Source organism: Bacillus salipaludis, from assembly GCF_030938565.1.
GTDB lineage: Bacteria > Bacillota > Bacilli > Bacillales > Cytobacillaceae > Neobacillus > Neobacillus salipaludis_A.
Genome location: NZ_JAVGVR010000001.1, coordinates 230,687 through 288,357, shown reverse-complemented (window position 1 = coordinate 288,357; position 57,671 = coordinate 230,687). Strand labels below are relative to the sequence as shown.

Here is a 57,671-nt window from a genome sequence, read left to right as displayed (position 1 = left end):
TGGCGAGGACGAGAAGGCGCTCACATTGCTGGATAAAGCGATCACAGGCGTCGATAAAAAGCGGCCGGAGGCTTATACCAGTTTGTTGGATTTATTTATTAGCCGCGATAAAACCGATGACGGCCTAGCAAAAATTGAAACTTATATCAACGGTGAATATGGGAATATCCAAAAAAATAGTGTGCTCCGCTTCAAGATGGGGATGACGTATTTTGATTTGATGCATAATTATCCGGAGGCGCTGAAGCATTTTAATCATGTTGATCCCGAGGAAATCCCTGATGTGCAATACTATGAGACGATTGCCACGCAGGCGAGCTCGATGAATATAGATTATAAAAAATTTGCCAACAACTTGAAGAAGTTTGAAAAATTTAATGATGGGCTCGCGAATGACCGGAAAAAGGTCGATAACTATAAATCCTTGGCCGGAATTTATATTTCCTATAAAGGGGAGTTGGCCGAGGCAAATACAAAAACGATTGAAATTATCAATAAAGCATATAAAGTCCTTAAGTCAATCGATGATGAAAAATTGGAATCCCAGTATGAAGAAGATTTTAAAAGCAAACTGGGGCAGGCCTATTACAGCAGGGGAGTGAAATTGCAGTCAAGAGCAGATCTTGAACAGGCAATCCAATTTTATCAAGAACTGCTGCAGGATTTGGACGTACAAGACAAACCGGAAGTGTTAACGAAAATCGGTGCGATTTATCACGATATGGATGATGAGGAGAAGGCCGTCACGATGCTGCAGGATACGATCAAGGGATATCCGAAGTACATCGATGCCTATATGAAACTAGCAGATGTATTGCTGGATATTGAACAAGCCAAGCCGGAGGGCAAGCGTAATTTTAAGCAGGCCAAACAAGTGTATGAAAAAGTGAGTAAGCTTGCCGGAGCGAAAAGCGATGCTGATTTTAAAAAGCTTACAGGGAGGCTTGTGACACTCGGTCTTAAGTAGAAAGGGGGAGAAAAGATGGGGTACCAGATCATGTTTTACGGGGGCCTAGCCGGTGCCCTGATTACTCTCGCCATTTCGATTGTCCTTTTTGTAAAAATGGAAATCGCCCAGGTTTTCACGGATTTAACCGGGATTCAGTTTCGGAAAAAGCGCCGTCGAATAGATGAGGAATCTAGGGAAAAGCATACAAAGGAAATCATGCTGAAAAAGCAGTATGCGGAATCAGCGGCAGCGGAGGAAACAGAGCTTTTGGAAGTGGCGGAAACGGTACTGGCTGGGGAAATCGAGGAGACAACTTTGTTGATGGAAGAGACTACGCTTTTAGTAGAAGAAACGACACTTTTGGTAGAAAATGAGTTTATCAAAGAAGTAGATGTAGTGATTGTGCATTCCAACACGGTCATCTAGAGGGGATAGGAAAATGTCGGAAATAGCAAACAGAAAATCGCTGATTTGGGTATTAGCGTGCGGATTGTTGCTCTTGTCTGTGCTGTTTTTTAGCACAAACGCGTTTTCATTGGATGGAGCCAAACGTTTAGTTGTCTTTAACGGCGATCAATGGGATATGGAATCGGACAAGCAGCCCAACTGGTACACAAATGGAAATTCTGTATCCTTCCAGATTGATTTAACGGAGGATTTTAAAAACAGTCAGCCGGAACGGGCGGAAAGGCCGTTTGAGGTTAGCGCATCTTACCCGGGTGCCGCGGTGAAGCCGGAAATTACCGAGGTGAAAGACGCAGAAAAAGGGTTTCAAGGTGAATACACGGTAACCATTCCCTTGCCTGCGGACAGCAAGGACGGGGATTTGGACGTGACGGTTGAGATGGTAAAGAAAAACACGTGGAAAATTCCTGAACATACGAGCACGTTTACGATTAAACGGGATACAACCAAGCCGGTTGTCGACGTTCAAACGGAGTTTCAGGACGGTGATTTTTCAGACGGCGGGTTTACGGAAAAGCCGGTCACGATGACGGTCAAAGTCGACGACGCTCACTTTGATCCTTCGAAGGATACGATTTCGGTTGTCAAAGATGATATAGCCTTAAGTTCGTCACCTGAATGGAAGGATGGTCAAACGACTTTGACATTCGAGCAAATCGGTGATTATGAAGTGACTGTTGTTGCTGCGGATGAGGCAGGAAACAAGAGTGAAGCGAAAAAGGTGACCTTTGGGATTTGGGATAAGGGTCCGCGCTTAACGATTGTGAATAGCAGGGAAAATGGCTCTTATAATGAGCCGGTTCAGTTGAAGGTCAGTGATGATTTTAAGATTTGGGATGCCACTGCGGTGGTAGAGAAGGACGGGGAAACGACGACAAAATCCTTCGACGAACGCGGGAAGACTGCCACTCTTGAGCTTTCGGAACAAGGGGTTTATAAAGTAAAGGTCACGGTGAGGGATCGAAAAAATCCTGTCGGTCTCGACCTCGGTGAAACCACGTTTACCATTGATACCACGAAGCCGGAGCTAAGCTTTACCGGTGTGGAAGATCAGGGCAGCGACAAAAAGCCGCGGAAATTTGGAATCGATGTGAAGGATCCGAATTTGGATGAGGATTCTGTGCTGCTGAAGGTGACTCATGATAGCGGTAAGGATAAAACGTTTGCGGGCAAAGAAGCGTATACAGAGCACAGCCTTACTGAGGACGGGGTCTACAGCCTTGAGCTGTCGGCGGCCGATAAAGCTGGAAACAAAGCAACGAAGACGATTACGTTTACCATTGACCAAACGGCGCCGGTGTTGGACATTTCGGATGTTCCCGGGTATATCAATGGGGCGAAAGAGGTTATTTTTACTGCCCAGGATTTGACACTTGATGTGGGTAAAATCAATTTAAAAGTATTGAAAGATGGGGCTGCTTACGAAGAGCCGATTTCATTTGTTGAGTCGGGCCGCGCGGCGGTAGCCAAGCATACGTTTAAAGTCGAGGGCAAATATGAGTTGAGCCTCAATGCAACGGATCGATTAGGAAATGCCTCTTCTGAAAAAACAGCGGCGTTTACGATTGATCTTACCGCCCCAGTTGTGACAATTTCCACAGTGGAAGACGGGGCTAAATATGATAAGGATCAAAACGTGAAAATCTCCGTTCAAGATCCGTATTTGGAACAATACGATGTAGCTGTGAAGAAGGACGGAAAGGCGTATGCGATCAAACCGCTGGTCCTTGACGGCGATACTGCCACGACGGAACATCAATTTGACGAAGACGGAGTTTATGAAATCACGGTAACCTCCAAGGATAAGGCAGATAATGAAAAAACGGTCACCAAGACGTTTACGATTGATAAAAACGGTCCGTCGATTCACTTTTCCGATAATGTCGCACCGGGAGAGCACTACAATACTGATAAAACGGTCACCGTTTCGGTTGATGATTATACATTTGACCCGCAAAGGACGACGGTGAAAGTCTTGAAAAATGGGGAGGATGTCACGAAGAAAATCATCGGCGATTGGACATTGTCGGATCAATTTAAGTGGATTCTTCGCGGCGAGATGGAGCTTCCGTTTACGGAGGAAGGCGATTATGACATCACCGTCACCTCAGGAGATATTTTTGGAAAAACCAGCCGCAATCAGCTTTCGTTTGTGATCGATAAAACAGCGCCGGAAATCGCGTTGTCAGGAATCAATGAGGGGGCCTTCGTGCAAAAAGGCGAAGTGACGATTGGCGTGGATGAGACGCATTTTCAAACAGATGACGTGACGGTCACGGTTGGGGACAAAAAGCTGACGTTCAAAAATACGGGTGTTCACTCTGAAGTGAAAATTCCGTTCACGACGGATGGAGATTACGTTATTAAGGTTGAAGCGGAGGACAAAGCGGGCAATGTCGCTGAGGCGAAAACCTTATCATTTACGGTCGACACCATTGCACCAAAAATTAGTATTGTGAATAAGAATTCGGGTTCTGCGGTGAAGAATGATTCCTACTCCAGCAAGGATAAAGAGGTTTCTGTTGTCGTTGAGGAACATAATTTTAAAAATAATCATGTTGATGTGAATGTGAAGGAAAACGGTAAAAACTTATCCATCGGTGATTGGAAAAATAGTGGTGAGACCTCTACACTCGATTACGAATTTAAAGAGGACCATGAATATACGATTACAGTTGCGGCAGCCGACGCGGCCGGGAATAAGGGTGCTGAAAAATCGGTCACGTTTACGATTGACCATATCAATCCAGAGCTTGAGATTAGCGGGATTGAGGATGGGCAGAATTACAAGAGCAAGACCGCTGCGTTTACGGTGAAGGATACCAATATTGATTTAAGCCAAACCTCGCTGAAGGTTTCGCGGAACGGCAAGTCGTATCCGGTTGGCTGGCTGGAGTTAACTTCAAAGACAAAGGGCGAGTTAAGCTACAATTTTAAGGATGAAGGAAATTATGTCGTGAAGCTGTCGACCACGGATAAAGCAGGCCGTGATACGAGCTTGGCGCCAGTTTCATTTATTATTGACCACACGAAGCCAGTGGTAAAAGTAGACGGGGTGGACAATAATTCCTATAATCCCAAGAGCCGGAATGTGGAGATTTCGGTGGATGAAGAAAACTATTCTACCAATCAGGTGGAGTTAGCTTTTATGAAAGATGGTCAACCGTTTGGGATTGGAACAATGCCTATAAAACAGCATTCGAATCTAATCTACAATTTTTCAAAAGATGGTTTGTATTCGATTTTGATTCGTGCGGAGGATAAGGCAGGCAATGGTCCGGTTGAGGTCAAGCGTACGTTTACGATTGATAAAACGAAACCGGCGATTGAGATTACTGGCGTGGAACAGGGCGCCTATTATAACGAAGACAAGCCTGTTAAGGCAACAATTCAAGACCGGAACTTTGATATCAATAAAATCATTGTTAAGAGGGATGGACACAATTATCCTGTTGCCGGATTTGTGGTGAGCGGGGATGTAGCGTCGTTTAGCCATAATTTTAGCAAAGAGGGCGATTATCAGTTGACCGTCGATGCGACGGATAAAGCCGGGAATCATTTTAGCAAGGAAATGAAATTCACGATTGATAAAACCAAGCCGGTGATTACCCCGAAATTCAGAGGGCAGGACCGTGTGATTAAGAACGGCGCATTTATTAATGAGATTTTTACACCAGAATTTGCGCTCGATCGCCCAAGTGATGATTCGATTGTTTCGGTGGTTTTGAACGGTAAAAACATTGGAAAAAGTGCTCTGACCGCATCGAAGGAAATGGAGTATAAGTACAAGGTTGTTGCGCGGGATAAAGCCGGCAATGAAACGGAGCTGGCGATTCATTTTACCTTAGACACTTCTAAGCCGGAGCTGTCGATTACAGGTGTTTTGGATGGATTCTTTAAAAAGGAACTCGCACCGGTTGTGACGTATTCAGATGTGCATTTGGATAAGGGCAAAACATCTGTCACACTCGATGGCAGACCATATGTCAACGGCACGAAGCTGAATGAGGAGAAGGTTTATGTTCTGAAGGCGCAGGTGACCGATTTAGCGAAAAACGTTAGCTCGAGAACGATTGTGTTCACGATTGACAAGACGGCCCCGTCCATCAAGTTCAACGAGGCGATTTCCAATCAGTATTTTAAAGAGGACTTAATTCCGAAATTGCTGATTCAGGACCATAGTGCCTACGATATTATTGCGCAAACCTTGGACGGCGAAGATTATAAGTTAGGCGAGCCGATTACGTCGGAAGGGAAGCATGTTCTGTTCTTTGAGGTCAAGGATAAGGCTGGTAACATTAGGCAGATGAGTGTCGAGTTTATTCTTGATAAGACGGTGCCAGAGGTCAAATTTGATGGCGTTAAGAACGGTAAAACCTATTATGATCCGGTGAGTTTAGCGATTCATCTTGATAATCCGAAGGATGAGATAACGAATGTATGGGTGAACGGTAAGCTTTGGGATTTTGATCGTACAAAGGATGATAACGGGAACACGGTGTTATCGGATAGATTTAAGGGTATCGGCCAGTATAGGGTGAAGGTTGTTGCGGTCGATGATGCCGGTAACAAGAAAACCACAGAATTCTCATTTAAGATCGCCAAAAAGGCTGCGATTGTGAAGTTTTATGAGAATAAGCCTTTGTTTTCAGGCAGTATTGTGGGCGTATTGGCGTTGATTGGTCTGGGGGTTACGGCTGTGCTGAGGAGCCGGAAAGAGGAAGATGTAAGTGAGTAAGTTTGTTGGAGAGCCAGGCGGATGCCTGGCTTTTTGTGTTGTGATTTTGGAGGATTGAGTTGGTGTTAGTAACATAAAATGGGTCGGTTGGAATATATATCGATTCATCGATACGGATGGATCGTATATCGATACAGAAGGAATATATAAAGATATAGATGGATCGTATATCGATACAGAAGGAACAGATAAAGATACGGATGGATCGTATATCGATACAGAAGGAACAGATAAAGTTACGGACGGATCGTATATCGATACAGAAGGAACAGATAAAGTTACGGACGGATCGTATATCGATACAGAAGGAACAGATAAAGATATGGATGGATCGTATATCGATACAGAAGGAACAGATAAAGATATGGATGGATCGTATATCGATACAGAAGAAACAGATAAAGATATGGATGGATCGTATATCGATACAGAAGGAACAGATACAGAAATGGACGGATCGTATATCGATACAGAAGGAACAGATAAAGATATGGATGGATCGTATATCGATACAGATATGGATGGATCGTATATCGATACAGAAGGAACATAAAAAGATACGGACGGATCGTATATCGATACAGAAGGAACAGATAAAGATACGGATGAATCATATATCGATACGAATGGAACATAAAATTGAAAAAGCAAGGTCATATCTTTCCTAACTTATTTTATTGCGGTTGATACTGATATTTTTCCAAATCAATGCTGCCGTGCAGGCCAACTTCAACTCCCTCGCCCTCAAGCGCAAACAGTTGCTCATGATAAGATTCATCGTATCGGAGGGTGATACGGCCTTGGCCATTGATGACGCGGTGCCAGGGAAGGCAGTGTTTCCGGCTCATCGAATGGAGGATGCGCACAACTTGACGGGCTGCGCGTGGACTGCCGGCGAGCCCCGCAATCTGCCCGTAAGTCATTACTTTCCCTGCAGGAATATTTTTAATGATGCTAATCACATTTTCGGTAAATGGAGTCATGTTGATGTCCTTTCCTAATCAATTATTTTAATTTTATTTGAAATCGGAGAAATCGACAAATTTCTTGGGAAATAGCATTACGGGAGAGTCATTTCCCGGAAAATAATAGGGATTTGGCGGATTTCAGCATTTTCGAAGTGTTGTCGAATGGTGGAATGCAAAAGAATACTGATTTAATCGGTGTCCGATTTTTCAAAAAATTTCCGAAACACCTTGTCCTGATTGTGTTTTTTGTGCATAAACCCGTATCCAAGCTAATAAACTGTTACAAACCTTTACAAAGAGAGTGTTTGAGGTGAGGAATCGTTTGTGGAGGGCGTGGATTTAGTCGGGGACATGATTATTCCTAGTATGATCAGAAGGTAGATTACTTTCTGTCGCATGGTGACCCATCATAAGTAATGTCCATCCCAGATGGACAAAGTGGTGAAAATGTCCTTTTGTGGTGCCTGTCACCCATGCGGAAAGCAGAATTCGTCATTGTGATAAGCGAGTCTCATTTCACACTACTCACATCCAATTTAGGGAGGGCGAGAGTGTGCACGATTACATCAAAGAGAGAACTATCAAGATTGGAAAGTATATCGTGGAGACGAGGAAAACGGTTCGCGTTATCGCGAAAGAGTTTGGCGTATCCAAAAGTACAGTCCATAAAGATTTAACAGAGAGGCTTCCTGAAATTAATCCAGAACTTGCGAATGAAGTAAAAGAGATTTTAGATTATCATAAATCGATCCGGCACCTAAGGGGCGGGGAAGCAACGAAAATGAAGTACCAGAAAGAAGAAAGAGAAGGAGAAGCGGTGAAATAATTTTAGAGATATGCAGGACTTTTGGCGGAAGGGGGATTTGTGGCTATAGGAGTGTGCCCATATGTAAGCGCTATATTTGGAAGGAAGCTTAACGGGTTCCTTTTTCAAAAAATTCGAGGACAATTACTGTTTTCGGATTTTTTTGATTACCGACAAATAATTACATATTTTTGAGTTAAAAGTATGGAATTTTCTTTGGTTGTGATACAATAAACAATTAGAGTAGTAGGATCCGTTAAGGAGGAAAGACAAGAGAATGTTTGCTAGGGATATTGGTATTGATTTGGGTACTGCGAACGTGTTGATTCACGTGAAGGGCCGTGGAATTGTGTTGAATGAGCCTTCTGTGGTGGCGATTGACCGAAATACGAATCGCGTTTTGGCGGTTGGTGAAGAGGCGCGCCGCATGGTGGGACGTACACCTGGGAACATTGTCGCGATTCGTCCGCTAAAGGATGGCGTAATCGCTGACTTTGATGTAACTGAAGCAATGTTAAAACATTTTATTAATAAGTTGAATGTAAAAGGTTTTCTTTCGAAGCCGCGTATTTTGATTTGCTGCCCGACGAATATTACGAGCGTTGAGCAGAAGGCGATCAAGGAGGCGGCTGAAAAGAGCGGCGGCAAGAAGATTTATCTTGAAGAGGAGCCGAAGGTGGCGGCGATTGGCGCAGGGATGGATATTTTCCAGCCAAGCGGGAATATGGTCGTGGACATCGGTGGCGGTACGACGGATGTTGCCGTGCTTTCGATGGGCGATATCGTGACGTCTTCTTCGATTAAGATGGCGGGCGATAAGTTTGACATGGAGATTCTCAACCACATCAAGCGTGAGTACAAGCTGTTGATTGGGGAGCGTACGGCTGAAAATATTAAAATTAATATTGGGACGGTATTTCCTGGATCTCGTTCGGAGGAAATGGAGATTCGCGGCCGTGATATGGTCAGCGGTTTGCCACGCACGATTTCAGTTCGTTCGGAAGAGATTGAGGGGGCGCTTCGTGAGTCGGTTGCCGTGATTGTTCAGGCGGCGAAGAGTGTGCTTGAGCGGACTCCGCCAGAGTTGTCTGCGGATATTATTGACCGCGGCGTGATTTTGACGGGCGGCGGTGCATTGCTGCACGGGATTGATATGCTGCTTGCGGATGAGTTGAAGGTACCGGTATTGGTTGCGGAGAATCCAATGGACTGCGTGGCGATTGGTACGGGAATTATGTTGGATAATATTGACCGGATTCCTGGTAGGAAGCTGGGATAAGATTTTTGGTTAGAGCCTGATGACGCGTGGGTGCGTTGTTGGGCTTTTTTGTTGTGGTTTGGGGTGGTTGGAGTTTTGGTGGTAGTGGTCGGTATTTTGGGGAAAGCGGAGGGTAAATAGGTAACAGTGGTGGGTAAAGTTGCAAAACCGGTGGGTAAAGTTAAAATTTAGTGGTGTGAGGCCTGGTTTCAGGAGTTATTTTACTAGAAATGGTAATTTTGTGTTAAAAAGTGGGCTTGGATTAGTGGAATATTTGGGTATTTGGCTTTTTGAATAGGAAGTGGAGGGTATTTTGGTTTAAGTGGTGGGTCAAGTTCTGGAAGTGGAAGATAAAGTGGCAAAACAGGTGGGTAAAGTAGAAATTCAACTGGTGCGAATCTAAAATGAGTGAACGATTTTACTGAATAGGGTCACTTCCCCTTCAAGATACACAATTCGCGTTTTTTTTACAAAAGGCGACCTTTTCCACAAAAAGTTAATGAGTATTTTTAAAATATTTTTTATAATAGAGATAAGACTAGTTGAATAATTTTATAAAAACAATATTATCTGCATAATTTAGGTAATAATATGTTTTAACTCGCTAGTTTTGGGAGAAACACAAAGGGGAATTCCGATGTCCGAACAAGTGAAAACGAGGGAAGAATTTAAAAAGGAAAAAGTTGATTCGCAAAACGCGGCGGAGGAAGTACGCCCGGTGACAAAACGGGTGAGAGTGCGCCTGATTCCGATTTGGCTGCGGCTTATCCTTTTGGTGATGAGTATATTTATTTGCGTCATGGCGGGATCAGCGGTTGGCTATGGTATGCTTGGCGGCGGAAAAATTGCAGATGTTTTTAAGGAATCAACGTGGACGCATATCATCGACTTGGTTGATAAAAAATAAATCGATTGGAGGGAAGGGAGCAATCTCTTCCCTTTGTTTGTGTTTAATAGTAAAATGGATTTTAAGTAGCTAATCTTAGTAGGAGGTACTAAAAATGCTTGATATCGAACAAATTAAAGAAATTATTCCTCATCGTTATCCATTTTTGCTGGTAGACCGAATTTTGGAGGTTGAGGAAGGGAAACGGGCGATTGGGATTAAAAATGTTTCAGCGAACGAGGAGTTTTTCAACGGACATTTTCCCGATTATCCGGTCATGCCGGGTGTATTAATCGTGGAGGCACTGGCTCAGGTTGGTGCTGTTGCAATGTTGAAAAAAGAGGAAAACCGCGGCCGATTAGCATTCTTTGCGGGGATTGACGGCTGCCGTTTCAAAAAACAGGTCAAGCCTGGGGACCAGCTGCGTCTTGAGGTCGAAATCATTCGTTTACGCGGTCCAGTTGGAAAAGGAAAAGCTGTTGCGACGGTTGACGGTGAGATTGCCTGCGAAGCGGAAATTACATTTGCGCTAGGCGAGAAAAAAGAATAGTGTTTGGAGAAATGGCCGGGGGACTGGTCATTTTTTTTGTGGGTGAGTTTTGGCAGTTTCAAGTTCTAAACCACTAAACCAAAAAGCCAGGCACCAGGCCTGGCTTACACTCACTGCGGAGTCTTCATCTTAATCTTTGGTTTACTTTTCATCTTTTCCTTAAACTCAGTCAGGAGGGCTTGGCCACTCAAGCCTTTTTGAATCAAACTATCGAGCAGCAGCTCAGAATAATCGCGGCGCAGACGGCGCAGACGGCCTTCCAGCAGCACACTCATATGATTTTCAAACTTATTCAACGTACCAATCTTCGTTTGGAAAAATGCCGGTTCATTTTCAAGCTTTGTAATCACCGCTTCAACAATAATTTCGCGGCCTTCATCCTGAATCTTTTTAAAATAATCATAAAGAGACAGATCCGTATAAGCTTCCAGCAGCCAGGTCAGCTGCTCATCTTCTTTATTAATGATTAAACCATCATGTAACGGGATTTCCACCGAATTGTCATTCTCAACCACTTCCAATGACACCAACTTGAACGATTTCATTAGGTAAAACCTCCTTATAGCAGTTTGCCGCGGACTTATTCCCCCAAATCAACGTGACGAATTACTTTTCCTAAATTATAACATATGCAGAATGAAAGCAAATGTCGAAAAATATATGTCGAATCTTGCAAAAATATCTTTTCACGCCCAATACCCATCAAAAAGCCCAATTTCTCCCTAGAGAAAAACCCTTTTTTCAACCGTAGATATTCTCGAAAATGCCTTTTTCGTCATTTTACAGGGGGAGGCGGAGAGGAATATGATAAAGCCATGAAACAGAGAGGAGATGAACAAATGATCAATCAAGTCACACTTGTCGGAAGACTGACGAAGGATCCAGAGCTGAAAACAACGTCCGATGGAACCTCCGTCACACAGGTGACGCTCGCTGTAAGCCGAAATTTTCGCAACCAGAATGGAGAGATCGAAGCAGACTTTGTTTTGTGTACGCTGTGGCGGAAAGCAGCCGAAAACACCGCACAATACTGCCGGAAGGGGTCCGTCGTCGGGGTGACAGGGCGGCTGCATACCCGGAATTACGAAAAAGAAGGAAAGAGGGTGTATATAACCGAGGTGATCGGGGAGCAAATCCGCTTTCTAGGCGCCAAACCGCATGTGGATAATTCAAGCCCGAGTCCGTCTCCAACTCCAGCTCCAGCACCAAGCCAGACCCAGAGCCCGAATTCTGAACCGAGGGAAAAAAAGGAGGAAGTGCCAGTTGGAAGCTAATCATGATAGTTTAGAACAGCTCATGGAATCATTAATCAAAATGGTCGGAAAAGCCAATCAAAAAGTAGACGGCCTGCAGCGAAGGGTCATCCAGCTTGAAACCTTTATCATGGAGGAAAAAGAGCGAGGCACCATTCGCATCTACCCCGAGCAACCTCAAGAAACTGCCTCATCCACCCCCCACATCAGTTGATGGCCATGATTTCCTCACTATATAAAATCAAACATCTCTCCGATGTACCCCAAATTTCCGGCGAATTTGCCGGATTTTTATTTTTGAGGTATAAAAAAACGGCAACAGGGAACAATGTTAGCAAAACCCCCTGTTTTTTTATAAGAAGCCGCTGACATAGTTGTTCAGCGGCTTCTTCGTTTTTTGGGAAAGGTACATAGAAATGGTCCCATTGCCTGTGCTTGCCCAAAAAAGGGTATTACCGGTGATTAACGTTTGATAAGTATCGAAAGTAGGAGAAATTGTGAATAAAAACGCACAATTCCATATTTTGTTTCTAGGGTAATTGCTGGAGAAGAAGTTATTGTCATATAATGTAGATAATTGTAAGATTTGGAGTGATCATATGGATAAAAATCCGAGCAGTTCATTGAACTTTATTGGCGTCAGGCTAAGCAACCGCGAAATTATGATCAAGAGCAAGCCAGGCTTTTTCGATGCATTAACGCTTTCCAAACACCCATCTAAGAGCAGCTTCTATCAAACCATTCCTCTTGGCGATACACATTCAGTATCCATCTATTACTATAATAAAAGATTTCAATTTACCTATCAAAATCATTCATTTCAGCTTTTCGAAGGAAATCAGCAGCTCAGTGAGCAAGCCGTTTATAATATTTTAAATAATTTTATCGTAAAAGAAGGGAATAAGGCTTCCTATTTAACAAGCTTCCCAGAAGACAAGATCAGGACGGCGAAAAAGAAGAAAACTCGGGTGCTGGCGGAGAGCAAGCGGGTCGGGGAGTGAGTAGAATTTAAGAAATAAGCTAGGCATCCAGCCTAGCTTATTTTTTTGGCCAATCAAAACCCTAACTGTCCACCCCACACGCACAAAAATGCCAAAAAGTCCACGGACGGTGCCTGTCACCGCATTTGGTAATTGTCCCCTTTTGGTGAAATTTCGGCTTATATGACAAAAATGGAGGGAATTTTAATGTTTTTGTAACATTGCTGGTATATTGATTTGATATAAATAGGGAAAGGGGGAAAGAGTATGCAATTTTTTAAGCGTATGATTCTCGTAATTTTTACATTAACATTGTGTGGAACTGGTTCAATCATGACATATGCCGAGAGCAATACGGAAGCATTACATAGTGTCGAGCAGGACCTTCAGCAAAAAGCACAAGAAAAGCAATCTGTTTCAAACGAGATGACAAACATTAAGCAAGAAATGGACTCAATCTATAAATATATTTCAGCGAACAAAGAAGCGTTGTCCAAAACGCAAAACAAAATTGATGAGACCAATAAGCTCATTGAGCAGAAAAAAGAAGAAATTGTCACGGTTGAGGACAAAATCCTGGCCCGCCAAGATGTCATGAAAAAGCGGCTAGTCGCCCTTCAGCACGACAATAGTGTAAGCTTAGTGATCAAAGTTCTACTAAACGCAAAAAGCTTTGATGACTTACTACAACGTGCAAGTGCGGTCTCGGCTCTATTCAACGCTGATCAGAGCATTTTAGATGACCAGAAACATGACCTTAAACAAATTGAAGACGATAAAAAAGAGATTGATCAACAAGAGCAGGTTTTAAAAGTGGAACAAAAAAACCTAGCCAATCAGCAGGAGCAACTTAGTTTGAATCTGCAAAAAAGACAAGAAACCTTAAAAGAAATGCAAGATAAATACAGCAAAATCGATAAAGAAATGGCGCTTGCCAAAAAAGAAAAAGCAAGCATTCAAGCTGAGCTAAGAGCGGCTGAAGAAAGAGTTCGCAAGGAACAGGCAGCGGCAAAATCGAGGGCAGTAGCTGCATCGGCATCTGCAGGAAGTCAGCAAAACGATTCACAACCGACAGGCAACGGGGAAACCTTTTACGTTACCGCAACCGCCTACAGCTACTCAAGTTCAGGTGCGATTACAAGAATGGGCTACAATATTAAAGAAAACCCCTATATGAAGCTTATTGCCGTTGACCCATCTGTCATTCCATTAGGAAGCAAGGTTTGGGTAGAAGGCTACGGGGTCGCGGTCGCAGGCGATACAGGCGGCGCTATCCACGGCCACATAATCGATGTTTTAAAACCAACAAAAGCACAGGCACTAGCATGGGGCAGAAGAACCGTGAAAGTGAAAATATTAGATTAATAACCAAGAAAGAGATCAAACATACAAATTGTTTGGTCTCTTTTTTTCGAATATATAAAATTTTATTGACTTGTATTCGGTTCCAGCCCACAGTAATATTGGATATTAATTCCATAAAAGGGAGGGTGGATGATGAAAAGACAATATGATTTGGACTGGATTCGTGTGTTCGCGACGCTCGCGGTATTTCTTTACCACTGCTCGATGTTTTTTAACCCATTCCCTTGGCATGTAAAAAATAATCAACTAGATTCAGGGAGTATTTTAGTATTTTCCTTATTTATCGGGGCTTGGATCATGCCGATCTTTTTCGCGGTATCAGGAATCAGTGTGACGTATGCCTTGAAAAATCGGCCCGTGACTGCTTTTTTCAAAGAACGGTTGATTCGGCTAGGAGTGCCGCTTGTGTTTGGGGTATTCATCTTAACTCCTCACCAAATTTTTCTCGAACGAATTGCCAACCGTCAGTTTAATGGTTCATTCCTAGATTTTCTTCCCCACTATTTTGATGGGATTTATTTAGATTTTGGCGGAACAGGAAATTTCGCGTTCTTTGGACTACATCTTTGGTATTTACTCGTACTGCTCGTATTCTCCTTTCTTACGATACCTATATTTAAAAAAATTCCAATCAGCGGGAGATTTAGCCTGGTCCATTTGTGGCTGCTGCCGTTCATTCTTTTTGCATCAGGATTATTCAAAACCCAGGGGTTAGGCGGCTGGGACCTTGTATTTTATCTAATCGTCTTTATTTATGGTTATTACTATTTTTCCAGTGAAGCTTTTAAAAATAATCTTCAAGCCACAATCAAGATTCACATGACGCTTGCCTTGATTTCATCCGCTGTATACATCGTCTGGTTTATGAAGGCTTATCCTCAACCGGGATCGGTGGAGGAGATCATCTTTTTTGCTGTCCGAACGATTAATTGCTGGAGTTTGTTACTAGGCATCTTCTTCCTGGCAGACAAATATTTATCTTTTACCAATCGTTTTCTGAAGTATGCAAGTGAAGCGTCGATGCCATTTTATGTATTACATCAGCCTGTCATTGTGCTGCTTGGCTTTTTCATCCGCGACCTATCATGGCCAATACCCGTTAAGCTAATTTTTCTTATTTCCATTTCCTTTATCTTGATTATGATTGGCTATCACTTTGTTGTTCGGCGCTTGAGCCTGCTTAGGTTTTTGTTTGGGATGAAGGCGGCAAGGAGGAAAAACAAGGCCCAAGCAACGTATTCTCTGCATAAATAGGTGGAGTTCCATGTTGGAAATTTTGACTATTATTTGCAAAAAATTCCTTTATAATAGATTTAGATAGGAGCCCTACTGTATATCTGGGGTGCACCAATTTTATTAGAAGGGGGAGCATTCAATGTCGAATGATCATGAGGTTTTATTAGATAAAGGAAAACAAAATGATCCAAAAATAAAAGTGGAAAGGAAAGAGGGAGAACCAACTTCCGCTTTCAAAGGGGCTTCATGGGCAGCGCTGTTAGTAGGGGTTGCGGCTTATCTCATCGGTTTGTTTAACGCATCAATGCAACTGAACGAAAAAGGATATTACTTTGCCGTTTTAGTGTTCGGACTCTATTCCGCGGTATCTTTGCAAAAAGCAGTAAGGGATAAAGAAGAGGGAATCCCCGTTACGAATATTTATTATGGGATTAGCTGGTTTGCGATGATTGTGTCGATTTCATTAATGGTTATCGGGTTATATAATGCAGGAAGTATTGTGTTAAGTGAAAAGGGATTTTATGGGATGTCGTTTGTTCTTAGCTTATTTGCAGCCATAACCGTTCAAAAGAATATTCGAGATACACAGAGGGCAAGAGAAAGAGATTGACGACGACAGGGCACTGTCGTTTTTTTTGCTCGGCGAGGTGCTCTTGGAAAGGGAAATTGTCGATATCCTTTTGAAAAGTGTTGATATCTGGTCAAAAAGTGTTGATATCCGCTGGAAAAGTGTTGATATAGTATCGATTTGTGTTGATATCTGGCCAAAAAGTGTCGATATAATCGAAATTCATGGTGGAAAAAACCAGTCGGGGGACTGGTTTTTAGTAGTAACTGTTTATCTTTTTGCTAAATCTGCGGCTTCTTCGATAATAGACCAACAATGTCCACCCCACACGCACAAAAACAGCAAAAAGTCCACGAACGGTGCCTGTCACTTTAGTGTGTCACCGTGTGGACTTTTCAGAATGTTACCCCAAGTACACTAGATCCTTTAGGTCATCCGTCGACAACTCGGTGATCCAGTTTTCGCTTTGGATGATTTGGTCGTTCAAGAATTGCTTTTTCTCGAGCATGGCGTCGATTTTTTCTTCCAGCGTCCCCGTACAAATCAGCTTATGGACGTGGACAAACCGGGACTGCCCGATTCGGTAGGCTCGGTCCGTGGCTTGATTCTCAACGGCTGGATTCCACCAGCGGTCATAGTGAATCACATGATTCGCCGCCGTCAAATTCAGCCCCGTGCCGCCAGCCTTCAGCGATAACAAGAACACCGGAAACTCACCATTCTGGAACCGCTCAATCATCGTATCACGCTGCGTCTTCGCCACACTTCCGTTCAAAAACGGCGTCTCGATTCCAAACCGCTTCTTCAGTGCCGAACGAATCATCTCGCCCATCTCGATATACTGGGTAAAAATCAAACAGCTCTCGCCTGAATCCAAAACCGCATCGACTAAATCGACTAGCTTCTCCAGTTTATTCGACCTCTCCAGCAGCACACGTCCGGCCGATTGCTCCTTCAAATACAAGGCTGGATGATTACATAACTGCTTCAATCGGCTCAACATCTGCAAAATCAGACCCTTGCGCTCAAACCCAGTCAATTTTTCAATCTGCTCAAACGTATCGCGCACGAGCTGTTCATACAGCGATGCCTGCTCCGTTGTCAGTGGACAGTACTCCTTCTGCTCCTGCTTATCCGGCAAATTCAGCGCAACCTCTTCATCCTTCTTCGTCCGCCGTAACAAGAAAGGCCGAATCAACGCCTGCAGCTGATGCACCTTTTCCTTCTTCTCATCCTTCTCAATTGGAATCACGAACTTCTTCTGAAACTGCCCCAAACTTCCCAAATATCCGTGATTCGTAAAATCAAAAATCGACCACAGCTCAGACAAGCGATTTTCCATAGGCGTTCCGGTTAAAGCAACATGGTGCCGGCCTCGCAGCCTGCGCACCGCTTTCGATTGTTTCGTCTGCGCGTTCTTAATGTTTTGCGCCTCGTCAATCGCAATCGTGCTCCAAATCGCCGATTCAAACTCATCGGAATCGAGATGGCTCAACCCATAAGAAGTTAACACCACATCGACGTTTTTAACCCGCTCCAAAAAGGCTTCTTCCTTCAAGCGGTTTGAACCATAATGCAAATAAACATCCATCTCCGGTCCAAAACGTTCCAGCTCTTTTTGCCAGTTTCCGAGAACGGAGGTAGGGCAAATAATCAATGAAGCCTTAGTCGGAGCCTTCACTGCTGGAGCAGCTTCTTCCGCATCCTTTTTCCCTCGACGGCTGCGAGACTCGTTTTCAACCATAGGTGGCTCATCGCCAGAAAGTTCTTTCACCTTCAACAAATATGAAATCAATTGCACTGTTTTTCCAAGACCCATATCATCGGCAAGGACCGCGCCAAACCCGTGCTGCCTTAAAAACCACAGCCAGCTCATCCCCAGCTGCTGGTAGGGGCGGAGTTCTCCGTTCAAGCCCTCCGGCACCGGTTCCATTGGGATTTCTTTTACCTCGGAAAGCTGCTTGATCATCTGTTTCCACTGACGGTTCAACTCGATTTGAATTTTGGCAAATGCCTTTGGATTCTCCAGTTCATCCTCGGTTGCTTCCGAATTCACCAGTTCCTGCTCAAGCAAATCACGGACCTGCAGTCCTTCTTTTTCAGCCCGTTTCATCAAATCTTGAATTTGTCGAATAAACTGCGGATCGAGCTTCACCCAGCGGCCGCGAATATAGACAAGCCGGCGCTTTTCTTCGACAAGTTGGCTAAATTCATCCTCGGATAGGTCGACTCCGTTCATCGAAAAGCGCCAATTGAAATCGAGCATCGCCTGCAAGCCAACGAACGACGGACGGTGACTTGACGTTCCTTTTAGTGATGCCTTCACTTTTAAGTTTGAATTTTTCATCGCCTGCCACCAGGCAGGAAGGAGGATCTCAACATCAAGTGCCACAAGGGTTTCGCTTGCTTCCGTTAAAAACATCCAGGCTTCTTCCTCGGTGAGATGGGATTTTAAATGGGAAGGGTCGACATCATTTTCAAGCCACGGAATCAATCGCACCCAGCGCGCGATTTCCCGGTCGACTTTGTCGATATAAGGCTTCCATTTCCCGGGAATTTTCGACTCCAGCCCAACCATCTCATCGACATTTTTCTTTCCGCGCAAAAACACATCCAAAATCCACGCGCCTTCGCCATCCTCCGGTTCTTCAAGCCGCAAGCCAATGGTAAATGGCGTATCGCTTTCCTTAATTCCAACCCACTCGAGCCAGCTTTCCTCATCAAAATACCGGGCAAGTTCACCGCCGGAAATATTTTGTTTTTTCAAAAGGTCAAGCTTTGGTCCGAACAATTCTTTCATCGCTGAGTTCCTTGTTAAATAACCATCGAGTGCGTTGTTGTAGAGTTCGTCAATAAATTGGAGTGCGGTTTCCGAGGCATTTTCCATTTCCTGCTCCCAAAAGGAGGGATCAAACTCTTCCTTTACCCGTTCCGGGAGCTGCCAGCGGAAATCGCCATGCTCCCAGACCGAAAAGTCCGGGAGCCAATCTTTTTCAAGGATTCCTTCGTGAAGCGCGAAAGCTGCGGCGAGGCAAATTTCCGCCTCCTCACTCCAGTCCCACTCAATAAACCGGTTGAATGACTCCTTCGCAAAAAGTGATACCAGCTGCCAGGCACCGAGCGGCACACCCTCAATTCCCCGTACGTTTTCCGGTTCCAAAAGCGTGCCAAAAAAGCTTTCCTCATGTTGGCTGAACACGAGATTCTTCCAGTCATCCGGATGCAAAAAGTGCCCGCGCTCCTCTTGCGCTGCGAGAAAGTAGCGCCCATCCTCTAATTTCATTGTCAGCAGTTTAATAAACCTAGTTTTAAGCATCGGTTCCGTGCTCCTTTACCGTACAAAAGTCCATATTCCTTTATTATAACCCAAAAGTTGGGGTTTTGCTTCGGTGAGTAAATTTGTCCCTAAAGGGAAAAATAGGTTCGGGAAGATGCTTCCCGATTAAAAAAGTGGGAGTGAATAGAATGGCTGAAAACAGAGAACGCAATCGTGCTGATGTTGACGCTGGTGAAGCGGTTGGAACAGGTGCCGGGGCAGTTGCAGGTGCTGCTGTAGGTTCTGTTCTTGGACCAATTGGTACCGTTGCTGGAGCAGTTGTCGGCGGGGCATTGGGTAACAAAGCAGGAGATGCCGCTGATAACGCTGTCGATGAAGGGGCAGGACGAGAAGATTAGCATAAATAAAATGGGACTTCGTAATGAGGTCCCATTTTACTTTTTCGAAAAATAATTTAGCAATCCTAAGTAAATCCCCTGAGCGACGTTTTCATTGAAAGCAGAACCTTCCACAACTGCATCATCTTGTTTATTTGATAGGAAACCAAGCTCTATAAGGGTACTAGGTTGTGAGTTATTTCGCAGTACACTTAAGTTATTGAATCTTGTACCAACATTCTCTAATTTCGTTGTTTTGGCAACTTCCTTTAGAATGTGGGAGGCTAATTCGTTATCTCTTGATTTTTGATAGTAAAAATCAGTCATACCATTAACGGAAGGGTCTTTGATCCAATTGTAATGGAAGCTGATAAAGGCATCGGCACCGTTTTGGTTTGAGATGTTAGATCGTTCTGGTAAAGAAATATAGGTATCATTTGTCCGGGTCATAATGACATGTGCACCGGCATTTTTAAGCTTTTGCTCTACTGCTTTGGCTGTTTCAAGGGTTAATTTTTTTTCATGTGTACCGTCAATGCTTGTGGTCCCGATATCGACTCCGCCATGACCGGGGTCAAGAACGATAGTTTTTCCGCTAAGGGGGCCTTGGATTGTTGTTTTGGCTGTCGTGGTCTTAGGTGATACTGTTGCGGGTGCAGAACTCTTTTTGTCATGGTCCGTAGTGTTCTTTGATGTTGGAGGTTTAGAAAAAGCTTGTGTGTGAAACTTGTTCGGTTCGTGTTTTGTAATGTAATATTCGTTTACCCACCCCTTGATGCCGGAGGAAGATACGATTTTGGCCCAGCCTGCTTGTTCTGCCTGAACCGTGATCTGGGCTCCCCAATCTAATTTGCCGATGACGGGGTTCGATACGCCGGGACCCGTGCGAACATTTAGAAAATCGACTTTTACGGTTGCTCCTACATTTTTCGGCGGGGCCGTGTAAGCGTGGCTGATCCAGCCTGTTTGGTTGTTTTTCAGCTTAATTTGGTCCCAATTGTTCTTTTTCTTCATAACAACAAACGTGTCCCCTTTATGTACAAGACCCATCACCTTGCCTGAAATGCTAGGAGATTCCCGGACGTTCAGATTGGTTGCTGTTACGGTGACTTTCGCTGGGGAGGGATTTGCGTATACATCTTGATCCATTTCGACAAAGGGAATGGCGATGACACTAAGGCCGATGAGTAGTTTGGCTAGGCCGAAGTTCTTGAGTTTGGTTTTGATCATTTTGTAACCTCCTTCTTTTTCAAACTCTAAAACTAGTATGGACAGGTTTCTAGCAAAATATAATCTAGAATTTTTAATTTGCAGATTACAAGTGTAGGTTTTTTTTAAAAAGAGTTTAAGAAACAAATAGAGCCGAAATTCTAGTATAATCTTTGAAACTTTTGTCTATCCTGATTCTATACAAGATTTATTGAGAGAGTGCTAGTGAGGAGTATGAATGGGTTTGTTTAAAATGTAGGGGGAATGGACGATGTCTGCTGAGGAGTTAAATAAAATGATTGCAGTAAAAAAGATGGATTTAGAGGAATGTGAGTTCGAACTATATAATCGCTACTATCCATCGATTGTCAGAATGGCGATGATGAATTATATATCCGTCTTACAGACGCAATTAGAAAAGTATATCCATGAGCAAATCAAAAACAAACATATATGACACGTAATTTTTATGATGTAGGAAAATGACAAGAGCCAGGCATGGATGCCTGGCTCTTTAGCTGTTTTAGGGCTTAAGCTTACCACCACCTCTATTTATGTCCGTGTGGAATGGACAAAGTGATGGAAAAGTCCACGGGCGGTGCCTGTCACCGTATTGGTGGATTATTTTTCGGTGGACCTTAAAATAGTCTACAAAAGAGTAATAATTCAGACTATAATCCTTTGATCTGGGAGGAGATAATGGAATTACGAAATCAAAAGGAGGAAAGGCGATGCAGCGATCACTTGAGAATGTTCGAGTATTAGATTTTACGAGAGTGTTGGCCGGACCGTATTGTACGATGCTCTTGGCAGACATGGGTGCGGAAGTAATTAAGATTGAAAGACCCGGTGCAGGGGATGATACGAGGCACTTCGGTCCGTTTCAGAACGGTGAAAGCGGTTACTTTGTCTATTTAAATCGTGGTAAAAAAAGTATGGCACTAGATTTAAAAAATCCACATGCCATTACGGCAATAAAGGAATTAGTTAAAGAATCGGACGTAGTGGTAGAAAATTTCCGCCCAGGAGTAATGAAAAAACTAGGACTGGATTATGAAAGCCTAAAGGAATTGAATCCGTCTATCATTTATACCTCAATTTCAGGATTTGGCCAATATGGCCCGTATAGTCAGCGGCCAGCCTATGACTTGGTTGCCCAAGCGATGGGTGGGATGACAAGCATAACCGGTCATCCGGACGATCCGCCTACACGTTCTGGCGCTTCACTAGGTGACATGAGCGCCGCTCTTTACGCGGTATATGGGATCATGGTAGCACTGTTCCACAGAGAACGCACGGGTGAGGGACAATTGATCGACGTTGCCATGACGGATAGTATCTTTGCTCTCTTAGAAAATAATGTGATGCGCTACACGGTAGATAGAATAGTACCAGAACGCATTGGCAGTCGGCACCCAATTAGTTCACCGTTTGATATCTTTCAAGCCCAAGACGGCCATGTGGTGATTGCGGTTGCCAATGAATCTTTATTTGAAAAATTAGCGGAGGTTATGAATCAGCCTGAGTTGATTAAAGATAAAAGATTTTGCCTTGATTCGTTACGTACGAAAAACGAAACCGAGTTGAAAGCGATCATTGAAACTTGGTTGAGTGGATATACCGTTGCTGAAGCGGTCGAGATGATTTCTAAAGGCGGGATTCCATGCTCCCCCATCCTAACCATTAGGGATGTATGTGAAGATGAACATACAAAAGCGAGGGAAATGCTCATTCAAGTCGACCATCCAATGGCAGGGAAAATGAAGATACCAGGAAATCCGGTTAAACTTTCCCAAACTCCTGCAATTATAAAAGAAGCATCCCCGATCCTTGGTGAACACACCGGCCAAGTGTTAAAGGACGTATTAAAGTGGGATTGGAAGAGATTACAAGACTTAGAGGAGCAGGAAGTATAGATATATAGAAATACACAGTATAAAAATTACACCTTATCAGCGGATCTAAGCTCTTTATCAGCGAATCTAAGCACCTTATCCGCAGATCAAAAAAACAATATTAAAAAGGAGCCAAAACAAATGAATTTCGAACTAACAGATGAACAAAAAAGTATAAGAGCTATGGTAAGAGACTTTAGCCGCGAAGTTATTTTACCAAAAGCAGCGGAATTAGATGAACAAAACCGTTTTCCAACGGAACATATCAGCAAGCTGGCAGAGTTAGGATTATTGGGAATTGCTTATCCGGAGAAAGATGGCGGGGTGGGAGCCGATTCGATTGCAGAAGCGATTGCTGTTGAAGAAATCACCTATGCCTGCGCAGCAACAGGCTCGATTTTAACCGCACATTACCTAGGAATTGACGGACTTTTCCTGGCAGCGAATCAAGAGCAGAGGGAAAATTTCTTAGTGCCGGGGTGCACAGGTGAAAAATTATTTGCCTTTGGTTTAACCGAACCAAACGGAGGAACGGATGTAGGCTCAATGAAAACCAATGCCCGTTTGGATGGCGATGAGTATGTTCTTAATGGAACAAAACATTTCATCACCAATGGTGCCGAAGCCGATATTATCGTCGTTTATGCCAAAACCGATACGGCTGCCGGAACAAAAGGAATTGGCGCATTTATTGTCGAAAAAGGTACTCCAGGAATTTCTTTCGGAGCAGGCGATGACAAAATGGGAATTCGCGGCGCGCGGACTCACGAAGTGATTTTTGAAAATTGTCGGATTCCAAAAGAGAACTTGGTCGGAAAAGAAGGCGAAGGCTTTAAAATTGCCATGAGTGTCGTCGACCGCGGCCGAATTGGGATTGCAGCAATGGCAGTAGGATTATCCCAAGCGGCACTTGATGCAGCGGTTTCCTATTCAAAAGAAAGAATCGCCTTCAATAAGCCGATTGCACAATACCAAGGATTGCAGTGGATGCTGGCGGAGATGGCTGCAGATGTGGAAATGGCCAGGCTGTATACGTACTATGCTGCTAGTTTAAAAGATAAAGAGGGCTACCGAATTTCAAAAGAGGCGGCCATTGCGAAGTTGATGGCTTCAGAGGCCTCCCATCGTGTCGTTCACAAAGCGGTGCAAATCCACGGAGGATTCGGCTACATGAAGGAATATCCAGTGGAGCGGATGTATCGCGACCAACGGATTCTGGAGATTTTTGAAGGAACCTCCCAAGTACAAAAAATGGTCATTGCTAGTCACTTATTAAAATAAATGGGGGGAAAAATCATGGTTACCAAAACCAAACGTGTTATAAAGTCTCCAACCGGAACGGAACTTTCCTGTAAAGGCTGGGTGCAAGAAGCGGCATTACGCATGTTGATGAATAATTTGGATCCGGAGGTCGCGGAAAATCCGGATGAGCTTGTGGTTTACGGCGGGATTGGCAAAGCGGCACGAAATTGGGAGTCCTTTGATGCAATTGTCAAGTCGCTCAAGAATCTTGAAAACAATGAAACGCTGTTAATTCAATCTGGGAAGCCGGTTGGTATATTTCGAACACATGAAATGGCCCCACGGGTATTAATCGCCAATTCCAATCTTGTTCCGGCATGGGCGAACTGGGACCACTTCTATGAATTAGAAGAAAAAGGTTTGATGATGTACGGGCAAATGACAGCCGGGAGCTGGATCTATATCGGTGCCCAGGGAATTTTACAAGGAACGTACTTAAGTTTTGTAGAAGCTGGAAAAAAAGCATTCGGTACCGCTGACTTAACCGGCCGATTTATTTTAACCGGAGGCATGGGTGGGATGAGCGGTGCCCAGCCCCTCGCTGGAAAAATGGCAAAGGCTGTCATTCTGGTGGTTGAAGTGGACAGGCAGCGCATTGAACGGAAAATCAAAGAGGGGTATTGTGATTACCTTTGCGAGACGCTTGATGAAGCACTTCTGATGGTAAAAGAGCTTACGGAAAAAGGAGAGCCTGCCTCAATTGGTCTTGTCGGCAATTGCGCAGATATCTATCCAGAACTTGTAAAACGCGGGGTAATCCCGGACATCGTGACCGATCAAACGAGTGCACATGATCCAATCAATGGGTATGTACCACATGGAATGACTTACGACGAGGCATTAGTGTTTAGAAAGACTGACCCGAAAACCTATGAACAAAATGCAATGGAATCCATGGCCGTGCATGTCCAAGCGATGCTGGATTTGCAACAGGCTGGAGCGGAAACGTTTGATTACGGCAATAACATTCGCGCATATGCGAAAAAAATGGGAGTAGAAAACGCATTTGATTTTCCAGGATTTGTACCGGCATATCTTCGTCCGCTATTTTGTGAAGGAAAAGGTCCGTTTAGATGGGCGGCGTTGTCAGGAAATCCGGAAGATATTTATAAAACCGATCAGGTAGCTCTCGAAATGTTTGCTGAGGACAAATCGCTAGTGAACTGGATTGAAATGGCGCAGAAAATGGTGAAATGGCAAGGCCTTCCTGCCCGGATTTGCTGGTTGGGATACGGAGAACGGCATAGGTTTGCTTTGAAAATTAATGAGATGGTCGCGAGCGGGGAAATCAGCGCACCGATTGTCTTTGACCGAGACCATCTGGATAGCGGTTCGGTAGCCTCTCCAAACCGCGAGACGGAAGCCATGAGGGACGGCAGTGACGCAATTGCCGATTGGCCGATTTTAAATGCCTTAATCAATACATGTGGCGGTGCAAGCTGGGTGAGCATTCACCAAGGGGGCGGCGTGGGCATGGGGTATTCCCAGCATGCCGGTCAGGTGCTTGTGGCCGATGGTTCGAAGGAAGCGGCCGAGCGGATTGAACGGGTATTGGTTTCCGATCCTGGGATGGGCGTCATTCGACATGCGGATGCTGGCTATGATAAAGCAATCAAGGTGGCAAAAGAAAGAGGCGTGAGGATTCCAATGCTGGAGGAATAAGTTTTACTTGTGGAAGGAGGGGGGAGTTGGCTGACTTGCGGAAAGAGGACTGCAACGAGCGGAAGGTTGTCTCAAATGTCGCATAACGCACGCCAATTGTCTCAACCCCCGCCCCCACCTATAAAAAAATGGAGGTGCCAAACCATGTTAAACCTATATGTGCTCCTAAAACGCACATTTGATACCGAGGAAAAAATCACTGTTCATCAAGGAGAAATTGATCAAAACGATGCAAAATTCATTATTAACCCATATGACGAATATGCCATCGAAGAAGCGCTACAACTCAAAGAAAAACATGGCGGCGAGGTTACTGTTGTAACAGTGGGAGACGAAGAAACGGAAAGTGAATTACGGACAGCACTTGCGATGGGCTGCGATAAAGCTATTTTAATTGAATACGAAGAGGAGCTGGATCCGCAAGTTAGCGCCAAAATTCTCGCAGCTTACTTAAAAGACCAAAATCCTAATCTCATTTTAGCAGGGAACGCCACCATCGATAACAGCACCGGACAAGTCGGCCCGCGTGTTGCTGAGTTATTAAACATTCCTTATGTGACAACTGTTACCAACCTGCAAATAGACGGAACAACTGTGACCGTTCATCGCGATGTCGAAGGGGATACGGAAGTCATTGAAACCACCTTACCATTGTTGATCACAGCCCAACAAGGATTGAACGAGCCTCGGTACCCATCACTTCCAGGGATCATGAAAGCTAAGAAAAAGCCGCTTACTACCCTTGAATTAGATGATATCGACGTAAACGAGGACGAAATTGCTCCAAAAACAAAAAAAGTAAGAACCTTTTTACCACCGGAAAAAGAAGAAGGATATGTACTGCAAGGCGAGCTTGCTGACCAAGCAAAAGAGCTTGTTTCCCTTCTTTATAATGAAAAGAAAGTAATCGGATAAGGAGGACGGACGATGAAAAAAGTACTTGTGGTCGGAGAAGTTCGAAATGGGGCAATAAGAAAGGTTTCATTTGAAGCCATTGCGGCTGCTACTGCTTTGGCAGACGGTGGGGAAATCATTGGACTGCTAATCGGGAACGGGTTCCAAGAGATAGCGATAGACTTAGTGGAATACGGGGCAGACCGTGTCATTTTAGCTGAACATGAAAAACTCGGTAGCTATACTTCAGATGGATATGGACAAGCATTAATGCAAATCATCAGCACTGAGCAGCCAGAGGCAATCGTTTTTGGCCACACATCCTTTGGCAAGGATTTATCGCCAAAAATTGCTGCAAAATTGGATGCCGGGTTAATCTCGGATGTGGTTGAAATTACCCCGAGCGAGGGTGAAATCATTTGTACACGTCCGGTCTATGCCGGAAAAGCTTTCGAGGAAAAGCAGATAATCGAAGGAACATCACTTATCTCCATTCGGCCGAATAATATTGCTGCACTGGAAAAAGAAGTAGGGAGACAAGGGGAGATCCATTCCGTTAAAGTAGAGGTAAAGGATCTACGGACCATTGTCAAAGAGGTCGTTCGAAAGGCGGTAACCGGGGTTGATTTGACCGAAGCGAAAGTGATAATTTCCGGCGGCAGAGGAGTAAAAAGCGCTGAGGGATTTACCTTGCTTCAAGAGTTGTCCGATGTACTGGGCGGAGCAGTAGGTGCGTCAAGGGGAGCCTGTGATGCCGGATACTGTGATTATTCTCTGCAAATTGGCCAAACCGGAAAGGTGGTCACCCCTGATCTGTACGTTGCCTGTGGAATATCCGGTGCGATCCAGCATGTGGCAGGAATGTCCAATTCAAAGGTGGTAGTTGCCATCAACAAAGACCCGGAAGCCAATATTTTTTCCATTGCGGACTTTGGGATTGTGGGCGACCTATTTGAAGTGCTGCCGCTCTTAATAAAAGAATTTAAGCAGATTCTTGAAACAACTGAAGTTGCAGTGGGATAACATTTTTCAATCGTGGGTTTTTTAAATGTTTTAAAAGAGGAAGGAGGACTGGCGATTTTGAAAACGATTTCTTCGCCAATCGGTAGGGAGCTTTCATGTAAAAGTTGGGAAACAGAGGCATTAATGCGCTTATTAATGAACAGCTTGGATCCGCGTGTTGCCGAGAACAATCAAGAATTAATCGTCTATGGGGGAACGGGGAAAGCGGCGCGAAACAAAGAAATGCTTGAAGTGATTATCAAAGAGCTGAAACAATTAGAGCCGGATTGGACTTTGATGATTCAATCAGGAAAACCGGTAGCCTCCTTCCGCACCTTTCCTTTTTTTCCACGCGTGATTTCTTCTTCTTCCATGGTTGTTCCCAAATGGGCAACCTGGAAGGAATTCTCGCGCCTGGAGGACAAGGGTTTAACGATGTATGGACAAGCAACCGCAGCATCTTGGGCGTATATTGGCGTTCAAGGTGTGCTGCAGGCAACATTTGAAACGATGAGTGAAGTTGCCAAGCGATATTTTAATGGAACCTTAAAAGGCAAAATTGTACTCACCTCGGGCTTAGGAGGCATGGGTTCGGCACAGCCTCTTTCGGTAACGATGAATGGCGGAGTAGCCATCGTTGTGGAAATCGATGAAAAAAAGATTGGGCGACGCCTGTTGAACAACTACTGTGATATCATGGTTCATACGGTTGACGAAGCACTAGAGCTGGCAAATGAAGCGGCCCTCCATGAAAGACCGATGGCGATTGCGCTGCTCGGAAATGCTGCCGACGTATACAATGACTTGATTACGCGCGGCGTCACACCTGATGTGGTTACCGATCAAACAGCAGCCCATGATTTATTGCACGGCTATATTCCAAGTGGAGTCACCTTGGACCAGGCAGATTTTTTACGAAATAAAAAACCGGAAAAGTATGTGGAGTTAGCCTCAAAAACCATCATCAGCCACGTTAAAGCGATGAGCGCTTTTCAGGAACGTGGTGCAGTAGTGTTCGATTATGGCAATAATATCCGTGGCCAAGCTTCAAAGGCGGGATATCAAGAAGCATTTGCCTTCCCGGGATTTATTTCGGAATACCTGAGACCGCTCTATTGTGAAGGACGTGGTCCCTGCCGCTGGATTGCTTTATCGGGCGACCCCGGTGATATTTATAAAATTGATGAAGTAATATTATCCAAGTTTAATAGCGATGAACGGATTTGCCGCTGGATTCGCTATGTCCAAGATAAAATCTATTTTTACGGACTGCCGGCAAGAACGTGTTGGCTGGATTATAAGGAGCGTGAACAAATCGGAGAAATCATCAATCATATGGTTGCATCAGGCGAGCTCGCTGCGCCTGTAGCAATTACCCGTGATCATTCGGAGGGCAGTACGATGGCGGCGCCGAATCGTGAAACGGAATGGATGATGGATGGAAGCGATGCAGTCGCGGACTGGCCGATTTTAAATGGATTGTTGAACACCTGTGCAGGTGCAACGATGGTCAGCATTCAGCACGGGGGCGGTGTGGGGATTGGCAACTCGATTCACTCCGGTATGACAGCGGTGGCAGATGGCAGCATAGAGGCCAACGAAAAATTAAAGCGGCTGTTAAAAATTGACCCCGGTTTAAATATCATTCGCCATGCCGATGCCGGCTACCCAACAGCGAAAAAAATGATAGAAAAGTATGGAATCAACAAACCACTCTAGCATGCAATACTTCTTAGTGAAGGGGTGTGATCCAATGAACCAGACGCTTGTCATGATTTCAAATGACGAAACAGCCATACAGCTAATCGAATCAGTTAATACAAAATACCATTTTCACTTTACGTTTAAGGTTTATGACGTCAGGAGTGATTGGGAAAACAGGATTAAGCAGAACCAACCCCAACTCTTGTTTCTCGATATGGACGAGATGGACCGGAAAATCATCGATGAAAGACGGCCCATCCCCTGGATTATTCTTAAATCAAATTTTTCAAAAGAAGAACTCCGTCAATTTTTTAAAAAAGGTGCTTTTGATTGCTTACAAAAGCCCATTTCCGACACAAGCCTTTATTACCTGCTACACGAATGTAGGGCGGATATGGAGAAAAAGGCATCCACTTTTCATAATGAAAGTAAGTCAAAAGTCAGTAATACTTCATTAAAAAGCAACCTTGCCTATGATTTAATTTTTGGAAATGTAAAGAATTCGAAGGAGATATGGGACCGCAGCAAATGGGCGGGTCTTTCGGTTGTCCCGAACACCGCGATGGTCATTCATATTGATGAATTTCATCGCCTTACGAAAAATAAAAGCAAGCTTTGGGAGCATACGATTCGGAACGAAATCATCACGGCCATTCAGCAGTTTCAGGATCAAGACTGCGGCGAAATCTTGCCGATCGTGACCGCACCGGACAAAATTGCGGTACTGCTTTCGATTCCATTACGAAGCAGTACGGACGAATATAAGCAATTAGCTACTGCATATGGCGGAAAAATAAAAGACTATATCCATGAGAAAACGGGGAATACCGTAACGATTGGAACCGGTCATTATTACGAGGACGCCCGAAATTTACATGTTTCCTATCAAGAGGCATTACAGGCTCAAACCTATAAATTCTTTGCTGGAACCGATACAATTTTTCATATTGCCGATTTGAAGCCGTTCGAGAGTGAGACAGCTCTGCTTCCGAACAATGAGATTGAAACGTTAGCGAATAAGTTGACGGTCGGGGATTTTGTCGGCATGGGGGAAAAATTGGAAAAGGTGTTTGACAATGTATTTGCGCAGCAAAATGTTGACCCGGAAGTTTTAAAGTTGCAAATTCTTGATCTACTGACGACTTTAGCCCGATCGGCTATAAATGGTGGGGCAAAGCCAAAAGATATTATCTCGATTCATCTCCAATATGCCAGGGATTTACTGATGGTTGAAAATACGATTCAAATGAAGCAATGGTTTTCAGAGGCCATGAAGCAGCTGTTAGACAGAGTTTTGGATGATTATAATGAGGCTGCATTGAAGTCCATTCAAAGAGCCATTACTTTTATTGATCAGCGTTATGTTGAAAATATATCATTGGAGCAGGTCGCCAGCCATGTTCAATTAAGCCCGAATTATTTTAGTAATCTTTTTAAAAAAACAACCGGCACTTCATTCATTGAATATATGACCCATTTGCGTATTGAAAAAGCAAAAGAGATGCTGACGAATTTAAATCAAACCGTATACCAGGTGGCCAATGCTGTGGGCTACCATGATGCCCGCTATTTTAGCCGGGTGTTTAAATCAGTTTGCGGGAAGACCCCAAGTAAATATCGGAATTCCTTGCTTGGAACACAGGAATAAGAAACCCGAATGCATGCTGTGTGTTGGGGTTTTATTGGGCATTGGAACCAGTTTCGAGGTTTCATCGTTTGATCGTAATTTCGTATCTTCCAATGTTCATTCTATTGCTGGGAATCTGAATTTGACGGCAATCGTAAAAAGGAATTCAAACGAAAAATAATCGACCATTTAGTAAAATTATCTACTTTTTATACTATAGCAGTATTGATAATATTTAGACAATTAGTAATAGTTTAAAATCCATTTTATAAAAAGGAGGGCTTGAAGGCAATTGTAAGCGGTTGCGAATGGTGAGTCATCATCTAAAAATTAAGGGAATGGTGGGGTTTTAATGATTGAAAAACGCACGATAGAATATATTCCTGAAGAGGAGCGACATGGAAGTGTTCGGAATTTATTTTCGATTTGGTTTAGCTCCAATATGCAAATTACCACGCTTGTAACGGGGGCTTTAGCGATTGAGTTCGGCTTAAATCTGTTTTGGAGTATTGTTGCAATTGTTTTAGGCAACTTAGTCGGCGCCGTTTTCATGGCTTCCCATTCAGCTCAGGGTCCAAAGCTCGGGGTTCCACAAATGATTCAAAGCCGCGCCCAATTTGGTGTGATTGGTGCAGTCCTGCCTCTAATCATTGTAACACTTATGTATATCGGTTTCTTTGCCGGAAGCAGTGTTTTGGGTGCTCAGGCGCTCAGCAGTGCATTTTCCATCCCCATCAATGGAGGCATTATCCTCTTAGGCGTTATTACCTGTTTCATTACAATTTTAGGTTACGATTTAATTCATCGACTTGAACGCTATTTTGCTATTTTATTTGCGATTGTCTTTCTATTTGTCACCTATGAAATTTTCCGTCTCCCCTTACCAGCTGGCTCATGGGATCCAACTCATTTTGATTTAGGTCCATTTTTATTAACCATTAGTATTGTCGCTACGTGGCAACTAACATATGCACCATACGTAGCAGATTATTCTAGATATCTTCCTAGCAATACACCGGCTTCTAAGACATTTGGTTATTCTTATGCAGGAACCGTTGTTGGGACGGTTTGGATGATGTCATTAGGTGTATTTTTAACAGCGGCTATCCCGAAATTTCTTGATAATGCCAGCGCAGGGCTTGTGAAGCTGGTTGGTCCACAGTTTGGAATTTTCATGTATTTTGTTATTATCTTAGGGGTAATTGGAGTAAATGTTTTGAACCTTTACGGGGCGTTTATGTCTGTTACGACGACGCTAGAAGCGTTCACCAAGCTAAAGGGAACAACGAGAGCACGTTTTTGGCTAGTATTTTCTACAGCGATTGTTGGGACTGTTTTATCTGTTTGGGGTCACGGCAATTTTCTTGAAAACTTTGAGAATCTTATCCTATTATTGTCTTATTTTATGGTTCCTTGGACGGCCATTAACCTGGTAGACTATTATATGCTTCGCCACGGTGAATATAATGTAGAGGCGATTTTTGATGTGAATGGCGAGTACGGAAAATTCAATTGGATTGCGATTAGTTCTTACTTAGTTGCGGTCGTGCTCGAAATTCCATTTGTGAACACCACCATGTACGTTGGCCCGATTGCCAAGGCGTTGGATGGCACTGATTTGGCCTGGATGGTGGGGTTAGTGGTACCAACGGTTCTTTATTACTATCCAATGAAAAAGAAAATCAATATACCGAGTGAAGGTATTCAAAATGAGCGGTTCAGGATTGAAAAATAAAGTAGGTACTAGAGCCAGGCGGAATGCCTGGCTTTTTATATAATCAAGAATAGTATGGTTCATATAGTAGCTGGAGAGAAACATAAAATTGGTGAAATGGAACATAAATTGATTAATATGGAACATAAATCAGAAATCCAATGAAAAAGGTATCTTTGAATTGGAGATATCAGGTAATTGGGGCTTGATGCAATAAGTATGGAGAGAAGAAAGTTACCAGGGCCATGCAAAATGCCTGGCTTTTTGCAATTTAAGGTGGATTTGCACATATAATCACTAAATTGGAACATAAATGGTGTGAAACGGAACATAAATTCAAACCCTAAATAAAAAAGAGACACCGCCAAAGCAGTATCTCTCCTCTGTCCGTGTGGAATGGACAAAATTGGCAAAAAATCCACGGACGGTGCCTGTCACCGTATTGAATCACCGCATTAACCTTCGACCAACTTGCTCCGTTTGCATTCTTCGTGGAATGCGCGGAGGCGTTTGGTTCGTTCCATAAGGGTTTCGATGAAGTATTCCCAGTCGTCGACGCGTTTGACTTTTTTGTAGATGGTCCGCAGTTTTTTTAGGTGCCGTACGGCCATTTTGTAGCTGGAGCGGTTTTTGGCGTCGATTTCCCGCTGGGCCGATTGGTGGAGCAGCGCAAGCAGCACCTCGGGTTTTTCCTTTTCAATCAGCTTCACCCGGTCCTTCGGGATATCATAGAAATTCAACCCGACAAACGCCTGGAGCTCGCCCCATTTATCAAACATCCCGCGTTCAAACAGCAAATATTCATAATCCGAATAACTGTAAGGAAGCGTCTGCATCAATGCCTTTTCAAATAAATCAAAACGGTCGTTCCCGCCACAATAGGGGGCAATCGCCCGAATGGCCGTTCTCGTAAAACTTGAACAACTATGATAACCGTTCAGAGAATCCAAGTACTTTTTAATTCTTCCGATAAACAGTTCAATTACCGGTCCGACACGTTTCCATGCTTTCTGGCTGCTCAAAAGATCAATCCAGTAAAGGATGTAAGGCGTAGTCCAATCCTCTCCGGAAGCCTGGATTAACTTAAGTGCCGTATCATCCTTCTGCAGAAGAAAGTTCAAGTGAACCCCGGCAATCATCAGCGGTCCTGGCCTTTCCCAATCCTGGAGCTCTTTCATCCGTGAATGGATTTTCAAGATTTCCTCTTCTCGCCAGTCCTTCTTTTTAAACAAGTTAGTCCAAAGCAGGCGGTAAAAATAGATCCGTTCAAATTCAAGACGCTGCACACAGGTCAACAAATCAAAGGCGTCGTCTTTCAATTTTAAAATAAACTCATCAAAATCAAACGGCATCGACTGCATGCCGATTTTCTCGACAAGCTCTTCGGCATCGTCCTGTAATTTTTCAAACACGCTGCCATAGGTACGTTTGGATATTTCCTCGGAGTGTTCCGACCGCTCACTGAGCATGGCCAGCTTTTTAAACGAAATGACTGTTCCAACCATTTCATAGAGCAGACGCCATTCTTTCTCCACCGGGGCACTGGCACGAACCTGCCGCTCATAAATTTTGAACAATTCCTCAATCACATAGGGGCTCGTCGATTTCTTCGATTGCAGAAGCGTATCAAAGCTTACTTCAAAGGAATGGACCCAACGTCCGTAATCCGGCTTCAACACACCATTGGCCTTGATCAAATCCTTCGCCGTCTGGAGTCCCCAGCTGGCGGCCGCCATTTTTTCCTTCATCGGTTCGCGCCACGCTTCTACCCACTCAGCGACACTGCCGACCTGTGAATAGGCTGCAAAAAAAACAGCCATCTGATGGCGGCACCATTCTTCTGATGGGCAGGAGCATTCACTCATCGTAAAAAAGGTAAGGTCGAGGGTTACCTTCACCGGTGTCACATCCTGAACTGTTGCCGTGACTGTATTCTTGCCGAACGATAGCTGCGATACCAACCCTTGCCGGTACAGCATCAACCCCTTTTGGACCATCCTCGCATCCTCAGTGGAATTCGGACTCAGCAGATCCTTAATCTCGTCCGCAAACCCCTGTATCTCCTCCGTCAACTCCAAAACCAAAACCCCCTTTACCCGAAAAAATCCATATTCCACTATTATACCCAAAAAATCATAGTAAGAGGAGGGGAGTGCTTGAATCGACAAAATTCGAGTGGTGACAGGCACCGCCTGAATTTTGTCGATTGGATTTTTTCTTTTATGGTGCATAAATTATTGTGTTTTGGGCATTCTGTTATTAATGAACTAGTTCCTATCGTATTCTAGCTCTGATTTGGTTACCTTCTAGCCGATTAATCTAGGGTTTACGATAAGGGGCTAGTTTTTATTTTGGGTACTTTTTGCTTTTGGGGTTTTGGATTTACCCTCCGGTTTGGGTCATTTACCCACCAGTTCCGTAGTTTTACCTTCCGCTTTTGCTGTTTTACCGTCCACTACGACCTCTCATTGATCTAAATTCCGAAAAAGGTAACTTACCCTCCATTTTTATGAGGGGAAAAGTGAGATTTTCAAACAAAACTACGAAAAATCCACCAACCAACTGCCTACCAATCCATGTACCCTCCACTTTTAAAGGTTCACCCACCGGTTTAGGCCATTTACACACCAGCTCAGTAGTTTTACCCTCCACTTTTGCAACTTTACCGTCCACTTCGATTTCAACCCGCTCACTAAGCAATTCGACAAAATCCGGGTGGTGACAGGCACCGCCCGGATTTTGTCGAATATTTAGAAATCTATTGCGCGATGGCAAGTTGGGTTATATAATTATGGTCAAGACCGTTATTAACCGAAAATAAAAATCAAAGATGGAGGGTGAGTTGGATGGGTAGTGGTAGGCGTCATTTTATTTTCTCGTTGTTGTTCCTTGGGTGGTTGGTGGATTCGTTGACGTTGTTTGGGATGAATGTGGCAATTATTCCGATTAGTAAAGAGTTGCATTTGTCACAGACTCAAAGCGGGATGGTGATTAGCAGCTTCTGGTTGAGCAGTGCGTTAATGACTCTGATTGCCGGCTGGGTCTCTGACAAATTTGGATCCAGGAAAGTCATCGTCATTGCTGTATTTATCATTTCATTATTTTCATTGTTAACCGGGATGACCGGATCATTTATCGCAATTCTAGCAATTCGTTTTGTTCTTGGATTAGGGGACGGGGGTCTTCCAACAGGCTCTGGTGTGGCGATCACCGAAATTTACAAAAGAGAAGTACGTGCACGAGCCAAGTCGATGCTGCTTGCGGCACAATTAATCGGCGGGGTCCTCGCCCTATATCTTGCCGGCGTCATCGCAGACACATGGGGCTGGCGGGTGATGTTTTACATCGTTGGCGGTCTAGGTCTCGTTGTAACCCTATTACTCTTTAAATATTACAATCCACCGAAGGTTGAAAAATCAACCAGCAATCATTCAAATTCCTTACCAATGAAAGACCTATATAAAAGTAAGCTTCTATGGACGATCGTCATCATGTATTTTTGTTCAAGTGTGGTCCACTGGGGATTCTCCTCCTGGCTGCCTTCATATTTGGAGCAAACCCGCCACCTGAATTTACGAGATGTGGGCTCACTTTCGATGATTCCACAAGCATGTGGATTGCTAGCGGCCGTTCTTACAGGCTTTTTAATCGACAAGTCCTTAGCAGGCAAGGAAAAATTCATCGTTTTAATCGGCGCAATTGTTTCCGGTATTTGTTTGTATTTAATGTTCAAGGCACCAAATATTCAAGTGGCACTTACGTATCAAAGTATCTTCTCCGTGGGCGATTCAGCGATTGCGATGGCAATTATCACGATTCCGCTCAAATATGTTTCGCAGAATATCATTGGCTCGTTTATGGGAATGATGTATTTTGCCGGGGGAATGGCCGGGTTTATTGCACCAACGGCAATGGGGGCGCTAATCGACAGCTTTGGAGGATCGTTCCAAGCAGCATTCATCTTCCTCATTTGTGCACTGGCGGTTGTTTTAATTTGCGGCCTATTCTATAAAATTCCAAAAAATAACCCTAGTATCATAGAGAATAATCAATCAGCATAAGAGGTGACCAAACATGGATTTTCGCACGAGATTATCACAAATTATTGAAGAAAAGCGGGAAAAACTGATTCAAGTAAGTGATAAAATATGGAGCTACGCTGAAACAGGCTTCGAGGAGTTTCGATCAGCAGACCTCCTATGTAAGACACTAGAAGAAGAGGGATTTTCAGTAGAAAAAGGCGTTGCCGATATTGAAACCGCTTTTATCGGCAGCTACGGCAGCGGCAAACCGGTCATTGCTTTTTTAGGAGAGTTTGATGCCCTTACAGGGTTAAGTCAAAACGGCGGCGCCACACAACCGGCTCCCGAAAAAGCAGGTGGCAATGGTCATGGCTGCGGACATAATCTGCTCGGAACGGGATCTCTTGCGGCAGCGATTGCCCTAAGAACCTACATGATAGAAAACAATATCGAAGGGACGGTCCGTTATTATGGCTGCCCGGGTGAGGAAATTGGCGGCGGCAAGACCTTTATGGCGAGAGCGGGAGTGTTTGATGATGTCGACTTTGCCTTAACCTGGCACCCGGGAACCACGAATAATATTTGGTCGGCGAGAACCCTTGCCTGTTATGAAGTATATTTCAAATTTAAGGGGAAAAGTTCGCATGCGGCAGCAACCCCGCATTTAGGCAGAAGCGCCCTTGACGGTGTTGAACTGATGAATATCGGCGTGAATTATTTACGTGAACATATCATTCCTGAAGCACGGGTACATTACGCGATCACCAATACGGGGGGCCTTTCCCCAAATGTGGTTCAAGCGGAGGCGGAAGTTTTGTATTTTGTGAGGGCACCAAGGGTTTCGCAGACGAAGGAGATCTACCAGCGGGTTTGCGATATCGCGCGGGGAGCGGCGCTGATGACTGGCACCGAGGTGGAAATTGAACTCGCCTCAGCGCTCTCGAATGTGATTCCGAATACAACGCTAGAAGAAGTGATGTATGAGAATTTTGTGGAATTGGGTGTACCTGAACATAATGAAGAGGAGCTTGAATTTGCACAAAAAATCCGCGCGACACTAGCGGAGGCGGACAAGAAGTTTGAGGTGGAGAAGAATCGGGCTTTGGCGGGTAAAGATATGGCGAATCTCATTAATCCGTTCGCTCTAGATGAATTTATGGCGGGGTCAACGGATGTGGGGGATGTGAGCTGGATTGTGCCGACTGCGCAATGTATGACGGCCTGTGAACCACTCGGGACGCCGCTTCATACTTGGCAAATTGTTGCGACGGGAACGACTTCGATTGCGCACAAGGGGATGCTTCATGCCGGAAAAATTATGGCCGCAACCGCGTTCGATGTTTTGCAGAAGCCGGAACTCATCGAAAAAGCAAAGGCGGAGCTGGTGGAACGTCGGGATGGCGAAGAGTATGTGTGTCCATTACCGCCCGAGGTAAAGGAGTATAAGGTTCGGATCTGATGACAAGGAAAAGGCGTGCACCGTGTGGCCCAGCTGGAAGGACATTTTTTAGACCTTAAACGGAAAAATGTCCCTCTGACCCAGCTGGAAGGACATTCTTTGGCTTTTAAGCGGAATAATGTCCCACCGGCCTATCGGGAAAGACAGTTTTTAGACTTTAAACGGAAAAATGTCCCTCTGGCCCATCTGGAAGGACATTTTTTGTCTTTTAAACGGAAAAATGTCCCACCAGCCAATCTGGAAAGACAGTTTTAAGACTTTAAGCGGAATAATGTCCCACCAGCCAATCTGGAAGGACAGTTTTAAGACTTTAAGCGGAATATAGTCCCACCAGCCTATCTGGAAGGACATTTTTTAGACCTTAAACGGAAAAATGTCCCTCTGTCCTATCTGGAAGGACAGTTTTAAGACTTTAAGGGGAAAAATGTCCCACCAGCCAATCTGGAAGGACAGTTTTAAGACTTTAAGCGGAATAAAGTCCCACCAGCCAATCTGGAAGGACAGTTTTAAGACTTTAAGCGGAATAAAGTCCCACCAGCCTATCTGAAAGGACAGTTTTAAGACTTTAAACCGAATAATGTCCCGATGGAGTATATTAAAAAACCAACCCTTAAAGATTTGAGTTGGTTTTTGTTATCGTGGTAGACCAGGAGGATAGTAATAGGGGGGGACTTTAAGCCACCCTCGTTTACGCATAAGTGTTTTTAAGGTGGTTCCATACGTTGCCCATTCTAGATAGTTTTGCAACCAAATTAATCCGACATCATTTCGAATAGAATCAGCTTGTCCCTTCGAACACGCTTGCAAACAGGTAACTAGCTTGAAAGCTATACCATTTGCCAGTTCATTATCCGTCAACTTTACTCCTAAAGGAATATCATTTGGGTATGAATTTGGTTTTGATGATGATACATCCGGTAAGGAAATTCCCTCTTTTTTCATAAAATTGCTTAATTTTTTTACTTGTGATTCACATATTCGGATTACATCCGTTAACATTTCTTTGACTTCATCATCAGTGTCGTATTTAACCCCATTTCCTCATAACGAATGAACTCTTCCATCAAAGTTAAATACGTCCAACAGTCACCCGCTTCAATGATATGTAATGGTGATTTTGGTTCATTTGTTGTATCAATCGATATTTTAAGCATATTCCAAATCGCTTCAAAAGGATTAGACATGATCATACCTCCTAAACTATATTATTCCACTTTTTAAAAAAAGAATGTAATTTTAGAAAGACCTTAAGGGAACAAGAAAAAGAGTCGCAGCATACGACTCTTTGTTAACCCAAGATTAGCGTCCTTTACAGCCCAAACATCAATTTTCGATGTAAAATAAGGAACAGTCTAGCGTATTAGTTTAAAACATTCATGAATTCATCTTTTAATTTCTCTAACTGCTCTTTTACACCGCGATCAATCAGATTTCCTTTCTCATCAAACTTTTCACGGGCATTCCCCACTTGGATAATGGGTCTATTGATCAACTTTACATTTAAAGCATGCATAACATCCCGTAAATGACTTTGTGAGACTCCAACCTGAATGGAGGCAGCACCCATAACGGCAGTTGGTTTGCCTGCTAATGGTCTTTGTAAAGAACCGCGTGATAACCATTCTAGAGCATTTTTTAGCACAGCCGTATAGGACAAATTGTATTCGGGTGTACTAACGATTACAGCATCCGCAGACTCCACTAATTCTTTAAGTTTTAATACGGTTTCAGGCAAGTTGTTTTCTCTTTCTTCGCTAAAAAAGGGGAGTTCTGATAAATCAGCTATTGTAAATTTAATGTGATCGGGCAGCTGCTGTTCAAATGCACGTAATAAACCACGGTTAAACGAATTTTTACGTAAGCTGCCGCAAATCCCCACAATATGTAATTCGGATTTTAAGTCTTCCATAGTTAATCCTCCTATTGTATAAAATTGTCACTTTGACCATATAGTACAACGCCTATCGTAACAAGAGCCATTTATCATAGGACTGAACATAAGAAGGGGAATGTTGTCATCAAAGTGGAACTAATCGAACACAATCTTTTGATCATTAAGTTCCAAAAGATAATTAATTTTGGGGAACAGGATTGTTACCGCCGAAGGTTAAGGAATATAAGGTTCGAATCTAATGACAAGGAAAAGGCGTGCACCGTTTGCACGCCTTTTTAAAAAATGCCTAAAATAAAAAAGCACAAGAACAGGAATGGGAGCATAGCCTATTAAAACGAGTTTAACTTAAATAAAAAGGATGGCTGTCAAAATGCCTGCGATTATTTTTGGACCGGTAACAATAAATAATATCACTGGAAATGGTGATGTCCAATTTGGTGATAGCTTGTTCAACTCACCAAAGGTTGCATCTAAGACTCCTGCTGGTGCCGGTGGATTTAACACGGGAGCGTTCATAGTAACAAATACAGGTGTAAGTTCTACGAATTTTATTGACCCTGACGGAGTTGACCAGCCAACTATTGGTAATGCCTAAAGTAATAAAAACCGTTTTCCTTTCGTGATTTGGAATCTCTTAAAATACCAAGAAATAAAAAATAATGAAAAGGATGGCTGCCTAAATGCCTGCAATTATTAATGGACCCGTATCAATCGATAATATCACCACAGATGGTAATGTTAAATTTGGTGACTCCATTTTTTTGACACCAAAGACTGATTCCAAAGCCTATGCTGGTTCTGGAGGATTTAACTCAGGGGGAGCAGTGATATCCAATACCGGGGTAAATGCTACAAATTATGTTGACCCTGATGTAGTAGATCAGCCAGTTTACGGTAATAACTAAAGTGATAACAACCGTTTTCCCCTTCGTGATTTGGAATTTCTTAAATTCGGGGAATATAAAAAATACCAGGGAATGAAAGTGCATAAAAAAAGCGGAAGCCGGCACAACATTCCTTGGTATTTTTTCATGTGTGGGTGGTCAAGCCCTGACAGGGCGCGATTGATCATATCATATAAGTACAAACAAGTATAACAGCTTGCACATATAATGATGTAAGAGCACTTTAGGGGGAATACACTTGTTTGTTAAAAAAGACGGTATCCATATTGGTACCATTTCAGGCGGGGTTGTCAACTTCGGTGGGGCAGTTATTAATTCGCCAATAACTATATCAAAATCAGTTCGTGGGGCTGGAGGCGACAACACGGGGACAATCGTTATAACGAACGTAGGACGTAAAATATGAATTCAGAGTGCGATTTTGTTCCATTATTTTGTACGATCAGAAACAAAGATGACGAAAAGAGCCTTAAAAAGCAAAAGGGACAAGCATTTGCTTGCCCTTTTAGTAACACTAGTTTTAGGATGTTTGTAATAAACTAGGCATCCATCCAATCATATTTGGGTGAACACTCATAATCTACTGTAACTTTAAATGAGAGGATGATTGGAATGGCTTACTACATAATTTTGCATCACTACCATCCATGGCATATACCCATTTACGTGCCATTTTTTCCATCGCCGGTATCACCAGCTGCTCTTACCTATCGAAATTGGTTGAACAATTATGGTACAAAATACCTTTATTAGACTAGGCTGGTGTAAGGCGGCGTGCGATTAATAAAGAATAGCACGCCGCCTTGGCGTGCTCATTTTTTGCGTCAATTCTTCAAGAGTAATGCTTTAAAGCTTAACCGTTACTTCTGTTCCATCCTTTAGGATGGTTTCCAGCAATAGTAATCCTTTGTTCTCAGAAAGTGCATGCAGCAGTGGTTTCAAATCTTTTCTATCTATTTTTGGAACCTTAAAGGATTTTCCTTCCTTTTCGATTGCTTTATTTGCATATTTTAATATCCGTTCTGACGTAAGAATGGCACTAAGCATCGTTAAAAGGGCATATGGAACAGGTATGGTGAATTTTCGATCCTTTGTTTTAATTTTCACTTTTAACATAGGCATCACTCTATAGTTACAAATACTTTTTCACCTTTGGCCGAGGTGATATCAACGATTTGGCCGTCTACTTCATTTTCAATCGCCTCAATTAAGAGGTCAATATTAATATCTTTCACATATTTTTCAGCTTCTGGGATTTTTTCAGCAATACTTGTTCCCACTTTTAAAACTGCCTTTACCAGCTTTATGGGCAGATTGACATTTACATGATCGCCCTCTTCAGATGTCACGCGAATCTTGAGCATTTTATTTAGATAGGGTGTATCTTTTCTTTCTAGAATGGGGGTTTCTTTCCCCTGTAAGGCATTTATTAATTCTGTCGCATTCTTTTTATCCAGTTTCCCTTCCTCAACCATCGTTAATACACGTGAAATTTCCTCTTTCATTTAGGATTCCCCCTCTTTAATTAACTGTATGGCTTCTTCTGCGGTAATTTCCCCTTTTTCAAGCATGGAAACAATTCTTTTCTTATCGATGTCTGTTTTCTTTCCTGCGTTATAACCCAGTGAGCTAATAATCTCATCCAATTTCCCACGAACGGTCGGATAAGAGATTCCAAGCTCCTTTTCAACTTCCTTGATGTTTCCACGGCATTTCAGAAAAATTTCAATGAAATGAAGCTGTTCTTGTGAAAGAGCTGCAAATTTCGATAATTCAAATTCATTCTCCACCGTGGTATGACAATGAGTACATTGCAGCTTGGTAATGGTTAATTGCTTGCTGCAAACCGGACAATTAGAGATTAGTGGATAAGCCATTTTTATCTCCTTTCCTAACTTAACCTCATCATACTACATCTGAATTAAAAAATGAATAACACAATTAATATTATTTAAAAATTACATAAAATTAATTAATAATATTAATTTATATTTTAATTTTATTTGCTAAAAAGAGGTTCCTTCACAATTGTTCTATCTAATTATAAAAAGTAATAAATATAACGGATGGAGGAGGATAGAATGAAGGCAATTGTGTACACCAAATACGGTCCCCCTGAAGTTCTTCAACTAAAAGAGGTAGAAAAACCGATTCCGAAAGAGAATGAAATCCTGGTAAAAATAAAAGCGACCACCGTAACCGCAGCGGATATTCGGTCACGGAGTTTTACCGTTCCTCCGGCCTTTTGGCTGCCTGCCCGGATCACACTTGGTTTCAGACAACCCAAAAAGGCGATCTTAGGAATGGAGCTGGCCGGAGAAGTGGAGTCCGTTGGGAAGGAGGTCAAACGGTTTAAGGAAGGTGACCAGGTTTTTGCCGCATCTTTAGCGGATTTTGGTGCTTATGCTGAGTATAAATGTCTGCCGGAAGATGGACCAATAACCTTTAAACCTTCCAATATCACGTATGAGGAAGCTGCCGCCATCCCAATTGGAGCCCGCACAGCCTTATTTTTTCTAAAAAAGGCTAATATACAAAGAGGTCAAAGGGTTCTGGTTTATGGTGCTTCCGGAAGTGTAGGAAGTTATGCGGTTCAGCTTGCCAAGTATTTCGGAGCGAACGTGACAGGGGTGTGCAGCACCACGAATTTGGAATGGGTCAAATCTCTGGGAGCTGACAAGGTTATGGATTATACTGCGGAGGATTTTTCCAGGATAGACGAGACGTATGATGTGATTTTTGAAGCGGTAAACAAGAGTTCGTTTTCAGCTTGTATGAAATGGTTAAAGAAGGACGGTACCTATATCAATGTCACGGAGCCGCTGCCAAGTGCTCGAATGCTTTGGACTCAAATGACTAGCAGCAAGAAAATATTATTAAGTCGAAATTCACCTGAAACCTCGGAAGCACTGGAATTTCTTAAAGAACTGGTTGAGACGGGGATGTTAAAAGTGGTCATTGATAGAACCTATGTGTTTGAAGATATTGTGGAAGCTCATCGATATGTCGAGAAGGGGCACAAGAAGGGGAATGTTGTCATAAAGGTAGAACAACTCTAAATAACAATCCTGTTCCAAAAGAAAATTAATTTTTGGGAACAGGATTGTTATTTGCTTTTCTGACGATTGCGATAAAGGCCCGAGAAATAAGAAAAGTGATACTCAATGAATAAAAGCTAGTAAAGGAATTCCACCCCTTTTTAAATTTAATTAAAGACGTGTATTTTTCTAAGAAATGCTCTGTTACGGTCATCGGAATACTAAAATAGAATACTTTAAGAAATACACCGAAAATATTGGATTTTTTTGTAACCTGGTTATAGTAAACACATGTTATCGGATAGAGTAAATAATCAAAAATAAAGCTAAAATCAAAGGATTTTAATAATTTAACCGGATATTTGATGTATCCTTTTTTCACAATTAAATTATCTAATATGGAAGATAAAAATCCTTTAAAAAGAAAGATCAGTAACCAATCTTTAGCAGGAGGTTTTCGAATCAAATTTATAAATGAGATGATACCAAAAATCAATAAAGCCCATAATACACTTTTCTCGAATGTTTTTTTCATCACGACACCTCATCTTGAAGTATGCCCAAATTGATTGAGTGATTATTTAAGTTTGCATTAACTTCCATAATTATGGAAATGATAAAGAGAAATTATGGGATGGGAATGAAAATGAATGGTAGAACACTTACCCAAAATAACATCTGCTGAAATTTCGATGTTGTGGAGTACATATATTGGTGACACCATGTCTATTTGTGTTCTAAAACATTTTTTACAAACGTGTGAAGATCAGGACATTTCGCCGATCATCGAACTTGCTCTTAGCTATTCATATGACCATGTTGCTCAAATATCGGATTTATTCACAGAGGAAGGGATTCCTCTTCCGAATGGATTTGGAGAACAGGATGTGAACTTGAAAGCAAAGAAACTTTTTTCAGATGTAACGTACATGCGTTACTTGCACCATATGGGGAGGACGGGATTGAATTCATACAGCTTGGCTAAGTCCGTTTCTGCCCGCAAAGATGTCCGTAACTTGTTCAAACAATTTTTAAATCAAACAGAAATGTTGTATGACCGTAATGTGGAACTGATGCAGGAAAAAGGGGTCTTTATACGAGCTCCATATATTGCTTATCCTGATAAAGTGGAGTATGTTACAGATAAAAAATTCCTTGGTGGACTAGTAGGCCATCGAAGGCCGCTTCTTGGAATTGAAATTGCCCATTTAGGGGTTAATATTGAAGTGGCAAATGTAGCGAAAACCATGCTTTTAGGATTTAGCCAAGTTGCTCAGTCTAAAAAACTTAGTGACTACTTTAAAGAGGGATATGATTTAGGAAAGAAAATGGTGGAAGATTTCATGATAAAACTAAATGAAGATGATGATTCTCATCCCTCCACATGGGATTCAACGATTACGAATAGCACGGACGCACCATTCTCGGATAAATTAATGTTATTTCATACGAATGCGCAAAGTGCGATTGGGATTGGAGATTTTGGACTTGCCATTGCTGCATCCCTTCGAAAAGATTTAACAGTCAATTATGAAGGTTATATCCTTAAGGTCGGGACATATGCCGGGGAAGGTGCAAAGCTCTTAATTGATCATGGCTGGTTTGAAAAACCTCCTCAATCTATTGATCGAGAAGCACTTAGAAACCAAAATAAATAATTTATACAAAAACTCCCTTTTACGAAAGGGAGTTTTTGTTTGAAAAAGTGACAGTATAAAACGGTTGCTTAGATCATTAAAATTGTGCAATCTTATAAATTTTCCGCGGTCTTCCCCGTGTATGCGGCTTTTCCTCAGCTACCACTTCAGCATACCCTTTTTCCTCAAGCGTCGTTAAAATCCGGCGCGCACTTCTTGCTGGTATCTGCATGTATTTCGCAAGCTCATTGGCGTTCAATTCATCACTTGCTAATTTTTTCAAAGACGATTTCAGTTTATTCAAGGTCATCACACTCAGCGAGGTTTCTTGGCTGAGGGATTCTAATTGTTCGGATGTATAGGAATAGGTCAGCTGCTCGGGCTTTCCTAACGGACCGGCAATGGTTTTATCATCAAAACAAACCATCCAAGAACCTTTTCCGGCTTCTTTCGCGTGCAATAAGGCGTTTCCGGCATTAATTTCCGCATCATAGACGGTTTGTCCGATTCCAATTCCGCAGGTAACGGCCTCTTTGCTGATCTGATCAAAATCTTCCATTTCCGGGATTTGGCTGTAGTTGTTCGTGATATCCTGCAAAAGGCCTCTTGTGGTAAATATAACATAGCGGCCAAGTCCTGACGGTTTCACCGATCCATGAACGGTTTTGGTGTAGGAGAGCAGGGTCTCCATGTACTTGAGCTCAATGCGAAAAAGCTCGTCGGTCGAGAAATTATCTTTTTTCAAATCTAAAAACGAGTCGATTTCGATGATTTGGACAGCAATCTGGGTTGATTTATAATGCAGCATTTCGTAGGTGCGGAGGATTTGGGTCAGCACCGCCTCAGCCGCCATGGTGGACGGAAGGCTTCGATAGGCCGGAACGCCAAGACGCTGCAGTTCATGGTGAATCGGGTGTCCGGTGATGGCTGCTTTCGTTTTGCCGCTTTTCCAGAGTTCATAATGATAGTGAATTAATCCTTCGAGCGAAATCACTTCAGATTCTACATATTTTAGCTTGATGGAAATCCCGGCCTCCTGTAAGGCATTTTCCCAGGTGGGGGCATCGCACGAGTCAAAACTGATTTCATCGACAGCAATTTTTTGTTCATATAATACCCGCAGCACGGTTTTGTAGAGAGTGGAGCCATTGTAGCCGACGTGAAAAACAGGGGCATCAATCTTATTCCAGTCCTGAACAATTTCATAAGTAATCGGCCCCGTACATAACCACATATCCATTTCATTGATCAAAGGAGCTACCTTCTCATCCAAATCCTCCTCCGTCAAAACCTCAACCGGCGTACAAATAAACTCCGAATACTCATTCGTCACAGACTGAATAATCTCCAACGAATCCGCAACCCCTAACAAACCTAAACGAATCTTCACGTATCTCACCCCATACCCGCACAATCACATTTTAAACTTATTATAGCAGAAGTAACGGGTGGTGGTTGTGATTCACTTTAGATGTTATTTTTCACCTATTTTAGTCGCTATTTTGCATGATAAATAATGATTTGGGGTCTTTCTTTATGTTAGGGCTATTTACTTTAAAAAGAATTCGGGATCCAGGTGCACACAAAGAAGATCGGGCAAATTGCCCAACCTTATAATTTTTTTAAACGCTTTCTTCTAATTTCAATTCCGGCGGTTGTTGTTTAAATCCTTTCGTCAATGCAAATAAATAAATGAAACCTAGTATAACCCAACCTACTCCAAGTATTTTTGAGTGTATATCAAGGTTCAAAAGTAGTACTATATCAAGAACACCCCCGATAGCAGGAACAATTAAATATATAATAAATCCTTTTAACGAACGCTCTCTATTTTTAATAAAATAATGGACAATTACGGCAATATTAACACTAGCATATGCAAGAAATGCTCCGAAATTAATAAATGATGCTACAAGATCTAAACTTAAAAATAAGGCAAGTAAAGAGAAAAGACTAATGATTAGAACATTATTTACAGGTGTTTTATATTTTGGGTGCAGGGTGCCGAAGAACCTTCTAGGCAACTGCCCATCACGCCCCATTGTATAGAGGACCCGTGCACAACTGGCCTGAGATGACATGGCGCTACCTAAAACAGCTAATGCATAAAGTGCAAGATATACAGAGTATAAAGTCTTTCCGCCGACAAGAGTAATAATTTCGTGAGCAGCCGAATCAGCATTTTGGAATGTGTTATACTCTGGCCATACAAGGAATGAGAAATATGCAACACATGTAAAGATTAATCCGCTAACAAGAGTAACAATAATAACAGCTCGTGGAATTGTCTTTTTAGGATTCACTGTCTCTTCTGCAAACGCTGTAATTGATTCAAACCCAAGGAAACAGAAGCTTAAAAGTGATGCTCCTGCTATAATAAAAGAATGAGGTTCTTTCGAATTAAAGAAGGGTTTAATTGAAATAAGAGAGCCTGTACCTTCTCCGCTAATAACTTCCTTAATAGAAAAACATATAAAAATAATGATAAAAAGAAAAGCAAAAATCGTTAAGAGAGCATTTACACTTGTTGCAAATTTCAATCCTTTAATATTAATAAAAGTAACAATTATTAACATGCCAAGTATCCATACGTAATTTGGAATTGCGGGAAATGCCGCCGAAAAAAAGATGCCAAAAGCCAGATAATTTACCATTGGCAAAAATAAATAATCCATTAAGATTGCCCATCCAACAATAAATCCAACATGGGGGCTGATCGATTTTTGCGCATAAACATAAGCAGACCCAGAGGATGGAAACGCAATTGACATCTTCCCGTAACTATAAGCAGTAAACATCATTACCATCAGTGCAACGATCATTGCTCCTGGAACTATACCATGGGAGACCTCAGCTGCAATACCATATGTAGTAAAAGCTGTAGTTAACCCCATAAATGAAAAACCAAACAAAACAACCGGAATGAGTGTCAATGTTCTATCCATTTTTCGTATGTCTGACATATAAAATACCATCCCCTATTATCTGATTTAACCCTATTTTACTTTTCCCATATGCTCCAAATACTTACACTTTAAGAATATATAAAACAATAAGATGCCAGCTATCCATCTAAATTTAGATGGATCCAACCCATGGTGAATTCCGTCTATAGAATGAAAGATCATTCGTTGGAATATATCATATTTATTATTATTCCTGAAAAATCTAAACGCTGGCATCTAACTGACTTCTGATACTTTCTTTCGTTATAACCTACTCAATATCTGATTTCTGCTGAATATCGATAAATCATGTAAATATGAGATTATTTTTATTTAGCACATAGTAACACTTTTTTTATTTCTGTATAAGGCATGTTATGATTGATTCCAACTTCATGATGAACGATTTCACCGTTCCAGGTGCTGATACAGTTTCTAACGATTTCATCTTTTTCTACAACATCCTTCAATCCCTGATTGGCAATATTCAAAATATAATTGCCAGTCGTCATCAACATTATATTGGTTGAAGTTTGCGGACAGAGAGCAGGCATATTCGGGACACAGTAATGTAAGACATCATGTTCGTAATAAATCGGTTCTTCTAAAGTCGTATAATGTGAGGTTTCTATTAACCCTACTCCTGTGATATCAATAATCATAGAATGAGGCTGCATCGTACCTACCATTTCTCGTGTTACTAGAGATTTAGCTCCTGGCATCGGGTAAATTGTATTAATTAAAACATCGCTATGAATAAGTAATTTAGTCAGCAAATCTTGATCCCAAAGCACAACATCCACCTGTGGCAGCTGTTTGGTTAAATAATCAATGCGATTCATCGATGCTTCTACGATTGTTACATTTAATCCGAGACCCACGGCAACTTGTGCAGCATTGAATCCAGCATTTCCCCCGCCAAGTATGACTACTTTGCTTGATGGCAAACCGGCCATTTTCCGCAGAAGGATTCCTTTTCCTCCATAACCGTATTGTGCATATTTTACTGCTTCAAGCATTGCTAACGTTCCTGCAATTTCACTCATTGGTTTAATGGTAGGCCTCGTTCCATCAGGTAAAACCATTAATTCCATTGATAACGAAATTGTTTTTTTATCCAGTAATGCCTGTAACATTTCATGATTCACATCTTCCGCCAAATGAAACCAAGCCATTACCATTTGATTTTCTCTTAGAAGACCGTATTCGTACGGTTGTAGTTCTTTCACTTTTACCACAAATTCTGCCTGCTCATATATTTCGTCAATGGTATCTACTACCTCGGCACCTGCGAAAATATATTCCTCATCAGGAAAACCACTGCCTTTCCCCGCCATACTTTGTATTAGCACTTTATGACCGGAGGCTGTTAATTTTTTGACCCATTCTGGGGTTAATCCAACCCTAGTTTCTGCTGTTTTTAATTCTTTTGGAACTCCCACTATCATGGTAAACTCCCCTTCCTAATCTTAATATTTTTAGAACTGTCTAAATCTTATAGAAAAATGACAGCCCTTTCATTAGACGCCACGTTAAAATTTACATACTATTTTTTTTACAACGTTTTGGTTTGGTCCCGTTGAACGGTTCATTTGAACGATAATGAATACAAAATTGAAAAGAGGAGAAACGGTAAAGGAGTACGATTTACCTGTATTTATAAATTTATAATTCTATTATGTTTATGATAGAATTGTTTTATTTGCAGCAATCAATTATGGAGTGGAGGCAACTATGCAAGCTAATCTATCTCTCACTATACAAGATATTCTTAAGCGTCCTCTCTTTTCTAATGCTGAAGTGGTTGCAGGATTAAATGGGTTGAACCGTCAAGTTAAATGGACACATGTGCTTGAAATTCCCTATTTTGATGACACCATTTTTCAAGGGGGAGAACTGATCCTTTCCACTGGCTTTGGATTTGAATGGAAAGACTCCTCTAATTCCTCATTTTTGTTAAATCTTATCGAACACAACGCATCATGTTTATGTATAGAACTTGGACACTACTTCGAAATAATCCCAGAAGAAATGATCGAGATGGCAAATAAGTATGAGTTTCCGATCATTATATTTAGAGAGCTTGTAAATTTTATTGAAATAACGCAAGATCTGCATTCATATATCGTAAATGCTCATCATTCAAAGTTGGTTGTGCTAGATTCAATTTCAAAAGAGTTCCAATCTCTGTCACTTACTACTAACGGTGTATCTAAAATATTAATGTTATTGCAGCAGAAGACAGAAACACAAATTCTCTATGTTCCTGTAGAAGGAAAACCTTTTTCGATTCCACGAATGAAGGGTGAATTTCAGGAATATCTCATTCAATATATTGACAAAAATAAAGAACACTGGCACGAGCGAATTACAAATAATGCTCCCATCGAATGGAAGGCATTAAACCATACTATTCTTCTCCAACCAATAGGAGCAATGGAGCAAATTTGGGCCTACCTTGTTATGGTTCTAGATCGTGAATCTGATGAATTTGATTTTCTAATCCTTGATCGTGCATCTCTCGCTATTTCACAAGACTTATTGCGAAAACATTATTTAGATGAAAAACGATTACGATTAGAATCTGTATGGTTGGACGATCTGCTTTATAAACGTATAAATAATGAGGAACAAGCTAGGGGATTTATTTCTTCAAAATTTAAGCACTCCTATTCTCTGCGTTATCGAATCGTAATCATTGATATCCGAGATATTGTTCACCCATCTTCTTTAAGTTTATTGGATGAAGAGCCTGACTCTGTGATTTATCATTATTCTTTAAAAATTCGATCTGAGTTCGCAAAAAATTCTTTTACATCCTATATTACATCAATAAGAAATCAGATAATTGTATTAGCAATTGATCTGGATAAAACTGATTCCTCTAAGGCTCGATTCCTGAAAGTGATCGATACATTGCAGAATGTTAAAGTCGGGGAGTCTGGTCAAATCAGTATAGGCGTTGGGCGACAATATCAGTTACTTTCAGATGCTCATAATGGCTATCGAGAAGCACAGGCAGCATTAAATTATCGAACACTTTCATCAAGTGTCTTTTATGAGGAACTTGGTATATATCGTCTTCTTCTCTTAATTCAGCAGGATCAAGAGACCGCCAACTTTATTGAGGACTACCTCTCTCCTTTAATTGATCACGATAAGAAATATGGTTCGGAATTGATTCTAACTTTAACAAAATACTTTGAATTTGAACGTTCTAAGCAGCTTACAGCTCAATATTTAGATACAGTAAGACAAACTATTTATTATCGACTTGAAAAAATAAAACAGATTATTGGTTTTGATTTTGATATGCCAGAGAACAGATTAAACACTGAAATAGCATTGAAAGCCTATCAACTTTTACAAAGAGGAGTACTTACAAAGTAAATGTATTAAATGGATTACCAATCACCAGCTCATCAAATACCCCAAACCCCGGATTTTGTCGAATTCTTTTCTTACAATAGCTCAACAACTTCTGTTAAAATTTGGATGGTTATGGAATGTTGTCAAAGGGGGATTATTTGTGAAGTTAGTAAAAACGGTTAAGCTTTCGCTGGTGTTTGCGGTCATCTTGTCGGTGTTTTCTACATTTGTTTTGAACAATGAACCAGTCAAAGCGGCTACCACGAAAAGTGCAACTGTAGCGGTAGATAAGTTAAATGTTAGGAGCGGGGCAGGGACTAAGTATAAAAAGGTTGGATCCTTGAAGAAGGGTACAAAAGTGACGGTTTACGCTCAAAAATCAAGTTGGTCTCAAATCCGCTATAAAGAGAAAAAAGCCTATGTCGCAACCAAATATTTAAAATTTGGAGTAACGGTAAAAAAATATCACTATAAAGGGAAAGGTAATCTGCCTTACCCACAGGTAAAGGGTCTGAAAAGCAAAACAGCTGAAAAGAAGATTAACCAGGCCTTATTAGGCTATGCGAAGGACGCATATAAGAATTATCTTAAAATGCTGGCAGACGAAAAGCAGGTCAAACAAGATGATCCGGAATGGTGCAGTGAATATTCGTATGCGTGTGATTACGATTACTCCACATTCTACAGCGTGAAATACAATGATGGAAAACATTTAAGTATTATTCTCTACGATTCTTTGTATCTAGGCGGTGCACATGGTTCAGAAACCGCAACCTCCTATAATTTCATCATCAGCAGTGGAAAACAAGTTAAGCTTATGGATAAACTTACATCAAAGGCCAAAATCAGCAGGGTACAACAATATGCCTACAACTACATGATGAAGCATCCGGAGATTTTCACAGTTACAAAACTTAGTGATGTTGTTATTGATAAATACACCCAATTTTACTATACAGATGGCGGCATTAAATTAGTTTTCCAAGAATACGAAGTAGGGCCATACGCTGCAGGATTCCCGACTGTAAAAATACCGAGTTCGGTTTATAAATAGGTTTCATAATAAAAGAAAGGACCTTTCTGAGATTTCAGAATGGTCCTTTCTTAATGGAAAAGGATTATATTCATTCGACAAAAATCGGGTGGTGCACCCGAATTTCGTCGAATATAAGCATAAAATTATTTAATAATTCTCTGAACCAACCGCATATTTATCACAAGAACTGAAAAGATGACAGGATATAATGCTCCAGAATACCAAAGCTTCCACCCGTTATAGTAAAAAAAATCAGTTTGCAAGGATATCCATTCAAAAGTAATAGAGAAAACAGACCAATATAAGATGTATATAGCTTTTTTTACTATCTTTTTTTCAGAAGGATAAAAATTGAGAAATAGGAAACTAATGGCCGGAAAGTAAAGAATAATTCCAAGTAATGCTATCCATTGAAAGCCTTTTTGAAAATAGCCATAAAGATGATAATGCAAATCAAGTACCATATCAGTTGTCAAACCGTATGCATATGCAAAAAAACATGTGGCGTAAATCTCTATTCTACCGATCCTCTTTGGAACAAAAAAGGCAATTATGTTAAATATGATAAATAGGACAAATATGAGTTTCCACAAACTAAACCCCGCTCCTTAACGTTCCTTCACTTTTGCTACACCTAACGCAAAATGATTCCAAAGAATATTTTCGATTAATTCAGCTTGAGATTCTTCACAATTAATAATGAGGATAATTTCAGAATGCTTACCTCTTAACAGCCTTTTTCTCTTCTTTACAACCAATTCAGTAAAAAGCCGAATCGCAAATCCTAGAGCAAACCCAATCATTGCACTAATAAGCCCCCAATAAATTGGGCCCCATGATAATTTAAACCCAATACTTGCTCCTATAACAGAAAAAGCTGTTCCGAGTGCCATTCCTATATCAATAAGCGATGTACCATCAGAGCGATGAAGGGAATCAAAAACTTTTCTCTCCTCAGAACGATTGTCCAGTGGGACTGCATAGATATTTTCTTTTTTCATTCCTCTTTTTTCCAATTTCGATATGGCCATTTCTAAATAGTGGGTTGTTTCAAATGTTGAAAAAAGCTGCAAATTCATCACTTCACTTTTTGTCCTTTTGATATTCTGAATCCAGAGGCTTGGTAATTTTCTTTCAAATGATTCCTTAGTTCCTTTTCAAAAAGTTTATTATTTTCAACCGTATTAATATAAGAGTCATACATGGCGAACCCATAGTGGGATGGGATAAATAAAAGCCACTCAGGTTTTAATACAGAAGTAGCTTCCTTGATTTTGCCTAAAAACAAAAGGGAAACGGCCTCGAGGCAGTGCGAATAATAAAAAAAGATGACTAACCAAATGATGACAAAAAAGGCAGTCAAAATCCTATGGATATAGAGTTGTCCTAGACCTGGAATAAACAATGACCATATGAGGGAGAGAATTGGGTTTCTTTTATCAAGGTAGTTAATTTCTAATGCTCCCAAGGTAAAGGAATTAAAACGATGTTCCTCACGTTCAGCTAAAAGATAAACCCGATTCATATCTACGGTTGTTCGATAACTATCCCAAATTGCAAAAAGGTAAACGGGAATATACATGATCAGCCACCTAGTGTTTAATACCTCTTTGGCTAAGTCTATATTGCCTTGGAATGAATAAATCATGGAAAGGTTGACATGGGCATTTATATTTACAACAACTTCCCATATAAATAATACATATCCTCTAAAATATTTTGATAAAATCAAATGTCCGAATCCGGGGAATGCTGCCGACCACCAAGCAATAATGTAAGGATTACGTAAATGAAGCTGAGTCGTACCAAGAATACTTACATGTGCTTTATATCTTCTAGCAGTATTATCATTCGTATAGTTGTTCATTTAACCCCACCTTTAAAACCCAATCAATTCACCATAGTTTTCACGAATAAGCATATTTATCCTAGGTTACAAATTTTCCATGGGCAAAAGTCAATTCGACAAAATTCAGGTGGTGCCTGTCACCGCCCGAATTTTGTCGAATTCATAGATTCCTTCCCCTCCACCAGAAAATCAAGAAAGCTTTCCGAGATGCGGTCAAAGTTTCTGTCTTTTAAATAAATTAATTCATAATCTCTTTGAATGTAAGGGAGATTCGTCACTTTTACCTCTAGTAAGGTACCGTTCCTCAGCTCTTCTCCAATTGCCGACTTTGGCAAAATGGCGATTCCGATTTTTTGTTTCACCATTCGATTTACGACCTCGATATTATCTGTTTCCATAATGACGTTCTTCTGTAGCTGGAGATGGTCAAAAGCATTATGAATCAGGGTCCAATCGATTGAATTTCGATTATACAAAATAAACTTCTCGCGGGCCAACTCTTCCATGGTTACGGCTTCCCTTGATCCAAAAGGGTGCTCAGGATATATGGCCAGGATCATTTCATCATGGAACAAATGGATACTTTCAATTCTTGGATGGTTAACAGCCCTTGCAATCCCAAAGGTTACTTGATGATTTAACACCATGTCCAAGACCTGAGTAGAATGGCCGGTATACAGGTTTACTTTCACTTGAGGGAATTGATTATGGAATTCTTTTATTAAATCCGGAAGAAAATGAAAGGCAGCTACAAAAACGGCTGAAATCTCAATTTCCCCCACCAATTTCAGTTGCTCCCGCTGAATGGCATATTGGCCGTCCTGCAGGCTGTGAAGGATATCTTTTGCATAGGGGAGGAAGGTACTCCCTTCTTTTGTCAGATTGACGGTATTTCCTGTTCGGTAAAATAATTGACAGTTCAGCGAGGTTTCTAGTGCCTTAATCCGGGCGCTGACCGTTGGCTGTGTGGTAAATAACGCTTCGCCCGCCTTGCTAAAACTCCTTGTTACTGCCACAAAAATAAATGCTTCAATTTGTTCGATATTCATTCAAGTTGCCCCTTATAAAAATATTCTATAGCCATTATGACAAACTTCTATTGGATTTTTTAGATTATTTGCCGTTTACTTAAAATATCAAAGGGAGGAAAAAATGATGAACATTGGCTACGCTAACGGTAAGTATGTCCAATTGGATGAACCGGTCATTCCAATTGATGAACGAGGTCATCAATTTGGTGACGGTGTATATGAAGTAATTCGGGTGTATAAGGGAAAACCTTTCATGCTGGAGGAGCATCTGCAACGGCTGATTCAAAGTGCAAAGGCGATTAAATTACCGATTCAACAATCAGTGGAAGATTTTAAAGCACTCATTTTAGAAGCGGTTCAAAAATCGAATGAACTGGAAAGTGCTGTTTATTTACAAATTACTAGAGGGGCTGCTGTAAGGCAGCATCTATTCCCGTCTGCCCCCGTATCAATAACGATGACAGTTCGACAGGTGGCTGGGATTGATACTGAGGCAAGAGAAATAGGAATGAAGGCAATCTTTCATGAAGATGAGCGCTGGGCCAATTGTTATATTAAATCCTTAAATCTTCTTCCGAACATATTAGCCAAACAAATCGCGCATGACGCCGGCTGCTATGAAGCAATCCTAGTAAGAGATGGATTTATTACAGAAGGTACCAGTTCAAATGTGTATATGGTGAAAAATGGAGTGGTCTATACGACGCCGCTGTCGAAACAAATTTTATCCGGGATCACGCGAATGGCCGTTAAAGAGGTTACCGAATCGTTAGGGGTCCCTTTCATCGAAAAGAAATTTACACCTGATGAACTCCTTCAAGCTGATGAAGTATTTATCACGAGTACAACGTCGGAAATACTGCCAATTGTCAATGTGGATGGAAAAAGCATCGGTGACGGAAATCCGGGAGAATGGACGATGAAGGCTTATAGGAAATTTAAAGAGTTCATTCTTGCTGATTAGCTAATAGGAAGGACCTTCTGGAATTTAGCTTTAGAAGGTCCCTTTTTATTGGAAAATGGTGATTTGAGAAATCGAGCTATGTCATTTTTCAAATAGATGAGAGGGTCGGAGGTGTTATATCTCTTATCAGATATATGATAAAATGAAGTTATTAAAGGATTTTTTGCGAAGGGGGAATGGATATGGCTATAAGCAATGAAGAATTGTATAAGATGATAAAAAAACTTCCTGAAGATGCAAAAAAATCGGCTTATGATTATTTGAAATATTTGTCTTACCGTCATTCACGACCAGATTGGGAGGATATTATGGTAATGGAATCTGATGAGATTCCGTTGAGTCAAGAGGAAGAACGGCAACTAAAAAATAGCTCGGAGTTTGTGTCGTGGGAGGATGCGAAGCGTGAGCTTAACCTACCGACTGACTCTAAGTCGTGAATCCGTTAAATTCTTAAGAAAACAGGAAAGAAATATTCAAGAACGAATTGGAAAAGCTTTAGAAGGCTTAACAATACGTCCTCCAATTGGAGACATAAAACCATTAAAGGGAAGAGAAAATAAGTTAAGGCTTAGAGTTGGAACGTATAGGGTTATTTTTGAAATAGACCACCATGAAAAAATAATTTATATTTTAACCATCGATAATCGTGGCGATGTTTATAAATAAGAAACTTAAAAGGACCTCCAGTAAACGAACAGGGAAGGTCCTTTTTTCATGAATGATCTTCGAAAAAGGATATTGCCCAATTGTTAATGATGTATACCTTCACGCCCTCTCAACAAAACGGTGAAAATTTTTTCCAAAATAAATCAAACGAGAGGAAATTATTTACGAAATT

Annotated in this window: 56 protein-coding genes (1 of these 56 cut by a window edge); 36 read left to right on the top strand and 20 right to left on the bottom strand. The window is 42.0% G+C overall.

The annotated features are described in order from the left end of the window. The 4 genes from RCG21_RS01290 to RCG21_RS01275 form a co-directional block, all read left to right on the top strand. Positions 1–967: the final stretch of a protein kinase domain-containing protein gene (locus RCG21_RS01290; RefSeq protein WP_308912806.1), read on the top strand. 968 nt of this gene lie to the left of the window's left edge; 967 of the gene's 1,935 nt are visible here — the last part of the coding sequence; its start codon lies off the left edge, out of view; the stop codon is at positions 965–967. 15 nt (positions 968–982) lie between these two features. Then, a complete protein-coding gene (locus tag RCG21_RS01285) occupies positions 983–1,375 on the top strand; it encodes a hypothetical protein (protein ID WP_308912805.1) in 393 nt (130 codons plus the stop codon). Between the two features lie 13 nt (positions 1,376–1,388). Then, entirely contained in the window at positions 1,389–6,152 is a 4,764-nt protein-coding gene (locus RCG21_RS01280) for an Ig-like domain-containing protein (protein WP_308912804.1), read from the top strand. A gap of 322 nt (positions 6,153–6,474) precedes the next feature. After that, positions 6,475–6,705, top strand: a complete 231-nt coding sequence (locus RCG21_RS01275; RefSeq protein WP_308912803.1) for a hypothetical protein — start codon at positions 6,475–6,477, stop codon at positions 6,703–6,705. A gap of 121 nt (positions 6,706–6,826) precedes the next feature. Here RCG21_RS01275 and RCG21_RS01270 read toward each other — a convergent pair whose 3' ends face one another. Next, on the bottom strand, positions 6,827–7,135 hold the full coding sequence (locus tag RCG21_RS01270; protein WP_308912802.1) for an MGMT family protein: 309 nt from the start codon (positions 7,133–7,135) through the stop codon (positions 6,827–6,829). Positions 7,136–7,673: 538 nt separating this feature from the next. Here RCG21_RS01270 and spoIIID point away from each other — a divergent pair. From spoIIID to fabZ, 4 genes are all read left to right on the top strand, one after another. Continuing rightward, the gene (gene spoIIID / locus RCG21_RS01265; RefSeq protein WP_026572748.1) at positions 7,674–7,946 is read left to right on the top strand and encodes a sporulation transcriptional regulator SpoIIID; all 273 of its coding nucleotides are present in this window, start codon (positions 7,674–7,676) and stop codon (positions 7,944–7,946) included. A gap of 256 nt (positions 7,947–8,202) precedes the next feature. Then, the gene (locus RCG21_RS01260; protein WP_026572749.1) at positions 8,203–9,204 is read left to right on the top strand and encodes a rod shape-determining protein; all 1,002 of its coding nucleotides are present in this window, start codon (positions 8,203–8,205) and stop codon (positions 9,202–9,204) included. Between the two features lie 616 nt (positions 9,205–9,820). Beyond that, positions 9,821–10,090: a DNA-directed RNA polymerase subunit beta gene (locus RCG21_RS01255; protein WP_133332989.1), complete on the top strand. Its 270-nt coding sequence runs from the start codon at positions 9,821–9,823 to the stop codon at positions 10,088–10,090. A 94-nt stretch (positions 10,091–10,184) separates the two neighbouring features. Beyond that, entirely contained in the window at positions 10,185–10,619 is a 435-nt protein-coding gene (gene fabZ, locus RCG21_RS01250; protein WP_026572751.1) for a 3-hydroxyacyl-ACP dehydratase FabZ, read from the top strand. 110 nt (positions 10,620–10,729) lie between these two features. Here fabZ and RCG21_RS01245 read toward each other — a convergent pair whose 3' ends face one another. Then, complete coding sequence (locus RCG21_RS01245) at positions 10,730–11,164, bottom strand: YwpF family protein (RefSeq protein WP_133332990.1); 435 nt, start codon at positions 11,162–11,164, stop codon at positions 10,730–10,732. Positions 11,165–11,458: 294 nt separating this feature from the next. Here RCG21_RS01245 and RCG21_RS01240 point away from each other — a divergent pair, with 294 nt between their 5' ends. From RCG21_RS01240 to yiaA, 6 genes are all read left to right on the top strand, one after another. Further along, a complete protein-coding gene (locus RCG21_RS01240) occupies positions 11,459–11,893 on the top strand; it encodes a single-stranded DNA-binding protein (RefSeq protein WP_308912801.1) in 435 nt (144 codons plus the stop codon). Next, positions 11,883–12,086 carry a hypothetical protein gene (locus RCG21_RS01235; RefSeq protein WP_133332992.1) on the top strand — a complete coding sequence of 68 codons (204 nt, stop codon included), beginning with the start codon at positions 11,883–11,885 and terminating at the stop codon, positions 12,084–12,086. The genes RCG21_RS01240 and RCG21_RS01235 overlap by 11 nt, the downstream gene beginning before the upstream one ends. Positions 12,087–12,471: 385 nt before the next feature. Further along, complete coding sequence (locus RCG21_RS01230; RefSeq protein ID WP_133332993.1) at positions 12,472–12,873, top strand: hypothetical protein; 402 nt, start codon at positions 12,472–12,474, stop codon at positions 12,871–12,873. 246 nt (positions 12,874–13,119) lie between these two features. Further along, positions 13,120–14,217, top strand: a complete 1,098-nt coding sequence (locus RCG21_RS01225) for a 3D domain-containing protein (protein WP_308912800.1) — start codon at positions 13,120–13,122, stop codon at positions 14,215–14,217. Between the two features lie 129 nt (positions 14,218–14,346). Continuing rightward, on the top strand, positions 14,347–15,471 hold the full coding sequence (locus RCG21_RS01220) for an acyltransferase family protein (RefSeq protein WP_308912799.1): 1,125 nt from the start codon (positions 14,347–14,349) through the stop codon (positions 15,469–15,471). Positions 15,472–15,592: 121 nt separating this feature from the next. Further along, a complete protein-coding gene (gene yiaA / locus RCG21_RS01215) occupies positions 15,593–16,063 on the top strand; it encodes an inner membrane protein YiaA (protein WP_198310814.1) in 471 nt (156 codons plus the stop codon). A gap of 361 nt (positions 16,064–16,424) precedes the next feature. Here yiaA and RCG21_RS01210 read toward each other — a convergent pair whose 3' ends face one another. Then, positions 16,425–19,337, bottom strand: a complete 2,913-nt coding sequence (locus RCG21_RS01210) for a DEAD/DEAH box helicase (protein ID WP_308912798.1) — start codon at positions 19,335–19,337, stop codon at positions 16,425–16,427. Positions 19,338–19,486: 149 nt separating this feature from the next. Here RCG21_RS01210 and RCG21_RS01205 point away from each other — a divergent pair, with 149 nt between their 5' ends. Beyond that, positions 19,487–19,696 carry a glycine zipper domain-containing protein gene (locus RCG21_RS01205; RefSeq protein WP_026572757.1) on the top strand — a complete coding sequence of 70 codons (210 nt, stop codon included), beginning with the start codon at positions 19,487–19,489 and terminating at the stop codon, positions 19,694–19,696. A gap of 36 nt (positions 19,697–19,732) precedes the next feature. On the opposite strand, the gene RCG21_RS01200 is transcribed toward RCG21_RS01205, so the two are convergent. After that, entirely contained in the window at positions 19,733–20,905 is a 1,173-nt protein-coding gene (locus tag RCG21_RS01200; RefSeq protein ID WP_308912797.1) for an N-acetylmuramoyl-L-alanine amidase family protein, read from the bottom strand. Positions 20,906–21,155: 250 nt separating this feature from the next. Here RCG21_RS01200 and RCG21_RS01195 point away from each other — a divergent pair, with 250 nt between their 5' ends. The 9 genes from RCG21_RS01195 (at position 21,156) to RCG21_RS01155 (ending at position 32,705) form a co-directional block, all read left to right on the top strand. Further along, a complete protein-coding gene (locus tag RCG21_RS01195; protein WP_308912796.1) occupies positions 21,156–21,341 on the top strand; it encodes a hypothetical protein in 186 nt (61 codons plus the stop codon). 274 nt (positions 21,342–21,615) lie between these two features. After that, complete coding sequence (locus RCG21_RS01190; RefSeq protein ID WP_308912795.1) at positions 21,616–22,800, top strand: CaiB/BaiF CoA transferase family protein; 1,185 nt, start codon at positions 21,616–21,618, stop codon at positions 22,798–22,800. 120 nt (positions 22,801–22,920) lie between these two features. Further along, the gene (locus tag RCG21_RS01185; RefSeq protein WP_308912794.1) at positions 22,921–24,060 is read left to right on the top strand and encodes an acyl-CoA dehydrogenase family protein; all 1,140 of its coding nucleotides are present in this window, start codon (positions 22,921–22,923) and stop codon (positions 24,058–24,060) included. 15 nt (positions 24,061–24,075) lie between these two features. Further along, complete coding sequence (gene hutU / locus RCG21_RS01180; RefSeq protein ID WP_308912793.1) at positions 24,076–25,743, top strand: urocanate hydratase; 1,668 nt, start codon at positions 24,076–24,078, stop codon at positions 25,741–25,743. A gap of 144 nt (positions 25,744–25,887) precedes the next feature. Then, complete coding sequence (locus RCG21_RS01175; RefSeq protein WP_308912792.1) at positions 25,888–26,658, top strand: electron transfer flavoprotein subunit beta/FixA family protein; 771 nt, start codon at positions 25,888–25,890, stop codon at positions 26,656–26,658. A 12-nt stretch (positions 26,659–26,670) separates the two neighbouring features. After that, entirely contained in the window at positions 26,671–27,660 is a 990-nt protein-coding gene (locus tag RCG21_RS01170) for an electron transfer flavoprotein subunit alpha/FixB family protein (protein ID WP_308912791.1), read from the top strand. 48 nt (positions 27,661–27,708) lie between these two features. After that, on the top strand, positions 27,709–29,358 hold the full coding sequence (gene hutU, locus RCG21_RS01165; RefSeq protein WP_308914235.1) for a urocanate hydratase: 1,650 nt from the start codon (positions 27,709–27,711) through the stop codon (positions 29,356–29,358). Between the two features lie 34 nt (positions 29,359–29,392). Then, positions 29,393–30,991 (top strand): helix-turn-helix domain-containing protein, encoded by a 1,599-nt coding sequence (locus RCG21_RS01160; RefSeq protein ID WP_308912790.1) that lies wholly within the window; start codon positions 29,393–29,395, stop codon positions 30,989–30,991. A gap of 331 nt (positions 30,992–31,322) precedes the next feature. Beyond that, positions 31,323–32,705: a purine-cytosine permease family protein gene (locus tag RCG21_RS01155; protein ID WP_308912789.1), complete on the top strand. Its 1,383-nt coding sequence runs from the start codon at positions 31,323–31,325 to the stop codon at positions 32,703–32,705. A 434-nt stretch (positions 32,706–33,139) separates the two neighbouring features. Here the strand turns inward: RCG21_RS01155 and RCG21_RS01150 are convergent, their stop codons facing one another. Both RCG21_RS01150 and RCG21_RS01145 read right to left on the bottom strand, forming a co-directional pair. Continuing rightward, positions 33,140–34,762, bottom strand: coding sequence for an SWIM zinc finger family protein (locus RCG21_RS01150; RefSeq protein WP_308912788.1), 1,623 nt, complete (start codon positions 34,760–34,762; stop codon positions 33,140–33,142). Between the two features lie 367 nt (positions 34,763–35,129). Beyond that, complete coding sequence (locus RCG21_RS01145; RefSeq protein WP_308912787.1) at positions 35,130–35,357, bottom strand: hypothetical protein; 228 nt, start codon at positions 35,355–35,357, stop codon at positions 35,130–35,132. A 173-nt stretch (positions 35,358–35,530) separates the two neighbouring features. Here RCG21_RS01145 and RCG21_RS01140 point away from each other — a divergent pair, with 173 nt between their 5' ends. Both RCG21_RS01140 and RCG21_RS01135 read left to right on the top strand, forming a co-directional pair. Beyond that, positions 35,531–36,745, top strand: coding sequence for an MFS transporter (locus RCG21_RS01140; protein ID WP_308912786.1), 1,215 nt, complete (start codon positions 35,531–35,533; stop codon positions 36,743–36,745). 13 nt (positions 36,746–36,758) lie between these two features. Further along, positions 36,759–38,165, top strand: coding sequence for a M20 family metallopeptidase (locus tag RCG21_RS01135; RefSeq protein WP_308912785.1), 1,407 nt, complete (start codon positions 36,759–36,761; stop codon positions 38,163–38,165). 633 nt (positions 38,166–38,798) lie between these two features. Here RCG21_RS01135 and RCG21_RS01130 read toward each other — a convergent pair. The 3 genes from RCG21_RS01130 to RCG21_RS01120 all read right to left on the bottom strand — a co-directional run bounded on the left by RCG21_RS01130 (position 38,799) and on the right by RCG21_RS01120 (position 40,074). After that, positions 38,799–39,164, bottom strand: a complete 366-nt coding sequence (locus RCG21_RS01130; protein WP_308912784.1) for a DUF3231 family protein — start codon at positions 39,162–39,164, stop codon at positions 38,799–38,801. Then, positions 39,158–39,349: a hypothetical protein gene (locus tag RCG21_RS01125; RefSeq protein ID WP_308912783.1), complete on the bottom strand. Its 192-nt coding sequence runs from the start codon at positions 39,347–39,349 to the stop codon at positions 39,158–39,160. The genes RCG21_RS01130 and RCG21_RS01125 overlap by 7 nt, the downstream gene beginning before the upstream one ends. Positions 39,350–39,525: 176 nt before the next feature. Continuing rightward, complete coding sequence (locus RCG21_RS01120; RefSeq protein WP_308912782.1) at positions 39,526–40,074, bottom strand: NADPH-dependent FMN reductase; 549 nt, start codon at positions 40,072–40,074, stop codon at positions 39,526–39,528. Positions 40,075–40,429: 355 nt separating this feature from the next. On the opposite strand from RCG21_RS01120, the gene RCG21_RS01115 reads away from it, so the two are divergent. From RCG21_RS01115 to RCG21_RS33440, 3 genes are all read left to right on the top strand, one after another. Beyond that, on the top strand, positions 40,430–40,654 hold the full coding sequence (locus tag RCG21_RS01115) for a spore germination protein (protein ID WP_026572771.1): 225 nt from the start codon (positions 40,430–40,432) through the stop codon (positions 40,652–40,654). Between the two features lie 85 nt (positions 40,655–40,739). Further along, positions 40,740–40,964 (top strand): spore germination protein, encoded by a 225-nt coding sequence (locus tag RCG21_RS01110; RefSeq protein WP_133333025.1) that lies wholly within the window; start codon positions 40,740–40,742, stop codon positions 40,962–40,964. Positions 40,965–41,202: 238 nt separating this feature from the next. Beyond that, the gene (locus tag RCG21_RS33440) at positions 41,203–41,370 is read left to right on the top strand and encodes a spore germination protein (protein ID WP_165976167.1); all 168 of its coding nucleotides are present in this window, start codon (positions 41,203–41,205) and stop codon (positions 41,368–41,370) included. Positions 41,371–41,810: 440 nt separating this feature from the next. Here the strand turns inward: RCG21_RS33440 and RCG21_RS01105 are convergent, their stop codons facing one another. Genes RCG21_RS01105 through RCG21_RS01095 form a run of 3 tightly spaced genes read right to left on the bottom strand, consistent with a single transcriptional unit; the run spans position 41,811 to position 42,841 of the window. Continuing rightward, positions 41,811–42,080 (bottom strand): hypothetical protein, encoded by a 270-nt coding sequence (locus RCG21_RS01105; protein WP_133333026.1) that lies wholly within the window; start codon positions 42,078–42,080, stop codon positions 41,811–41,813. A 5-nt stretch (positions 42,081–42,085) separates the two neighbouring features. Further along, positions 42,086–42,469 (bottom strand): SHOCT-like domain-containing protein, encoded by a 384-nt coding sequence (locus RCG21_RS01100; protein ID WP_133333027.1) that lies wholly within the window; start codon positions 42,467–42,469, stop codon positions 42,086–42,088. Then, positions 42,470–42,841, bottom strand: a complete 372-nt coding sequence (locus RCG21_RS01095; RefSeq protein WP_308912781.1) for a DUF2089 domain-containing protein — start codon at positions 42,839–42,841, stop codon at positions 42,470–42,472. It lies immediately after the preceding gene. Positions 42,842–43,045: 204 nt separating this feature from the next. Between RCG21_RS01095 and RCG21_RS01090 the strand changes: the two genes are divergently transcribed. Continuing rightward, on the top strand, positions 43,046–44,023 hold the full coding sequence (locus RCG21_RS01090) for an NAD(P)-dependent alcohol dehydrogenase (RefSeq protein WP_308912780.1): 978 nt from the start codon (positions 43,046–43,048) through the stop codon (positions 44,021–44,023). A gap of 25 nt (positions 44,024–44,048) precedes the next feature. Here RCG21_RS01090 and RCG21_RS01085 read toward each other — a convergent pair whose 3' ends face one another. Beyond that, a complete protein-coding gene (locus RCG21_RS01085; RefSeq protein WP_308912779.1) occupies positions 44,049–44,537 on the bottom strand; it encodes a CBO0543 family protein in 489 nt (162 codons plus the stop codon). A 115-nt stretch (positions 44,538–44,652) separates the two neighbouring features. On the opposite strand from RCG21_RS01085, the gene RCG21_RS01080 reads away from it, so the two are divergent. Then, complete coding sequence (locus RCG21_RS01080; RefSeq protein WP_308912778.1) at positions 44,653–45,660, top strand: DUF3231 family protein; 1,008 nt, start codon at positions 44,653–44,655, stop codon at positions 45,658–45,660. A 76-nt stretch (positions 45,661–45,736) separates the two neighbouring features. On the opposite strand, the gene RCG21_RS01075 is transcribed toward RCG21_RS01080, so the two are convergent. From RCG21_RS01075 to RCG21_RS01065, 3 genes are all read right to left on the bottom strand, one after another. Then, complete coding sequence (locus tag RCG21_RS01075) at positions 45,737–47,029, bottom strand: helix-turn-helix domain-containing protein (protein WP_308912777.1); 1,293 nt, start codon at positions 47,027–47,029, stop codon at positions 45,737–45,739. Between the two features lie 232 nt (positions 47,030–47,261). Then, the gene (locus tag RCG21_RS01070; protein WP_308912776.1) at positions 47,262–48,602 is read right to left on the bottom strand and encodes an APC family permease; all 1,341 of its coding nucleotides are present in this window, start codon (positions 48,600–48,602) and stop codon (positions 47,262–47,264) included. Between the two features lie 311 nt (positions 48,603–48,913). Then, positions 48,914–50,032, bottom strand: a complete 1,119-nt coding sequence (locus RCG21_RS01065) for an alanine dehydrogenase (RefSeq protein ID WP_133333032.1) — start codon at positions 50,030–50,032, stop codon at positions 48,914–48,916. A 286-nt stretch (positions 50,033–50,318) separates the two neighbouring features. Between RCG21_RS01065 and RCG21_RS01060 the strand changes: the two genes are divergently transcribed. Beyond that, entirely contained in the window at positions 50,319–51,974 is a 1,656-nt protein-coding gene (locus RCG21_RS01060; RefSeq protein WP_133333033.1) for a PucR family transcriptional regulator, read from the top strand. A gap of 139 nt (positions 51,975–52,113) precedes the next feature. Next, positions 52,114–53,007, top strand: a complete 894-nt coding sequence (locus RCG21_RS01055) for an SH3 domain-containing protein (protein WP_133333034.1) — start codon at positions 52,114–52,116, stop codon at positions 53,005–53,007. A 125-nt stretch (positions 53,008–53,132) separates the two neighbouring features. Here RCG21_RS01055 and RCG21_RS33435 read toward each other — a convergent pair whose 3' ends face one another. The 4 genes from RCG21_RS33435 to RCG21_RS01040 all read right to left on the bottom strand — a co-directional run bounded on the left by RCG21_RS33435 (position 53,133) and on the right by RCG21_RS01040 (position 55,887). After that, a complete protein-coding gene (locus tag RCG21_RS33435) occupies positions 53,133–53,582 on the bottom strand; it encodes a CBO0543 family protein (RefSeq protein ID WP_372512546.1) in 450 nt (149 codons plus the stop codon). Between the two features lie 15 nt (positions 53,583–53,597). Next, positions 53,598–54,062, bottom strand: a complete 465-nt coding sequence (locus RCG21_RS01050; RefSeq protein ID WP_133333035.1) for a hypothetical protein — start codon at positions 54,060–54,062, stop codon at positions 53,598–53,600. A gap of 5 nt (positions 54,063–54,067) precedes the next feature. Then, positions 54,068–54,856 carry a hypothetical protein gene (locus tag RCG21_RS01045; RefSeq protein WP_308912775.1) on the bottom strand — a complete coding sequence of 263 codons (789 nt, stop codon included), beginning with the start codon at positions 54,854–54,856 and terminating at the stop codon, positions 54,068–54,070. Between the two features lie 119 nt (positions 54,857–54,975). Beyond that, positions 54,976–55,887, bottom strand: a complete 912-nt coding sequence (locus RCG21_RS01040) for a LysR substrate-binding domain-containing protein (RefSeq protein ID WP_308912774.1) — start codon at positions 55,885–55,887, stop codon at positions 54,976–54,978. Between the two features lie 103 nt (positions 55,888–55,990). On the opposite strand from RCG21_RS01040, the gene dat reads away from it, so the two are divergent. From dat to RCG21_RS01025, 3 genes are all read left to right on the top strand, one after another. Further along, positions 55,991–56,833 (top strand): D-amino-acid transaminase, encoded by an 843-nt coding sequence (gene dat / locus RCG21_RS01035; protein ID WP_308912773.1) that lies wholly within the window; start codon positions 55,991–55,993, stop codon positions 56,831–56,833. A gap of 182 nt (positions 56,834–57,015) precedes the next feature. After that, positions 57,016–57,270 carry a hypothetical protein gene (locus tag RCG21_RS01030; RefSeq protein WP_133333039.1) on the top strand — a complete coding sequence of 85 codons (255 nt, stop codon included), beginning with the start codon at positions 57,016–57,018 and terminating at the stop codon, positions 57,268–57,270. After that, complete coding sequence (locus RCG21_RS01025) at positions 57,227–57,499, top strand: type II toxin-antitoxin system RelE family toxin (RefSeq protein WP_308912772.1); 273 nt, start codon at positions 57,227–57,229, stop codon at positions 57,497–57,499. The genes RCG21_RS01030 and RCG21_RS01025 overlap by 44 nt, the downstream gene beginning before the upstream one ends. The last annotated feature ends 172 nt before the right edge of the window (positions 57,500–57,671 follow it).

Coding starts and splice junctions, on each gene's coding strand:
- RCG21_RS01285 (WP_308912805.1), top strand. CDS start 983: ATGGGGTACCAGATCATGTTTTACGGGGGCCTAGCCGGTGCCCTGATT.
- RCG21_RS01280 (WP_308912804.1), top strand. CDS start 1,389: ATGTCGGAAATAGCAAACAGAAAATCGCTGATTTGGGTATTAGCGTGC.
- RCG21_RS01275 (WP_308912803.1), top strand. CDS start 6,475: ATGGATGGATCGTATATCGATACAGAAGGAACAGATAAAGATATGGAT.
- RCG21_RS01270 (WP_308912802.1), bottom strand. CDS start 7,135: ATGACTCCATTTACCGAAAATGTGATTAGCATCATTAAAAATATTCCT.
- RCG21_RS01260 (WP_026572749.1), top strand. CDS start 8,203: ATGTTTGCTAGGGATATTGGTATTGATTTGGGTACTGCGAACGTGTTG.
- RCG21_RS01255 (WP_133332989.1), top strand. CDS start 9,821: ATGTCCGAACAAGTGAAAACGAGGGAAGAATTTAAAAAGGAAAAAGTT.
- fabZ (WP_026572751.1), top strand. CDS start 10,185: ATGCTTGATATCGAACAAATTAAAGAAATTATTCCTCATCGTTATCCA.
- RCG21_RS01245 (WP_133332990.1), bottom strand. CDS start 11,164: ATGAAATCGTTCAAGTTGGTGTCATTGGAAGTGGTTGAGAATGACAAT.
- RCG21_RS01240 (WP_308912801.1), top strand. CDS start 11,459: ATGATCAATCAAGTCACACTTGTCGGAAGACTGACGAAGGATCCAGAG.
- RCG21_RS01230 (WP_133332993.1), top strand. CDS start 12,472: ATGGATAAAAATCCGAGCAGTTCATTGAACTTTATTGGCGTCAGGCTA.
- RCG21_RS01225 (WP_308912800.1), top strand. CDS start 13,120: ATGCAATTTTTTAAGCGTATGATTCTCGTAATTTTTACATTAACATTG.
- RCG21_RS01220 (WP_308912799.1), top strand. CDS start 14,347: ATGATGAAAAGACAATATGATTTGGACTGGATTCGTGTGTTCGCGACG.
- yiaA (WP_198310814.1), top strand. CDS start 15,593: ATGTCGAATGATCATGAGGTTTTATTAGATAAAGGAAAACAAAATGAT.
- RCG21_RS01210 (WP_308912798.1), bottom strand. CDS start 19,337: ATGCTTAAAACTAGGTTTATTAAACTGCTGACAATGAAATTAGAGGAT.
- RCG21_RS01205 (WP_026572757.1), top strand. CDS start 19,487: ATGGCTGAAAACAGAGAACGCAATCGTGCTGATGTTGACGCTGGTGAA.
- RCG21_RS01200 (WP_308912797.1), bottom strand. CDS start 20,905: ATGATCAAAACCAAACTCAAGAACTTCGGCCTAGCCAAACTACTCATC.
- RCG21_RS01195 (WP_308912796.1), top strand. CDS start 21,156: ATGTCTGCTGAGGAGTTAAATAAAATGATTGCAGTAAAAAAGATGGAT.
- RCG21_RS01190 (WP_308912795.1), top strand. CDS start 21,616: ATGCAGCGATCACTTGAGAATGTTCGAGTATTAGATTTTACGAGAGTG.
- RCG21_RS01185 (WP_308912794.1), top strand. CDS start 22,921: ATGAATTTCGAACTAACAGATGAACAAAAAAGTATAAGAGCTATGGTA.
- hutU (WP_308912793.1), top strand. CDS start 24,076: ATGGTTACCAAAACCAAACGTGTTATAAAGTCTCCAACCGGAACGGAA.
- RCG21_RS01175 (WP_308912792.1), top strand. CDS start 25,888: ATGTTAAACCTATATGTGCTCCTAAAACGCACATTTGATACCGAGGAA.
- RCG21_RS01170 (WP_308912791.1), top strand. CDS start 26,671: ATGAAAAAAGTACTTGTGGTCGGAGAAGTTCGAAATGGGGCAATAAGA.
- RCG21_RS01160 (WP_308912790.1), top strand. CDS start 29,393: ATGAACCAGACGCTTGTCATGATTTCAAATGACGAAACAGCCATACAG.
- RCG21_RS01155 (WP_308912789.1), top strand. CDS start 31,323: ATGATTGAAAAACGCACGATAGAATATATTCCTGAAGAGGAGCGACAT.
- RCG21_RS01140 (WP_308912786.1), top strand. CDS start 35,531: ATGGGTAGTGGTAGGCGTCATTTTATTTTCTCGTTGTTGTTCCTTGGG.
- RCG21_RS01135 (WP_308912785.1), top strand. CDS start 36,759: ATGGATTTTCGCACGAGATTATCACAAATTATTGAAGAAAAGCGGGAA.
- RCG21_RS01130 (WP_308912784.1), bottom strand. CDS start 39,164: ATGTTAACGGATGTAATCCGAATATGTGAATCACAAGTAAAAAAATTA.
- RCG21_RS01125 (WP_308912783.1), bottom strand. CDS start 39,349: ATGTCTAATCCTTTTGAAGCGATTTGGAATATGCTTAAAATATCGATT.
- RCG21_RS01120 (WP_308912782.1), bottom strand. CDS start 40,074: ATGGAAGACTTAAAATCCGAATTACATATTGTGGGGATTTGCGGCAGC.
- RCG21_RS01115 (WP_026572771.1), top strand. CDS start 40,430: ATGCCTGCGATTATTTTTGGACCGGTAACAATAAATAATATCACTGGA.
- RCG21_RS01110 (WP_133333025.1), top strand. CDS start 40,740: ATGCCTGCAATTATTAATGGACCCGTATCAATCGATAATATCACCACA.
- RCG21_RS01105 (WP_133333026.1), bottom strand. CDS start 42,080: ATGTTAAAAGTGAAAATTAAAACAAAGGATCGAAAATTCACCATACCT.
- RCG21_RS01100 (WP_133333027.1), bottom strand. CDS start 42,469: ATGAAAGAGGAAATTTCACGTGTATTAACGATGGTTGAGGAAGGGAAA.
- RCG21_RS01095 (WP_308912781.1), bottom strand. CDS start 42,841: ATGGCTTATCCACTAATCTCTAATTGTCCGGTTTGCAGCAAGCAATTA.
- RCG21_RS01090 (WP_308912780.1), top strand. CDS start 43,046: ATGAAGGCAATTGTGTACACCAAATACGGTCCCCCTGAAGTTCTTCAA.
- RCG21_RS01085 (WP_308912779.1), bottom strand. CDS start 44,537: ATGAAAAAAACATTCGAGAAAAGTGTATTATGGGCTTTATTGATTTTT.
- RCG21_RS01080 (WP_308912778.1), top strand. CDS start 44,653: ATGGTAGAACACTTACCCAAAATAACATCTGCTGAAATTTCGATGTTG.
- RCG21_RS01070 (WP_308912776.1), bottom strand. CDS start 48,602: ATGTCAGACATACGAAAAATGGATAGAACATTGACACTCATTCCGGTT.
- RCG21_RS01065 (WP_133333032.1), bottom strand. CDS start 50,032: ATGATAGTGGGAGTTCCAAAAGAATTAAAAACAGCAGAAACTAGGGTT.
- RCG21_RS01060 (WP_133333033.1), top strand. CDS start 50,319: ATGCAAGCTAATCTATCTCTCACTATACAAGATATTCTTAAGCGTCCT.
- RCG21_RS01045 (WP_308912775.1), bottom strand. CDS start 54,856: ATGAACAACTATACGAATGATAATACTGCTAGAAGATATAAAGCACAT.
- RCG21_RS01040 (WP_308912774.1), bottom strand. CDS start 55,887: ATGAATATCGAACAAATTGAAGCATTTATTTTTGTGGCAGTAACAAGG.
- dat (WP_308912773.1), top strand. CDS start 55,991: ATGATGAACATTGGCTACGCTAACGGTAAGTATGTCCAATTGGATGAA.
- RCG21_RS01030 (WP_133333039.1), top strand. CDS start 57,016: ATGGCTATAAGCAATGAAGAATTGTATAAGATGATAAAAAAACTTCCT.
- RCG21_RS01025 (WP_308912772.1), top strand. CDS start 57,227: ATGCGAAGCGTGAGCTTAACCTACCGACTGACTCTAAGTCGTGAATCC.